The 57,671-nt window shown below is 53.1% G+C and carries 38 protein-coding genes, 1 pseudogene and 1 riboswitch (2 of these 40 only partly in view); of the genes and pseudogenes, 21 read left to right on the top strand and 18 right to left on the bottom strand.

Annotated elements, in window-relative coordinates; genetic code table 11:
• Nucleotides 1-624: the 3' portion of an MFS transporter gene (locus FD744_RS00735; RefSeq protein ID WP_160866910.1), read on the top strand. 582 nt of this gene lie to the left of the window's left edge; only the last 624 of its 1,206 coding nucleotides appear in the window; the start codon falls outside the window, past its left edge; the stop codon is at nt 622-624.
• Nucleotides 542-1,543: an NAD(P)-dependent oxidoreductase gene (locus FD744_RS00730; RefSeq protein WP_369682970.1), complete on the top strand. Its 1,002-nt coding sequence runs from the start codon at nt 542-544 to the stop codon at nt 1,541-1,543. The genes FD744_RS00735 and FD744_RS00730 overlap by 83 nt, the downstream gene beginning before the upstream one ends.
• A 6-nt stretch (nt 1,544-1,549) precedes the next feature.
• On the opposite strand, the gene FD744_RS00725 is transcribed toward FD744_RS00730, so the two are convergent.
• Complete coding sequence (locus FD744_RS00725) at nt 1,550-2,473, bottom strand: LysR family transcriptional regulator (protein ID WP_160866909.1); 924 nt, start codon at nt 2,471-2,473, stop codon at nt 1,550-1,552.
• A 110-nt stretch (nt 2,474-2,583) separates the two neighbouring features.
• Here FD744_RS00725 and FD744_RS00720 point away from each other — a divergent pair, with 110 nt between their 5' ends.
• Nucleotides 2,584-3,723: a M20 family metallopeptidase gene (locus tag FD744_RS00720; RefSeq protein ID WP_160866908.1), complete on the top strand. Its 1,140-nt coding sequence runs from the start codon at nt 2,584-2,586 to the stop codon at nt 3,721-3,723.
• Nucleotides 3,710-5,110: a YfcC family protein gene (locus FD744_RS00715; RefSeq protein WP_160866907.1), complete on the top strand. Its 1,401-nt coding sequence runs from the start codon at nt 3,710-3,712 to the stop codon at nt 5,108-5,110. Before FD744_RS00720 ends, FD744_RS00715 begins: the two co-directional genes overlap by 14 nt.
• A gap of 65 nt (nt 5,111-5,175) precedes the next feature.
• Here FD744_RS00715 and FD744_RS00710 read toward each other — a convergent pair whose 3' ends face one another.
• From FD744_RS00710 to FD744_RS00700, 3 genes are read right to left on the bottom strand one after another with little or no spacing between them, the layout of a single operon-like run.
• On the bottom strand, nt 5,176-7,167 hold the full coding sequence (locus FD744_RS00710; RefSeq protein ID WP_160866906.1) for a hydantoinase B/oxoprolinase family protein: 1,992 nt from the start codon (nt 7,165-7,167) through the stop codon (nt 5,176-5,178).
• Between the two features lie 15 nt (nt 7,168-7,182).
• Entirely contained in the window at nt 7,183-9,234 is a 2,052-nt protein-coding gene (locus tag FD744_RS00705) for a hydantoinase/oxoprolinase family protein (protein ID WP_160866905.1), read from the bottom strand.
• Nucleotides 9,235-9,242: 8 nt separating this feature from the next.
• Nucleotides 9,243-10,586 (bottom strand): FAD-binding oxidoreductase, encoded by a 1,344-nt coding sequence (locus tag FD744_RS00700; protein ID WP_160866904.1) that lies wholly within the window; start codon nt 10,584-10,586, stop codon nt 9,243-9,245.
• Between the two features lie 247 nt (nt 10,587-10,833).
• Between FD744_RS00700 and FD744_RS00695 the strand changes: the two genes are divergently transcribed.
• From FD744_RS00695 to proX, 3 genes are all read left to right on the top strand, one after another.
• Nucleotides 10,834-11,583 (top strand): IclR family transcriptional regulator, encoded by a 750-nt coding sequence (locus FD744_RS00695; RefSeq protein ID WP_034822481.1) that lies wholly within the window; start codon nt 10,834-10,836, stop codon nt 11,581-11,583.
• A gap of 266 nt (nt 11,584-11,849) precedes the next feature.
• On the top strand, nt 11,850-13,217 hold the full coding sequence (locus tag FD744_RS00690) for an MFS transporter (RefSeq protein ID WP_160866903.1): 1,368 nt from the start codon (nt 11,850-11,852) through the stop codon (nt 13,215-13,217).
• Between the two features lie 451 nt (nt 13,218-13,668).
• Nucleotides 13,669-14,667, top strand: coding sequence for a glycine betaine/L-proline ABC transporter substrate-binding protein ProX (proX, locus tag FD744_RS00685; protein WP_160866902.1), 999 nt, complete (start codon nt 13,669-13,671; stop codon nt 14,665-14,667).
• Between the two features lie 132 nt (nt 14,668-14,799).
• Here the strand turns inward: proX and FD744_RS00680 are convergent, their stop codons facing one another.
• Nucleotides 14,800-16,284: an MFS transporter gene (locus FD744_RS00680; protein WP_160866901.1), complete on the bottom strand. Its 1,485-nt coding sequence runs from the start codon at nt 16,282-16,284 to the stop codon at nt 14,800-14,802.
• A gap of 117 nt (nt 16,285-16,401) precedes the next feature.
• Between FD744_RS00680 and FD744_RS00675 the strand changes: the two genes are divergently transcribed.
• The gene (locus FD744_RS00675; RefSeq protein WP_373424343.1) at nt 16,402-17,406 is read left to right on the top strand and encodes a helix-turn-helix domain-containing protein; all 1,005 of its coding nucleotides are present in this window, start codon (nt 16,402-16,404) and stop codon (nt 17,404-17,406) included.
• 7 nt (nt 17,407-17,413) lie between these two features.
• Here the strand turns inward: FD744_RS00675 and fhuB are convergent, their stop codons facing one another.
• From fhuB to FD744_RS00640, 7 genes are all read right to left on the bottom strand, one after another.
• Nucleotides 17,414-19,333: a Fe(3+)-hydroxamate ABC transporter permease FhuB gene (fhuB, locus tag FD744_RS00670; RefSeq protein WP_237449305.1), complete on the bottom strand. Its 1,920-nt coding sequence runs from the start codon at nt 19,331-19,333 to the stop codon at nt 17,414-17,416.
• Nucleotides 19,330-20,214 carry an ABC transporter substrate-binding protein gene (locus tag FD744_RS00665; protein WP_160866899.1) on the bottom strand — a complete coding sequence of 295 codons (885 nt, stop codon included), beginning with the start codon at nt 20,212-20,214 and terminating at the stop codon, nt 19,330-19,332. Before FD744_RS00665 ends, fhuB begins: the two co-directional genes overlap by 4 nt.
• Entirely contained in the window at nt 20,214-22,562 is a 2,349-nt protein-coding gene (locus tag FD744_RS00660; protein ID WP_160866898.1) for a TonB-dependent siderophore receptor, read from the bottom strand. The genes FD744_RS00665 and FD744_RS00660 overlap by 1 nt, the downstream gene beginning before the upstream one ends.
• Nucleotides 22,563-22,641: 79 nt before the next feature.
• A complete protein-coding gene (locus FD744_RS00655; protein ID WP_160866897.1) occupies nt 22,642-23,679 on the bottom strand; it encodes a FecR domain-containing protein in 1,038 nt (345 codons plus the stop codon).
• Complete coding sequence (locus FD744_RS00650; protein ID WP_058960788.1) at nt 23,676-24,179, bottom strand: RNA polymerase sigma factor; 504 nt, start codon at nt 24,177-24,179, stop codon at nt 23,676-23,678. The genes FD744_RS00655 and FD744_RS00650 overlap by 4 nt, the downstream gene beginning before the upstream one ends.
• A gap of 158 nt (nt 24,180-24,337) precedes the next feature.
• Nucleotides 24,338-24,628: a type II toxin-antitoxin system RelE/ParE family toxin gene (locus FD744_RS00645; RefSeq protein ID WP_034822506.1), complete on the bottom strand. Its 291-nt coding sequence runs from the start codon at nt 24,626-24,628 to the stop codon at nt 24,338-24,340.
• Nucleotides 24,621-24,863 (bottom strand): type II toxin-antitoxin system ParD family antitoxin, encoded by a 243-nt coding sequence (locus tag FD744_RS00640; protein ID WP_034822508.1) that lies wholly within the window; start codon nt 24,861-24,863, stop codon nt 24,621-24,623. Before FD744_RS00640 ends, FD744_RS00645 begins: the two co-directional genes overlap by 8 nt.
• A gap of 251 nt (nt 24,864-25,114) precedes the next feature.
• Here FD744_RS00640 and pagP point away from each other — a divergent pair, with 251 nt between their 5' ends.
• On the top strand, nt 25,115-25,660 hold the full coding sequence (gene pagP, locus FD744_RS00635; protein ID WP_373424348.1) for a lipid IV(A) palmitoyltransferase PagP: 546 nt from the start codon (nt 25,115-25,117) through the stop codon (nt 25,658-25,660).
• Nucleotides 25,650-27,155: a carboxylesterase gene (locus tag FD744_RS00630; RefSeq protein WP_160866895.1), complete on the top strand. Its 1,506-nt coding sequence runs from the start codon at nt 25,650-25,652 to the stop codon at nt 27,153-27,155. The genes pagP and FD744_RS00630 overlap by 11 nt, the downstream gene beginning before the upstream one ends.
• Here FD744_RS00630 and FD744_RS00625 read toward each other — a convergent pair.
• The 3 genes from FD744_RS00625 to FD744_RS00615 are packed head-to-tail and all read right to left on the bottom strand — an operon-like array spanning nt 27,145 to nt 32,254.
• Nucleotides 27,145-28,110 carry an acyltransferase gene (locus tag FD744_RS00625; RefSeq protein ID WP_160866894.1) on the bottom strand — a complete coding sequence of 322 codons (966 nt, stop codon included), beginning with the start codon at nt 28,108-28,110 and terminating at the stop codon, nt 27,145-27,147. The genes FD744_RS00630 and FD744_RS00625 overlap by 11 nt on opposite strands.
• Nucleotides 28,107-31,169, bottom strand: a complete 3,063-nt coding sequence (locus FD744_RS00620; RefSeq protein WP_160866893.1) for an efflux RND transporter permease subunit — start codon at nt 31,167-31,169, stop codon at nt 28,107-28,109. The genes FD744_RS00625 and FD744_RS00620 overlap by 4 nt, the downstream gene beginning before the upstream one ends.
• Nucleotides 31,169-32,254, bottom strand: a complete 1,086-nt coding sequence (locus FD744_RS00615) for an efflux RND transporter periplasmic adaptor subunit (RefSeq protein ID WP_160866892.1) — start codon at nt 32,252-32,254, stop codon at nt 31,169-31,171. The genes FD744_RS00620 and FD744_RS00615 overlap by 1 nt, the downstream gene beginning before the upstream one ends.
• 758 nt (nt 32,255-33,012) lie before the next feature.
• Between FD744_RS00615 and FD744_RS00610 the strand changes: the two genes are divergently transcribed.
• On the top strand, nt 33,013-35,700 hold the full coding sequence (locus tag FD744_RS00610; RefSeq protein ID WP_160866891.1) for a cation-transporting P-type ATPase: 2,688 nt from the start codon (nt 33,013-33,015) through the stop codon (nt 35,698-35,700).
• Between the two features lie 117 nt (nt 35,701-35,817).
• On the opposite strand, the gene FD744_RS00605 is transcribed toward FD744_RS00610, so the two are convergent.
• Entirely contained in the window at nt 35,818-36,132 is a 315-nt protein-coding gene (locus FD744_RS00605) for a hypothetical protein (RefSeq protein WP_160866890.1), read from the bottom strand.
• 38 nt (nt 36,133-36,170) lie between these two features.
• A complete protein-coding gene (locus FD744_RS00600) occupies nt 36,171-36,530 on the bottom strand; it encodes a hypothetical protein (protein WP_160866889.1) in 360 nt (119 codons plus the stop codon).
• A 548-nt stretch (nt 36,531-37,078) separates the two neighbouring features.
• Nucleotides 37,079-37,207, top strand: a riboswitch (TPP riboswitch).
• Nucleotides 37,208-37,305: 98 nt separating this feature from the next.
• Here FD744_RS00600 and FD744_RS00595 point away from each other — a divergent pair.
• The 5 genes from FD744_RS00595 (at nt 37,306) to FD744_RS00575 (ending at nt 42,790) form a co-directional block, all read left to right on the top strand.
• Nucleotides 37,306-38,388 (top strand): long-chain fatty acid--CoA ligase, encoded by a 1,083-nt coding sequence (locus tag FD744_RS00595; protein ID WP_160866888.1) that lies wholly within the window; start codon nt 37,306-37,308, stop codon nt 38,386-38,388.
• On the top strand, nt 38,385-39,836 hold the full coding sequence (locus FD744_RS00590; protein WP_160866887.1) for an acyl-CoA reductase: 1,452 nt from the start codon (nt 38,385-38,387) through the stop codon (nt 39,834-39,836). The genes FD744_RS00595 and FD744_RS00590 overlap by 4 nt, the downstream gene beginning before the upstream one ends.
• 26 nt (nt 39,837-39,862) lie before the next feature.
• Nucleotides 39,863-40,630: a 3-oxoacyl-ACP reductase gene (locus FD744_RS00585; RefSeq protein ID WP_160866886.1), complete on the top strand. Its 768-nt coding sequence runs from the start codon at nt 39,863-39,865 to the stop codon at nt 40,628-40,630.
• A gap of 104 nt (nt 40,631-40,734) precedes the next feature.
• A complete protein-coding gene (locus FD744_RS00580; RefSeq protein ID WP_160866885.1) occupies nt 40,735-41,670 on the top strand; it encodes an alpha/beta fold hydrolase in 936 nt (311 codons plus the stop codon).
• A gap of 283 nt (nt 41,671-41,953) precedes the next feature.
• The gene (locus tag FD744_RS00575) at nt 41,954-42,790 is read left to right on the top strand and encodes a DMT family transporter (protein WP_160866884.1); all 837 of its coding nucleotides are present in this window, start codon (nt 41,954-41,956) and stop codon (nt 42,788-42,790) included.
• 255 nt (nt 42,791-43,045) lie between these two features.
• Here the strand turns inward: FD744_RS00575 and FD744_RS00570 are convergent, their stop codons facing one another.
• A complete protein-coding gene (locus FD744_RS00570; RefSeq protein ID WP_160866883.1) occupies nt 43,046-47,620 on the bottom strand; it encodes an ATP-binding protein in 4,575 nt (1,524 codons plus the stop codon).
• A 961-nt stretch (nt 47,621-48,581) separates the two neighbouring features.
• Between FD744_RS00570 and FD744_RS00560 the strand changes: the two are divergent.
• From FD744_RS00560 to FD744_RS25480, 5 genes and pseudogenes are all read left to right on the top strand, one after another.
• Nucleotides 48,582-49,041: pseudogene (locus tag FD744_RS00560) on the top strand (Lrp/AsnC family transcriptional regulator).
• 29 nt (nt 49,042-49,070) lie between these two features.
• Complete coding sequence (locus tag FD744_RS00555) at nt 49,071-50,717, top strand: AAA family ATPase (RefSeq protein ID WP_160866882.1); 1,647 nt, start codon at nt 49,071-49,073, stop codon at nt 50,715-50,717.
• Nucleotides 50,718-51,596: an HNH endonuclease gene (locus FD744_RS00550; protein ID WP_160866881.1), complete on the top strand. Its 879-nt coding sequence runs from the start codon at nt 50,718-50,720 to the stop codon at nt 51,594-51,596.
• Nucleotides 51,597-51,919: 323 nt separating this feature from the next.
• Nucleotides 51,920-54,367 (top strand): hypothetical protein, encoded by a 2,448-nt coding sequence (locus tag FD744_RS25485; protein WP_237449304.1) that lies wholly within the window; start codon nt 51,920-51,922, stop codon nt 54,365-54,367.
• Nucleotides 54,295-57,671, top strand: partial view of an autotransporter outer membrane beta-barrel domain-containing protein gene (locus FD744_RS25480; protein ID WP_237449303.1) — the 5' portion only. 253 nt of this gene lie beyond the right edge of the window; 3,377 of the gene's 3,630 nt are visible here — the first part of the coding sequence; the start codon lies at nt 54,295-54,297; its stop codon lies beyond the right edge, outside the window. Before FD744_RS25485 ends, FD744_RS25480 begins: the two co-directional genes overlap by 73 nt.

Here is a 57,671-nt window from a genome sequence, read left to right as displayed (position 1 = left end):
GTGCCTGATTATCCGGGGCAATCGCGCCATGAATGCATGCCGCTGTTAAAGGTGCTCACCACGCCAGGTGTGAGACCCGTGCTCAGTGTGGTGATCGCCTGGATGCTGGCTCACAACATTCTCTATACCTATATCGCTCCGTTTCTGCAGTTGGCGGGATTGGGTTCTCAAGTGGATGTTGTGCTGCTGGTGTTCGGGCTTTCCGCGCTGCTGGCGATTGCTGTGATCGGGCGGCTGATCGATCACCACTTACGCAGCAGCGTGCTGGTAAGTCTGGCTGTATTTGCCCTGGTTTCATTGGGATTTATGGGCTTTTCGCACATTCCAGCGGTGCTGTACCTCGGCGTGGCAGTGTGGGGATTGACCTTCGGCGGGGCAGCAACGCTATTGCAAACGGCGCTCGCGGATACCGCTGGAGAGGGCGCAGATATCGCACTTTCCATGAACGTGGTGGCGTGGAACGGCGCGATTGCTGCGGGCGGCATCACGGGCGGTATTTTGTTGAATCACTGGGGCGCCCAGTCGTTCCCACCCGTTTTGCTTGTGCTGCTGGCAATCGCTTTTCTCATCACTTTGCGGGCTCGCAATCACGGCTTCAGTTCCGGCGCGCGCACCGGCCATTAATCACGCCTCCTGCGCTGGCTGCGTTCAGCGCTATCAACAGGGTAACAAGATGAATATTGCAATTATCGGTCTTGGTGCGATGGGCAGTGCTATCGCACAACATTTTATCGCCGCAGGGCATCAGGTTTCAGGATGGAGTCGATCCGCTCGTGAAGTGCCGGGAGTCACAGCACTCACCACCGCCGTTGAAGCTTTTCAGGCTGATATAGTGCTCACGTTGCTCTCTGATGATGGGGCGATTGAGGATGTGATCATCAATGATGATCTGCTCAGCCAGGCCAACCCGCATCTGGTGCACATCGTGATGTCGACGATTTCGGTGGCTTATTCTCATGAGCTGGCGCAGCGCCATCAGGCGGCGAGTATTGCTTATATCGCAGCACCGGTGTTGGGAAGGCCGGACGTTGCCGCGCGCGGCGAGTTAAATGTGCTGGTAGCCGGAGAATCGTCAGCGCTTAGCCGAGTGGAACCGGTATTAGCATTGATTGGTAAACGCATCTGGAATATGGGCGAAACACCGGCCGCGGCTCATGCGGCGAAAATTGCTTGTAACATGATGATCACCATGGCGATTGAAGCAATGGCGGAAGCCGTGGTGCTCACCGAAGCCAACGGGCTGGAACGTGAACGCTTCTTTGATCTGATCCTCAATACCTTATTTGGTAGCCGGAGCTATCAGGTCTATTCCGCCAACATCATGCAGGAGGTGTATGAACCCGGCTTCAAGGCCAGCCTCGGGTTAAAAGATCTTCGTTTGGCGCAGGCCGCTGCCGCCCACGCTAAAGCCGAACTGCCGATGTTGCAGGCGGTGCATCAGCAAATGCATCGGGCGGTAAACGCCGGAGGCGGCGATCGTGACTGGTCGATCATGGCCGACTATACGCTGCGGTCAGCTGCATCTAAGTCGCCGACAACGTGAAATCCGTTATGATGCAGCATGTGAACTGCCCTCAAAAAACTGGCACAGCAGCTGCCAAAGGTGCTGTGCCGCTGGGGTAAAGCGGTGGTCGGCGCTGCGTAACAGATGGCATTGGCTCTCGCGGGCGATGCGATGATTGATCGGCACCGCGATCAGATTACGCGACGTCAACGCGTCTTCAACGACTTTGGTGGTCATAAATGCAATGCCCATTCCCGCCTGGCTCAGCGCAATCGCACTGGAAAACAGGTTGCAGCTGTAGGCGGGCGTGAACACCAATCCCTCCTGATTAAACATGACGTTCATATAGCTCTGAATACCAAAGTCTTTATCCATGCCAATCAGTGGATATTCAGCAAGATCGCTGACATCCACCTGTTGATACAATCCGATGGGGTGGTCACGATGCACAATGGCGCAGATGGGGCCGCGCAGATAACTGTGACACTTCACGCCGGGCGGACCGAGGGGGCCAAAACCCACGGCCATATCCACTTCGCCACGAGTGATCAGGCTCACCGTGGTTTGCATATCGCCCGATAAAATATCGATGAACACTTCAGGATAGCTTTGCGAAAAAGGCCGCAAGACATACTTCACCACCTCATCGACCATCCCCTGGCCGACACGCATACGGATCGAGCCGCCGCGTTTATGGCGCAAATCGCGCAGACGTCTTTCCAGGTGGCTTCTGCGTTGATGCGTTTGCGCGTAATCCTCAGCCAGCAATTTCCCCGCTTCGGTGAGCACCACATTGCGTCCGCGCCGCTCCAGCAGTGGCAGTTGCATATCACGCGCCAGCTGCGAAAGCTGACGACTGATGGCCGCGGGATCGACATCCAGTGCTTCCGCCGCACGACGAATGCCGCCATGGACACCGACTTCATACAAGTATCTTATGGACTTGTCAGGATAGAGCAGCATTGCCATAGGTTTTCATTATCTGTTGTTCTCAGGTCAACAATAATAACGTTTTATACCCATTTTTTAAGCGCAATTTTATCCTCATACTCGGGATTCACTTGGTGAGGACAGAAGTAATGAAAAATATAATAAGTTATTTGCAACAGCATTCAGACGACATTCTCTCAGATATCAAAACCCTGGTGGCAGCAGAGTCACCCTCCATGAACAAGGCAGCGGTGGATCGCTGTGGCAACGTGCTGCAAGCCCTGTTCGCCGAGCGTCTGGGTATTGATGCTGAAATCGATGTACAGGAACACTACGGGAACCACCTCAAGTTCACGCTGGGCTCAGGCGACGATCAAACCGTGGTGCTCGGCCATTTTGACACCGTCTGGGATGAAGGCGAACTGCCGATGGGCGAGGAAGACGGCAAGTTTTATGGCCCCGGCATTCTGGACATGAAAGCCGGCCTGGTGCAGTCGATTTGGGCCGCACGCGCGTTAAAAGAACACGACTTGCTGGCAGGGAAACGCATTGTTTTCCTCTGTGGCAGCGACGAAGAAGTGGGCAGCCCAAGCTCCAGCGAGTGGCTCTCACGCCATGCGCTGGGATCATCGCAAGTGCTGGTGGTGGAACCCGCCGTGGCTGGCACCGGTGCGCTGAAGGTTGCGCGCAAAGGCACGGGCCAATATCAGATCGCGATCACCGGTCAGGCCGCGCATGCAGGTAACAACCCTGAAGAGGGGGTCAGCGCGGTGCAGGAGATGGCGCATCAGGTGTTGTTCCTGCATGGATTGAATGCACCGGAGCGCGGCACTACCGTCAACGTGGGCATTGCGCAGGGCGGTAATCGCATCAACGTAGTGGCGGATAAAGCGGTACTGGGCATCGATACGCGCGTCACCAGCGAAGAGGAAGCCCAGCGCATTCACGCCGAAATCACCCAGATTCAGCCGCACTTACCGGGCATTAAGCTGAAGATTACCGGCGCACAATCACGTCCACCGATGCGCCAGAGCGCAGAGTCCCTGGCAATCATGCAGCGTGCGCAAGCCGTGGCACAACAGATCGGTTTCAGCGTGGAAGGTCAATCGGTGGGCGGCGGCAGCGATGGTAACTTCACTGCAGCGTTGGGTATCCCAACCTTAGATGGATTGGGCGCGACCGGTGCAGGTATTCATGCGCGTCATGAGCACATCATCATTGCCGATATTGCCTCACGCACCGCGCTGGTAGCGGGTCTAATGCTGGGGGAAAACCATGTCGCAGGTTAATGTTGAGAAAAATAGTGCGATGCAGCCCGCAGGCAAGAAGAGTGAGCAGAGCCCTTATCTGCTGCTGTTCATCATCCTGGTGCTGGCAGCGGTCGCTACCTGGATCATCCCGGCGGGTAAGTTTGATCACGAAACCCGCAATGGCGTGACTTTTGCCATTAAAGGCAGTTTGCATGAAGTGGCGCGTACGGGCGTTTATCCCGGCGAGATTTTCATGGCCATCGTACAGGGGGTGATCAAAGCGGCACCGATCATTTTCCTGATTCTGTTCACCGGCGGGCTGCTGGCGGTGATTGAAGCCACCGGCGCGATTGCCACGGCGCTGAATTCGCTGTCACGCAGCACCAAAATCAGCGATACCCGTCTGATCCTGATTTTCGCGGTGATCTTCGCCATCCTCGGCAGTACCGGTGTGGTGCAAAACTCGGTGGTGGCTTTTGTGCCGATTGGCCTGCTGGTGGCGCGTTCGTTAGGTTTACCGCCGGTTATCGGTATGGCGCTGATCTATCTAACCTGCGCGGCAGGTTTCAACGTGGCGTTCCTCGGGCCGGCCACCACCGGTCTGACACAGCATCTGGCGCAGTTGCCGCTGTTCTCGGGCATGTTACTGCGCGGCATCACCAACCTGCTGTTTGTGTTAACGGTGGCGATTTACCTGATCATTACCGTGAAGCGCATGCGCAAAAATGGTCAGGTGCGCGTGGACACTGCGGTGGAAAGCGCTGAACCGCTGGCGATTACCGGCCGTCATAAACTGATTCTGCTGACCTGCGCGGTGACGCTGATTCTGTTTATGGTCGGCACGGTGCAGCTGCATTGGGCCACCAATGAGATGTCGGCGATGTTTATCATCCTGTCGATCATGGTCGGTTTGATTGGTCGCCTTTCCGGGTCTGCTATTGCTAACACCTTCCTGAGCGGCTGCTCTCAGCTGGTCAAAGGCGGATTTATTGTCGGGATGGCAGGTGCGATTTCGGTGGTGCTGCAGCAGGGCAATATCCTCGATCCGATTGTTGGCTTCCTGTCAGACTTGCTGGCACCGGTTCCCCCCGCGATTGCCGCTGTGGGCATGTTTATCAGCGCCGCACTAATGCACTTCGGCATTTCATCCGGTTCGGGCGAGTCAGCGTTGTTGATCCCGATTTTCTCCCCGCTGGGCGATAACCTGGGTCTGACACGTCAGGTCACGGTGCAAACCGTGCTGCTGGGCGAAGGGATAGTGAACTCCATCAGCCCAACCTCGGGCGTGCTGATGGCCGCGCTGGCCACCGCCAATATCTCGTTCGGCAAATGGCTCAAATTCGTGGCACCGGTCGTCGCCATCTGGTTTGCGATTTGCGTGGTGACGCTGCTGATTGGCGTGGCGATAAACTGGGGTCCGTTCTAACCCAGTGAAAATGAGAAGGGATGCTGACGATAGCATCCCTTTTTTATAGCAGCTTCAGGGCAACGTTACGCCTGCAGGAAATCCCGGAACTCCTCACTCAATTCGTCAAAGAGTTGATAGATCACCTGCCCCCCCTGAGCGGTTTGCCCCCGGGCTTCCGCAGCGGCAAGCGCATCAAACAGGCGATGTTTGATATGAAAACGCCATATGACCGGCACGCGAGATAAGATATCAGTCAATGCCCGATAGCGCTCCGGCGTCCAGCTTTGCTCAAAGCGAGTACGCCATGGGCCAAAATCAAAATGTGCCACGCTGGCGGCTGTCGCAGAGCGTTGATTGCGTTTCATCTGCGTGGCTTCCACATCCAGCTCACCCTCGCGGATCACCACACCATAATCCTGCTCGGCACGCGCCGAAGAAACATAGCCGCTTTTCACGTCTGATAACACCTGCTGGGGATCACGCTCCAGCGGTGAACCATATCCGCCGCCACCGGCTCCGGTTAATCGAATCACATCTCCTGCCTGGCAACGGATCACATCGCTATTGCCGAGCATTTCAGGTGCTTCACTCTCCGGGTTTTTCACAAAAATGGCATTGCTGCCCGCTTTCCCGCCAAGGACACCCCAGGAAGCGAAATGGGTGCGATCGCGATTGCGCGCCGTGACGGTGGTATCAGGTGCAAACACCTGAAACTCCATCATTAGCCCGGAACCACCGCGATATTTTCCTGCACCGCCGGAGTCGGGTACCAGACAATAGCGTGTGATACGAATCGGCACTTCCGCTTCGTTAATCTCCACTGGTGTATTGCGCAGAAATGCCACGTTAGCGCCCGATCCTTCTTCTCCGTCACCGAACGGCATGCCGCCCGCCCCGCCGCCCACCGGGCCGATGGAAGCAATCACCGGGCGACCCGAGGTGTTGGTGGTTTTCACGTTAAGAATCGCCAGTCCACAGGCTGCGCAGGCAGGCAAACGATCAGGGATCGCTTGTGAAAATGCGCCAAAGGTCAATACATGCGTTAACTTACAGGTCAGACTGCGCATGCCGACGGCAGCCGGGTAAACGGCATTCATCACGCTGCCTTCGGGCAGCACACATTCGACGACGCGATCCAGCCCCGCGTTGAGCAAAATATCCGGATTCAGGGTATAGAGCACATAGTGATAGCCGACCAGCGCCAGCGCGTGACGCGTCATGCCGCCGGTCGGCATATTCAATGATGAAAGCAATTGCGGATCGCTGCCGGTGTAATCAAGGATGGCGCGGCCGCCGCGAATTTTCAGCGTCATCGCCACGCGCATCGGTTTGCCGTTCACGCTGTCTTCGTCAGCGTATTCCGCGAAGAAATAATCGCCATCCGGCACGCTCTCGAGGATGCGTTGTGCCTGCTGCGCCGCATAATCGAGCAGGGCCACCATCCCTTGCTGAAAATCTTCCACACCAAAATGCGCGATCATCTCCAGCACGCGTTTTTCGCCATTGGCCAGCATCGCCAGTTGGGCATGCAGGTCACCCATATTCTGTTCCGGCGCACGCACATTGGTTTTGATTAACGTGAGCAACGCTTCATCCAGCACGCCTTCACGCACGATCTTAGTCGGCGGGATACGTATTCCTTCCTGATGGATCTCTGTCAGCGTGCGCGACAGCGAGGCGGGCACGGCCCCGCCCACATCGGTGTTATGAATATGCCCGCCAACAAAACACACCAGCTTGCCTTGCCAGAACACCGGTTTCCACATCACCATATCCGGGCTGTGTGTCGCAACGTTACCGCTGTAAGCATCGTTAGTCATCGCCACATCGCCGGGGCGATAGTCCGCGATCATGCCGAGTACCGGCCCGTAATCGAGACCGATATACCAGGTGGCACCTAAGGTTTTCGGCGAAGCAAATGCCAGACCTTCGGGGGTGAGCAGGGCGCATGAGAAGTCTTCCGTCTCTTTGACAAAAGTCGAATGGGCGGTACGCACCAGCGTATGGGCCATGCTTTCTGCTGCCGCCACACAGTAGTTAGCCAGAATCTGCAGACCTGAAGTATCAAAAGCCATATCGCGACTCCTTTATTAAGCCGTGTGGGTGAGGTCAGTGAGGATCAGATTGCCGAGCGCATCCACCCGGGCGCGGAAATCGGGTAATACGGCGACAGTGGTGTCGGACTGGGTAATCACCGCGGGTCCGGTAAATGACTGACCGCCCGCAAGCTGCTCGCGCTGGTAAAGTGGCACGGTGAGATAACGGCCCGACATCCACACATCAATATGTTCGGCGGGGATCGGTGCTGCGTCAGAGTGCGGCAAAGGTTCGAGTTGCGGCTTCGGCGTGGGCATGCTGACCACCAGACGTAGCGACACCACCTGAATCTGTGCATCACGGTCGCTGTAAGCATATAAATGATGGTGTTGCGCGTGGAAGGCTTCACGCAGCGCTGAGAGATCGCCACTCGCCAAATCCTCACGCTGTAACGGTGTGGCGATCTCAAACGACTGCCCCTTGTAACGCATCTCTGCCGAGAGGCTAAACTGGCCCTGGCTGGCATCACTGACTTCGTGGCTCAGCCATTCGCGGGCTTGCTGTTCGAGTTGCTGATATTCAGCTTCGAGGTGTGGCAAGCTATCTGCGCTTAAATCACCATAAATGATGCGAACAAAATCGTTTTTCACATCGGCAACCAGACCGCCTAATGCGCTCAGCACGCCGGGCGTCAGCGGCACCAGCACTTCTCGCATATGCATGGCGCGCGCCAGATAACAGGCCATCATCGGGCCTGCACCGCCAAAAGGCATCAGGGAAAAGGCGCGCGGGTCGATACCGAAACGGGAAACCAGTCGGCTAATCCCTGCGTACATGCCGGACACGGAAACGTTAATGATCGCTTCCGCCGTGGCTTCGATGGATTGGCCCAGTCGATCGGCCAGCGATCCTATGGCGGCTTTCGCGGCGGCGACATCCACATTCACCGCGTTGTAGCCCAACGTTGCCTGGCCAAGAATGCCCAATGACACGAAAGCATCGGTAATCGTGGGCTGCGTGCCGCCACGTCCATAACACACTGGCCCGGGCGTTGAGCCTGCGCTTTCTGGCCCAACTTTGAGCACGCCAAACTCATCAACGCGCGCCACAGAACCGCCGCCATCACCAATCGATGTGACGGACACGGACGGAATATGAATCTGGTAGTCACCGATATACTCACCGGTGTCATATTGCGCTTCTCCGTTGACGATCAGCGCCACATCAGCGGTGGTGCCGCCGATATCCAGACTCATGACGTTCTCACGACCGCACTGGCGTGCCACCCAGGCTGCGCCCATCACACCCGATGCGGTTCCCGACAAGATCATCTGCACGCACTCGGCTTTGCCGCGCTCTGCGCTCATTACGCCGCCATTGGACTTGGTGACTTTCAGCTCGGCCGTTACGCCCGCTTGAGTGAGCGCCTGCTGCAAGGCTCCGAGATAATGCGAAACGCGTGGCTGAACATAGGCGCCAATGACGGCGGTTTGCGTGCGTTCGAATTCGCGGATTGTCGGCCAGACATCACTGGAGCAGCAGACAAAAAAGCCCGGCACTGCCGCTTCGATCAGGGCCTGAACTTGCTTCTCGTGTTCAGGATTGCGATAGGCATGTAATAGGGCGATCACTACACCTTCACACCCTGAATCGCGCAAGCCTGCGACAGCGTCCAGCACCCTCTGTGGTTCAATCGGCGCGAGTTCTTTGCCGGCCGCGTCCAGTCGACCGTCAATGCCAAACACATTTTCGCGTGCCACCAGGGGTTCCGGACGCAGCGAATGCAGGCTGTACATATCCGGCGTCTTCAGCCTGCCAAGTGCCAGGACATCCTCGAAATAGCGATTGGTGATCAGCCCCAGCTTCGCCCCTTTTTTCTGAACCACGGCATTCACGCCAACGGTGGTGCCGTGGGTAAAATATTCAATATCGGCGGGATCGATCCCATAGCGCTTCACTAACTCCTGAACGCCGTGCAGCACTTCCTGGCCCGGATCATCGGGGCGAGAAAACACTTTCAGGCTGTGTAACTGACCTGATGCTTCGTTGAAAACGGCGAAGTCGGTAAACGAGCCGCCGATATCGACACCAATGCGTAATCCCATACTTCCCCCTAATTGGTTTGTGGATGAGCGGATTTATCCAGGCGGTCGCGCATCTGGTAATAGCTGCCAAGCAGCGGCATAAACCAGGTGTTACCGGTGTAGAGCGGGTGGCCGGGCAGCGGCGATACCCCATAAGGGCTTGAGTTCAGCGGTGTGTTTTCAATCAGGTGACGGGCTAACCGATGGCCGAGCCAACTCATCATGGTGACTCCGCTGCCGTTGCAGCCCACGGCATAAAAACAGCCTTGCGGCGTCTGGCCGATATGCGGCAGGTAATCAAGCGTGACGGCGACTTTCCCTCCCCAGCTGTGGCTGATTTTGATGTCGCGTAACTGGGGTAAACGTTGCGTCAGATGTTGATGCAGTACCCGAGCCGACTGCTGGCGATCGAGTGCGTAGAAGCGTGCGCGGCCCCCAAACAGCAGGCGAGTGCCATCGGGCGAATAGCGGAAATAGTGCGTGACACGTTGGGTTTCCGCGATGCCGCGCTGGTGGGGGATCAGCGTGCGTCGCAGATCTGCGGATAAGGGTTCAGTGGCAATCTGATGGCTGGTGACGGGTACCACGCGTGCGCGCAAATGGGCCATTTCTGGCCCGGTATAGCCATTGGTGGCGATAATCACCTGACGCGCATTGAGCCTGCCGCGCAGAGAATCAACCTGGTAATGCGCCGCGTGTTTCTCAATGCGACTCACCGCAGAACCACTGCACACCACCACGCCAGCTTTGCGCACCGCATCCAGCAAACCTGCATAATAAAGCGCGGGATTGAGCAGACCAGCACGCTCAATCAGTACGCCGCCGTGATAAGCCGGGCTATCCAGTTCGGCGCGCAGTTCATCGCGCGTTAGCATGCGCGCCTGCACCTGACTCACGCTATTGAGAAGTGGCAACCGCTTTTTCCAGTTCTCCAGATGTTCCGGGATCCACGCGGCGGCGAGGCGACCGGTTTGTCGATAATCGCAATTAATAGCGTGCTGTGCGATCAGGCTTTCCAGATAGCGATAGCCGTCAGCCGCCTCCAGCAGCAGCTCGCGTTTTCGCTGCTCATCGCTCTGCCGCAGCCCCTTTTTGGCCGACATGGTTTTGCCCACGTTGATGCCGCCAGTGACCTGACCACCGCTCAACGTACTCGCGCCACTGCCCGGTAAGCCGGCTTCCAGAATCACCACCTGATTGCCGTGTTGCGCCAGCGTCAATGCACAGCACAGCCCGGCATAGCCAGCGCCAATAATCACGTATTCCGTTTCGGGCGGAACGTCACTGGGCGACGCATCCTGCGGCTGCCAATGCTCCCACCAATAGGGCGCCGCCTTAAAATCTTCGGTAAATATCGACTGATGACTTCTCATCACTCTGCCTCGCTAAACATCATTCATGAAATCCAGCGGCTGAAATCTAGCCGTTCCACAATAAGGAATGCCATTCCATAATTTTAACGTGACATGAATTTATCTCTCCTGCAAGCACAAAAATTAAGCATTCGGAGGAAATTGTGATCGGCTTACGGGCAAAACGCCGAGCGGCAGAGGGCAGGCTGTGCCATATTACGGCACAGCAAGTGGAGACAATGAAGTCAGAAAGTAGGGAGGGTGGAGTATGCAGAGCCTGATTAAAAGCCTGAAAGTGCTGGAGAGGGTGGCCGAGAAACAGCCGATCAGTGTGGGCGAGTTGGCCAAAATGATGTCGATGCCAAAAACCACCGTACAGCGTATTCTCTGGACCTTTCATGAGGCGGGCTGGTTACGATTGATTGAAGGCGACATGCCGCGCTGGACCGTCAGCCCTCGTGTACTCAGCGTGCGGCCGATCGAGCTGGCGGGCGGCGGACTGTCTGCTGCTGTCCAGGATCCGATGGCAGAGTTGCGCAATAGCACGCAGGAGACGGTGTATGTGTCAGTGTATGACGGCAATGGCGCGGTGGTGGTGATCGACAGGCTGGAAAGTCCGCATCCCGTGCGCGCGGTTAGTCCGATTGGGGATATTGCGCCCATTCACTCCACGGCAAATGGCATGGCGATTTTGGCGTTCTTACCGGAAAGCCAGCTTGAAAATATCCTTACCGGCGAGCTGAGTGCCTTTAACCCGGCCACCATCACCGATGCCGATAAACTTCGCGCCGAACTGAAGCAGGTGCGTGAGCGCGGGTACGCAATCAACCGTGGCTATTATCGCTCCGGTATTTTCGCCATCGGGGCACCCATTTTTGATGCCGCCCACCAGCCGGTCGCCAGTATCTGCATCTCGATGCCGGACTCTCGTTACCATGAAGAAAAAATTGCAGAGTGGGGCGCGTTAACCGTTCAGGCTGCCCAGGCAATTGGCTTCCAGAGAAATGCCAGAGGTTAACGGCATGACGCAATGGCCACACTGCGGTGTGGTCATTTCATCCTAAGATCCTGTTTTTGTATGACATTAATCGACTCATCTCCCTTCGCGCCCTCCAGCTCAATCTCCGTGTGACCTATAGCGAAATCCTCTCACCCGCATATTGACGTCTAATTTTCACTCAACTAACGTAATTAACGGAATGCCATGCCGTAATGTGGAATGATTAATTCATTCTGAGTCACGTTCACTGACCGTGCTGTTATGCGGTGAAGATGGGGTTAACCATGACAACTTCTGCCACGCTTCCTCAGGTGACACCTGAAATGCAGCGCAAAACGCTGATCGGTGCTGTTGCCGGCAACCTGGTCGAGTTTCTCGACTTTGCCCTATACGGCCTACTGGCCAGTGTGATTTCACGGATCTTTTTCCCGCAGGATGCGCCATTGACGGCACTGCTCTCGGTATTACTGCTGTATGCATCGAGTTTTCTGGTGCGCCCGATTGGTGGCATCGTGTTGGGATTGGCGGGCGATCGCTGGGGCAGGCGCTCGGTGTTGATGATCACCATCACCGGCATGAGTGTGGTGACCGGTTTGACCGCTCTTCTCCCCACTTACGCGCAGGCAGGCACCAGCGCCACCGTATTGCTGGTGATTTGCCGACTGATTCAGGGCTTTTTTGCTGGCGGCGAATACGCGACAGCCACGGATTACATTGTCGAAAACAGCGATCAAAAACGACGCGCCTTTCGTGCGTCTTTCTCACCCATAGGTGCCTATATCGGCACGGTGATCGCTATTGGTCTCTACACCTTGTTGTCTTCGTTGATAACGGCGGCACAAATGGAGGAGTGGGGCTGGCGTGTACTGTTTGCCATCGGCCTTCCGTTGGGGCTGGTTGGGTTGCTGATTCGCCGCAAGCTTGATGAGAGCCCGGAATTCCGCGCGGTTGAACGGGCGCGGGTGGAGCAGCGTTTGAATCCACCAACGGTGACTCAGGTTATTCGCTCTCAGTGGAAAAATATCCTGGTGTTCATGTCGATACTGATGAGTCATACGCTGCCCAACTATCTGATTCTGGGCTTCTTCGCCACGTATCTCACCACGTTTGTCGGGTTAGCCAAAACCGATGCGGCAATGGCGGTGTTAGTTTCTCAGTTTGTACTGATTTTTAGCACGCTATTGCATGGCTATCTCAGTGATGTGGTAGGCAGAAAACGCTGGTTACTGTTGGGGTGTGTGCTGGTGATCCCGGCGATGTTTTTTGCTTTCACCTATGCTGAGCATGGCACGTTAGGCAGTGCCATTATCGCAGCGGTTGTGCCAGTGATGGTTTTCCCGATGGTCACCAGTGGAATGACCATCAGTCTGGTCGATATGTTCCCGGCCGAGATGCGTGCCTCTGCGGGTGCAATGGCGTACAACACCGGTACCGCGTTGTTCGGTGGCACAGCACCGCTGATTGGCGCGGCGTTGATTGGCTGGTCGGGCAGTGCGTTTACGCTGGTGTACTATGTTGCCGCCGTGGCTATCGTCTCATTCATTTCGATTGCGCTGTTTTTCCGCTATCCGCAGCGCGCCTCGCATAACGCTTATCAGCTTGCGAGCAGCGCCGCGCAGGGCAATCCGGTAGCGGCGCGCCTGCGCCGATAAACGCTTTACATCACGGAGCATCGGTAACCTTTTCCAGTGGTTACCGATGTCTATTTGATGAGAGGTGAGTGGAGATAAATTTCATGGCTTTAGCGTAGTTAAAAAACGCTATATTTTTCAGCCCTAATTTCTTTGCTGGTAATGGGGAAATGATTAGCGGTTGCAGTGAGAAAATAATGTGTTATGGTAACTGCACGATTAATTTACCGGAGTGAATGTCGCGGACCTGATAACAGGAAGCAGGGTCTGTCACCAGATATCATAATGATGAATTCTGACTTATCTTTTTTCTCCACCTACAACACCCGCCTTCGTTACGCACGTCACTATCTGCAACAGTAATATTCTGCTTTTAAACTTTTACTGACAGCTGCATTTCATCTCTCTTCACTGCAGAGGGATATTCTCACGCCATTAGCTGGCATCGACCAAAATAATAAGGTTTTAAATTATGACCAGGAATAATCTACTCGCGATTTCCCTCACTGCGTTAATCAGTTCACCGACACTGTTTGCTGCCGACTTGCCGGGCAAAGGTGTGACGGTCTCCCCGGTGCAAAGTACTTTGCCGGAAGAGTCATTCCAGACGGAGCTGATTAACAGAGCGCTGGAAAAACTGGGCTACGAGGTCAAACCCACTGAAGAAGTGGACTACAACGTGGCTTACACGGCGATTGCTGCGGGCGATGCGACTTACATGGCGGTTAACTGGGAACCGCTGCAAAAGGATATGTACAACGCCGCAGGCGGGGATACAAAATTCTATCGCAAAGGCACCTATATCAGTGGTGCCGCGCAGGGTTATCTTATCGATAAAAAGACCGCCGACAAATATCACATTACCGATCTCTCTCAGCTGAAAGATCCGAAACTGGCTAAACTCTTTGATGCTAATGGAGATGGCAAAGCCGATCTGGCGGGATGTAATCCGGGCTGGGTCTGTGGTCAGGTGATTAATGCACAAATTGATGCTTATGGTCTGAGGAATACGGTGCAGCAGAATCAGGGTAATTATTCTGCGATTATTGCCGATACGTTGACCCGCTATAAAGCGGGTAATCCGGTGCTCTATTTTACCTGGACACCTTATTGGGTGAGCGATGAATTAAAACCGGGCAAAGATGTGGTCTGGTTGACGGTGCCGCATTCTGTCACGCCGGGCTCGCAGAAGAATGAAGATACCGCGCTGCCAAATGGCAAGAATTATGGCTTCAAACCGAACAATGAACATGTGGTGGCAAATAAAGCCTGGGCAGAAAAGAATCCTGCCGCGGCGAAACTGTTCGAGATCGTCAAACTGCCGCTTAATGATGTTAATGCGCAGAACCAGCGTATGCATCAGGGAGAATCGTCCAGCGAAGATATTCAGCGCCACGTGAATGGCTGGATTCATGCGCACCAGGCCACGTTTGATGGCTGGGTGAAAGAGGCCGCAGCGGCAGCGAAATAACGCTGGTGATATGCTCCGCACGGTAGTTCTGCGACACGCCCCGTAATATTACAGGGCGTTTTTTCTCGTTCTTAGTGTGCTTTGAACGAATGAGAAGTTATCGATCGCTTCGACTATGTCTTGCGATAACCATTAATCTCGCCCGCAGGAATTCGCTGTCCGCTCAGCCAGGTTGCGCTTTTCAGGCCTGAACAGCAGATAACTCGCCAGTGCCAGACCGCTTACACCCAGCGCGCCATAGGTCAGCACGGCGGAAAAACCGTCAGCCAGCACTTGCGAGGCGATAGCGCGGCTAAGCGAAACTTCAGCGCCAGCCGCTATGCGTTCTGCGAGCGCAACCACATCGCTGGAGGCAGGAAGCCGTTGCCGCAGACTGGCGGCGATCACTGCCACCAGCAGGCTGCCCATCAAGGCGATGTTGATCGCCAGCGTGATTAAACGTGCACTGATATCAATCCCGGAAGCCATGCCTACCCGATTAGCGGCAACGGAACCGGTCGTGGTATTGGTCACCGGCGTATTGGTAAGTCCGAGCGCGGTTCCCGCCAGCAGGGCACCCGGCAGCAAACTCAGTTGGTACGTGATGGCCAGTTTCATCAGCACGAACCCAGCACCGATCGAAAATAATCCGAGGGGAATGACACGGGCAGCGCCAAATCGCAGCACCAGTTTTTCCCCTATCGGCGGCATCAGTAAGGTGGGCAAGGTATAGGCAAGCAGGGCAAAACCGGTATCCATACTGCTGAACCCAAGCCCGCTCTGGTAATAAACCGGCAGGTAGATCATCAGCGGCCAGAAACTGAAGTTCATGCCAATCGAACCCATCAAAGCCCCCGAGAAGGAGCGAATGCGAAACACCGAGAAATCAAACATCGGGTGAGGATGGCGCTTCTCCGTGCGAATAAACACCACCGCGCTGATCAGGATCACCAGCATAATTAGCCGGGCTTCAAGACTTCGCCAACCGATGCTGGCACCCTGGGTAATGAGATAGGTCACGCCAACCACGCATAGGGTGAGGGTGATCAACCCAACCCGATCGAGTTTGTTGCCCTGTCCAGGGTGGGATTCATCCACATTTTTCAGTGCGAGCACGAATGTCAGCAGCGCGATAAAGCCGTGCACCAGAAACACCCATTGCCAGCTTAAAACCGCCACCAGCATCCCGCCGATGATAGGACCGAAACCCAGACCAAAGCCAAAGGTTATCCCCCATGCGGCAAAGGCCTGGCTGCGGGGTTTTCCCTGCGGGAACTGGTGCGAGAGTATGGCGATCAGGCAGGTTAACATCGCACCGCCGCTCAGCCCTTGCAGGAAGCGTCCGATGATGAGCCAGAATGCACTCCCGACCAGCCCGCACATCACCGAGGTCAAACCAAAACCGACAATGGTGATGAGAAAGATGCGCTTGCGGCCATAGTTATCCGCCAGCGTGCCGGTCGCCATTAAAACGGCGGTGCAGGCCAGCGTATAGGCATTCATGATCCACTGCAGATCGCGAAAATTCGCCTGCATCTCCTGTTCCAGTACCGGCAAAATCACCGGCACGCTGGAGATTTCCAGCCCCGACATCAACGCGGCTAAGCACACCGCCATCAGCGCCAACATGTTCTTCATCCTGAATTCCTGCGTAACGTTAAGAGCGTGTCAGCATGGAAGATTGACACAACGGTGGAAATCCATGCCGATGCCAGATATCGTCAAGATCGTGCCAACATCATGGATAAGGCTGACATGCAAATCACTTCTTCTCTGCGTTCCCCTCCTGCAGCGCCGAAAAATCGGCGGCTGGTGCTTTTGGCGTATGAATGCCTCTGTACCTTTGAATTTGGTACTGCCGTTGAAGCGTTTGGCCGAGCAGATGACGTCTTCGGCCATCCGCTGTATGACCTGAGCGTGGCGTCGGTGGAAGAGGGTGTGTTTGGTGCGCAGGGCGGTGTGCGCCTGGTGGTGGATGGCGGGCTTGAGTTACTGGAAGACGCCGGAACCATCGTCATCCCCGGCTGGCGCAGCGTGACCGCACCGGCCTCTGAGGCGTTAATCACCGCGTTACAAAAAGCCCATCAAAATGGCGCACGGATTGTCTCTATTTGTGCCGGAAGCTTTGTACTGGGTGAAGCGGGGCTGTTAAACGGAAAACGTGCCACCGCCCACTGGAACAGCACCGAGATCCTTGCCGAAAGATTTCCACAGGTGCAGGTGGAACACGGCATGATTTACGTGGATGAAGGCAGCATCATCACCTCGGCGGGCGGTGCAGCAGGTGTCGATTTATGTTTGCATCTGATTCGACGCGATTACGGCATTGATGTCGCCAATCGCACCGCACGCAGAATGGTGACGCCGCCGCTACGAGAAGGCAGCCAGGCGCAGTTGATCCAACAACCTGTTCCACAACGCCGCAGCAATAGCCTCGCGCCCCTGCTGGACGATTTGCGCAATAATCTGAACGCGCCGTTGGTGATCGAGCAGTTGGCGCGGCAAGCAGGCATGAGCCGTCGGACCTTTATTCGTCGCTTTCATGATGCCACTGGTACCTCGCCGGGTGAATGGTTGCTCGGTATTCGGCTGGAAAAGGCCTGCGCGATGCTGGAAAACAACGCGCTCAGTATTGATCAGGTTGCCGAGCAGGCGGGGTTTGGGTCTCCCGAAGCATTGCGCCATCACTTCAGGCAACGGTTCAACACCACGCCGACCAAATGGCGCAAGGCGTTCAATGAGCGTGTAGTCATGGGCTGAGTGTTCTTCAGCCTGACGTTCTGCGCAGCTGCCATAAAAACCAGGGGGCACCGATAAATGCGGTCAACAGCCCGGCGGAGATCGGCCATGGCCAGGCGATGTTGCGCCCCAACCAGTCGGCAAGCACCATCAATAATCCCCCCATCAACGCGGCGGCGCACAGCTGATGACGCAGTAGATTGGCGCCCATTGCTTTGGCGCATTGCGGTGCCAGCAATCCGATAAAACTCAGCGGGCCGACCAGCAGTGTGCCCGCAGCAGTGAGTAATGCCGTGAGCAGCAGAATCAACAAATTCGTGCGGCGCAAGGCGATGCCCAATGACTGAGCGGTCGGCTGCCCTAATCCTAAAAGCGTTAACCAGCGTTGCATCATCAACGCCAGCGGACACAACACCATCGCGGCAACCATCGCACCGATGGCCATGCTTGCATCAATGTTGGCGGTCGAACCGGTACTCCAGTTCAATAGCATCAGGGCACGCGGGTCGCCACTCAGCATCAATATCATATTCAGCGCGCTGGCAAGGCTGGTAAGGCTCAAACCGATCAGCACCATCTTCTGCGGGTTGAACCCACCGCGCGCGCCAAACAAAAACAGCAACAGCATGGCGACCAGGCTGCCGACCACCGCAGCGGGTAACATAAACGTCAGGGGCCAGGAGGTGAATAACACGGTCAATAACACCGCGAGGGCCGCGCCGCTGCTGATGCCGGTCAGCTCCGGGCTCGCCATCGCATTACCGGTTAAGCGTTGAATTAGCACCCCCGCACACGCCAGCATCATCCCTGCGCAGAGCGCACCGCTGATTCTCGGCCAGCGCCAGACCAGCAATTGCGAAGTAATTGCGCCTGGCGGTGTACGGTTGAACCAGAGAGACGCAGGCAGAATCAGCAGCAAAAGCAGTAACAGGATCCCCAGTTGAGGCGTGTTGAAACGCGGGGTAGCGCTGAGCCGCGTTTGCCCGGTCGGCAGATGTGTGGCGCGTTGCCGCATCAGCAGTATCAATAATAACGGTGCGCTTAACAGTGCCGTCACGGCGCCTGATGGAATGTCGCCCGCCGCAGGGGAACAGCGTAATGCGAGCTGATCGACCAACAGCAGTAAGGTTGCACCAGTAAGCATGCTGGCGATCAGCTGCGGTGGGAAGCGGCGCAGGCCGCAGGCTTTAACCATCGCCGGGGCCGCCAGCCCGATAAAACTGATAATTCCCACCTGGCTGGTGATCATCGCACTCAGAAAGACCGCCACGCCCAGCGCCAAAAAGCGCACCTGCACCGTGGCCAGGCCCAACGCACGGGCATTTTGCTCGGATAATCCCAGCACCGTCAGCGGTCTGACCAGCAGCAGGCTGGCGATCAGTGCACAAGCCAGCGTTACCGCCAATACCAGGCTGCTGCTCCAGCCGCTCTGCGTCAGTGTCCCGGCTTGCCAGCTAAACAGGTCGCTCAGGTAATCGTGGTTGAATAGCACCAAGAGCGTGTTCAGCGCGTTGCCGTACAGGCTGAGAACCATGCCCACCAGAATCACGCTCAGCGGCGCGAATCGGCGACCTGCGGTGAGCGCCATCAGGATCAAAATGGCCACCATCGATCCGATCAGCGCCAGCAGCGGCAAGCCAATGACCAACAGGCCCGGCGCGAACACCAGCGCGGCGGACATCGCCAGATTGGCACCGGCAGCCACGCCGAGCGTTCCCGGTTCGGCCAGCGGATTTTGCAGCACCTGCTGAAACAGCAAACCGGCCAACGCCAGGCCTGCGCCGCACAGCAGGCTGACAGCGATGCGCGGCAGAAAGCTTTGCTCAACCAGCAGTGATGCCAGTGAGACGGGGTAGCGTGCCAGTAGCGCAGTGTAATTGACCGTGACCAGCGTGAGTGCCGCAATGAAAGCGGTGCACAGCAGCACCATGGCGCTCATCGGTTTCATGATGCGGTTTCCAGTACGCGAGTGATATCGTCCGCCAGCCCAAGCGCCGTCGCGAGGCTGCCAAACGGAAAGAAATGATCCAAACGGGTCACGCGCCCTTGCGCCACCATCGGCAAGTGGTGCCATAAACCGTTCGGCTGCCGGGCGCGCATTAAACGTGTCATCGCCGTGGGTAATTCAGTGTAGAAAAGCCAGTCGCAGGGGAGATCGGCCAGTTCCTCTATGCGCACCCGCGCGACGTGCGCAGCGTTAACTGATTTCTGCCAGGCGTTGATCAAACCGATCTGGCGTAACACCGCATCGGCCAGACTGCCGTTGCCGTAAAGCGTTGCGTACTTACCATCCTGATCCAACACCATAACCAGTACGCGCTTGTGTTGAGGGTTAATCAGGCGCTGGCGATAAGTATCCATTGCCGTATCGACCTGTTGCAGCCACTGTGTCGCGTGGGGGGTAACCTCCAGACGTGCGCCCAGTTGCCCGGTCCAGTCATGCAGGACTTGCCATAAATCACCAGACGTCGTAAACGCGGTGACGGTTTCTACCGGGGCGATGGCCGCCATTTTGGTCATAACGGCGGCGGGGAGTGCATCGCTGATGATCAGTGCGGGGCGCAGGGCCGCGAGCATTTCCAGATTGGGCTCCCAGAAAGGCCCGATATCCTGCACGCTGTCAGGTAACAGCGGGCGCGGAATGCGTTGGCGAAAATAGTGGCTATCGGATATTGCCAGCGGCGTGACGCCCAGGCTTAGCAGCGTTTCCGCTGCCGCCCAGTTGATCGCCACAATACGCTGGCGATCGCGAATGACCTGGCTCGCACGTGCCGCGATGGGCAGCACGACGAGCATTTTCAGGCAGGTACGACGACTGATGTTGAACATCAGAAGTTCAGCTTCAGCGAGCCTATAAAGGTGCGTTCCTGGCCCGGATAGCAGCTGGTATCGCCATCACAGGTGCCGACGTAGTGATGATCAAACAGGTTTTGTACGTTGAATCCGACCTGAATATTTCTGTTCACCTGATATTTCACGCCCGCATCGACCAGGGTGAAGTTCTTTACCGGAATGGTGTTGGCGTTGTCGCCGTACATGCTGCCGATATAGCGCACGCCGGTGCTGAGCAACAGCCCGTCGAACATGCCCTGATGGAAGCCATAGTTCAGCCATGCCGATGCCATGTTTTTCGGCACGTTAGCCTGCTGCTTGCCCTGATCGCCATTGTTGCTTTTGCTGATCTCGGCATCGGTGTAGGTATAAGAAGCCAGCACGTCGAGGTTAGAGGTCAGCTGTGCCTGTGTTTGCCACTCGATGCCGCGTGAGCGCACTTCACCTGATGCCACCTGATAACCGGTGGCGAGGCCATCGACGATTTCATTGGTGAGCACGTTGGATTTGGTGATATCAAACGCGGCCAGTGTCATCAGCAGATTGCTGTCCGGCTGATATTTCACCCCAATCTCATACTGATGCGCCTTACTCGGATCGAAGGTGCGGTTCTGGCTGTCGGTGCCGCTGTTGGGCACGAATGACTCGGCGTAGCTGATGTACGGCGCCAATCCGTTGCCGACCAGATAAGTTAATCCTGCGCGTCCGGTCCAGGCATCTTTGTCCACCCATGAGTTGCTGCCATTGAGGTTGTTCTGCGTGCGCATGCTGATATCGTCATGACGACCGCCGAGCGTCACCAGCCATTGATCGGTGAGGTGAATTTGATCCTGCATGTACACACCCAATTGGGCGGTGGTTTGATCGTTGTTATTCACGGCGTTGGTCGGGTCGGCAATATCCAGACCGTAAACCGGATTGGTGATGCTGAGCGCGGGCGCAACAGCGCTGAAGCGCTTGGCGTTGGCATCCAGCCAGCTGTAATCCACCCCGGCCAGCAGCGTATGAGCAACTGACGCCGTGTTGAAATCCATCTGCAACTGGTTATCGATGTTGAAGGCTTTCATATGCTCATCAAAACGAATGGCGTTGCGTGACACGGTGTTGGTGGTGAAGTCTGGATCGCCTGCAAGCAGGTTGTTCAGAATGGTATCGGTCTGACCGTAACGCAGGTTCTGGCGGAACTTAATGCCCTCAGAAAGCTGCTGGCTGAACTCATAGCCCACGCTGTACTGCTCCTGGCGGAAGCGGTTGTAGTTGTAATCGCCTAAGAGCGTGTCGGTGGTTTTATTGCCCGGATTGGTCAATACCGCCACGGTGCCGCCGGAGGTATCGCGCAGGTAATCCGCACGCAGCGTCAGACTGGTATCGGCGGAGGGCAGCCAGGTTAAGGTCGGCGCGAGGTACAGGCGGTTATCTTCGACATGCGGGCCATCGCGATACTGGAATTGGGTATCGCTGTCACGTGCCAGACCGACCACGCGATACAGCCACTGACCTTCATCATCCAGTTTATCGCTCATATCAAACTGCGCCTGACGGCGATTGAAATTCCCCAACTGGACTTCAACTTCATGCACGCCGCGCGCGTCAGGCATTTTGCTGACGCGGTTCACGATCCCGCCAGCATCGCCGAGACCAAACAGGGTTGAAGAGGGGCCGCGTACAATATCAATACGCTCCAGCGCGTAAGGCTCGGTGCGGAAGTAGCTGTAACTGTTGTTGAGTTGGCGTAGACCATCACGGTAATCGTTGGTGGTCAGGGCGTTAAAGCCACGGATGTAAATCCAGTCATAACCTTTGGGATCAACACCGTAGGTTTCGGTTTTCACTCCCGGCACGTAACGCAACGCTTCGGTGACGCTTTGGACATTCTGGCGGTCCAATTGCTGACGCGTGATCACCGAGACTGACTGAGGCACTTCAAGCAGAGGTGTATCTGTTTTAGTGGCGCTGGTGGTTTGATCCGGTACGGCGGAAGAGTTGCTCGGGGTTTTGGTTACCGTCAGCGTATCTTCGCCTACTGCCGAAGGCGTGACGGAGACGGTGTCACCATTCTGCGTCCACTCCAGTCCACTTCCAGCCAACAGTTGACCCAGCGCACTGTTCAGCGTCATCGAGCCTTTCACCGCAGGAGCAGTTTTATTAGCAAGGGATGTCGGTGCAGCAATCAGCTGCACGTTAGCCTGTCTGGCTAATTGGTTGAGTGAGGTCGCCAGTGGTTGCGAGGGCAGTGACAGTGACAGCGTTGCCGCGGCGAAAACGGCGGAAGCAGGCAAGGCCGCCGCCAGCGCGACGGCAACATGCGAAGGTCGAAATGCACGTAAAACAGAAAAACCAGCCATTCAGGATCCCCAGATATAAGATGAATAATAATCATTCTCTTCTGAAGACGGCGCGCAGGGTCAAACCCTGACGTCGATTTTAATTATTTTTTAACGTCATGCCAGTTGCGACCACAGTGGATTGATTTTTAATGCTTTTTATTTTCACCGGCAGGACGCGAGGCAATGCGTTAGCAAAGCTATCCACCCGATCGGTATCAAAACTGCCACTGATGCGCAGGGCAGCAACAGCAGGCGAATTCAGTTTGAGCGAAACGTCGCCGTAGCGGGCGAACTCTGCCAGTGCCATATCCAGTCGCGTGTCATCCAGTACGATACGATCGTCGCGCCAGGCGGCGATGCTCTCGGCGGGCAGCGTGGAACGAGAAATCAATCGTCCCTCGGCATCGGTGAGCGATCGTTCCGAGGCGTGCAGCACACTGATATGCCGCTGAGCTTGAGTAATGTGCAGATGCTGCATCGCCCGCCACCACCGGTTCTCCCAGTTGCCGCGTGGACCGACGCGCACCGCGCCAGAACGCACGGCGACATCGCTGCCTTCACCACTCATGGTATGCGGCAGGTAACGGACCCGGAATTCGGTGCCCACTACGGTTACGCGGGTTGGGCCGCTAAGCACCTCAAACGGTTGGCTCGGGTTGTGTGTGACCTGGAAGAAGACTTGCCCTTGCGGCATCTCCACTTCCCGGCGATTGGCAAAGTAGCGCACGTTGAGCTGGGTACCGGCATCCAGTGACAACGTGGTGCCGTCGGGAAGCTGCACGGTGCGCATCTCGCCACGTCCGGTGTGCCAGCTTGCGCTGTAAATCGGCGGGGCGAAGGTGTTACGCAGCGGGAAGAACAGCACGGCTGCCAGTAATAGCAGCGCACAGGTCGCGACCATCGGACGCCAGCCAATACGGCGTCTTGGCGCGGGACGCAGATGCGCAACGGCAGCGGCAGGAATAGCCGCCGTCTGTTGCCACAGCCCGCCCAAATCCTCGTATTCCGCCTGATGGGAGGGCGTTTGCAGCCAGCGTTCGAAAGCCTGCTGCTCCTCTCGCGTCATGCCTTCTTGCTGACGGAGTAACCAATGAATCGCCTGTTCAGCAATCGTCTGCTCATCATGTCGCGTCATCGTGCCTTCCCTGTCGACTGTTCATCACGCCAGCTGTCGCGGCTGGCACGACAGGCCAGCATGGCGCGAATGATGTGTTTTTCCACCATGTTGGTTGAAATTCCCATGCTCGCAGCCACTTCACTTTGCGACTGCCCCTCAATACGATGACGGATAAAAGCCTCCCGGCAGCGCGGCGGCAGGGTCTCAATGGCAGCCACAATATGGTCGATATATTGTTGGTTCTCAAGGCGATTGTCCGGTTGCTCGTAGCCGGGTGCCAGTAACTCATCGGTGTCAGTATCTTGCGAGGGATCATACTGTTTCTGCAGGCGATAGCGGTCGACCAAAAGATTTCTGGCGATATGGTAGAGCAATCCGCGGTGCGAGGAAATCTGTTCCGGGGCAGCCAGCGCGCGGCTGAATGTCTCCTGGGTCAGTTCTTCCGCGAGGTGTTTATCCCGCAGTTTACCGCTCAAAAAGCGGAACAGTTCCGTGTAGTAACGCTCAAACGCTGACAAGATGGATTCCCAACAACCGCACAGTGCTGCATGCATGAAAGAGTGGCAGGCTGTATTTGAATGAAAATCGTTATCGTTATCAAGATGGGATGATTGGAAAAGGTAAAAAAAGCGTTGTTGAGGAAGATTTTGGGCGCGATAGGGTGCTGAGTGTGGAATTAAAAGTCGGGTAGGTGACGAGCCGTATCCATCTGTTGATGTAAAATTCGGGCAATAAATATTCCGGAAGGATTGGCAGTATAAAAAATGGTATGTGACTGGAAAACAATACGTTTCACATCCTGCACGCGCGGGTAATCCTGTCCCATCTCAGGCATCTTTGACAATGTTTCAAGGAACTCATCCAATGCATCGGTGTAGCGATCGGCTTGGGCTTCACCAAATTTGAGCAAGGTATAATCATAGATATTGGCAAAGTCACTGTCGGCAAGTTTGGACAGTTTATACACGATGAAGCTTCTTCCTTTCCGCAGCGATCTCACGCAGTGAACGCGGGCTTTCGCCACTTTCTAACCCTTCAACAACGGCATTTCGGACAACTTGATCATGTGATTCCTGTTGTTCCAGCAGCCGTAAAGCCGAACGCATCACTTCACTGGCTGATCCATAGCGCCCTGAATCAACCATGCGCGAGATGAAGTTATCGAGTTGTTCACCGACGCTAACCGAGGTTATTTTTCTCATTGAACTCACCGTGTATTAACTGTTAATACAAAAGAACATAGTTTGCTCAAGTCTTCATCGCCAGTCAAATCGACCTCGTTCTTATGGAATGTGCCACGCAATAGTATGCTTTGCGCAGACCCTTAACCTTCACTCAACAACTATAATATTCCCAGAAGGTCTGCCCGGTATGGGCACACAGATCATGCTGGCTGTTCCCCTTGCTCACTATCATTGGTGCTTTTGCAGAAGGATAACTCATGCGTACTTTTATGGTGGCGTTGTGCGTCTCGTTGAGTGTTTTGACCTTCCCAACCCTGGCGGCTGGCACATTGAGTGATGGCTGGGAATGGCTGAAACAGGATGTCTCGCAAACGTGGGAGCAGCCACAATATTACGACCTCTATTTGCCGTTCATCAGCTGGCATGCGCGTTTTGCTTACGACAAAGAGAAAACTGACAACTACAACGAATCGCCGTGGGGCGGGGGTTTTGGTGTGTCGCGTTACAACGAAAACGGTGACTGGAGCGCGCTGTATGCGATGGCGTTTAAGGATTCGCACAACATGTGGCAGCCGATTATCGGTTACGGCTGGGAGAAGGGCTGGTATCTGGATGAGGCACGCGATGTACGTTTAGGGCTGGGGTTAACCGCTGGTATCACGGCGCGTGATGATTTCGCCAACTATGTGCCGCTGCCGATTGTTTTGCCGCTGTTCTCCGCAGGCTATAAACGCCTCAACGTGCAGTTCACCTATATTCCGGGCACTTATAACAACGGTAATGTGCTGTTTGCCTGGTTCCGCTATGGCTTCTGAAATGCTGCAACGTTCTTCTGTGCTTAAGTGGCTAAAGAGAATTGCCCTGAGCTTGATGGCATTGCTCATCATGTTTCTGCTGATCCGTGGATATCAATCTGAGCAGGGGCCGCCGCTGCATCGCTGGCACACCTGGGCGGCTGATGAAATGACGGTGGAGCAATTAGATCACGCCACCTTCGACGATTATCTGGCGCAGGAAAATGTGATCTTCCAGCAGATGAAACACAACGTCACGGATCAACTCAGTGACGAAGAGAAAACCTCGCTCAACCGCTATAACGCGCAAAGCCCGGTCTATCCGGCAGGCTTTACTACCGACTGGAATCGTTCGTTTGTGCTGAAACCTGCGGGTGAAATCAAAGGCGCGGTGGTGCTGTTGCACGGTTTAACGGATTCACCTTACAGCATGCGTTATCTGGCACAGGCCTATCAGCAACAAGGCTATGTTGCGGTAGTACCCAGGCTGCCCGGCCATGGTACCGCGCCGGGATCGTTAACCAAAGTGGACTGGAAAATGTGGCTGGCCGCGACGCGTCTGGCCGTGCGTGAAGCCACGCGCTTAGCGGGAACCCAGGTCCCGTTGCATCTGGTGGGCTACTCAAACGGCGGCGCGCTGGCGATGAAATATGTGCTCGATGCTCAGCAGAATCAAAATCTGCGCCAACCGCAGCAGGTGCTGCTGCTGTCGCCGATGATTGGCGTGACGGCATACGCCCGTTTTGCGGGGTTAGCGGGATGGCCAGCGGTGTTCCCGGTGTTTGCTAAAGCGGCGTGGCTGAATATCGTGCCGGAATACAACCCGTTTAAATACAATTCATTCCCGGTGCGGGCGGCGCGTCAGTCCTGGCTGTTAACCCAGGCGTTGCAGGAACAGATTGTGCAACTCGCCCGCGATGGCGAAATACGTGGCTTACCCCCGCTGATGACGTTCCAGTCGATCCTCGATTCCACTGTCAGTAGCCGCGCGGTGGTGAATGCGCTGTACCGTTACCTGCCGGACAACGGCAGTCAGTTAGTGATTTTCGATATCAACCAGGCGGCCAACTTACGCGCGCTGTTCCGGCCTGCACTGTATTCAGCGGTCAACGACTTACTGCCTGCCGCGCCGCGTCATTACGCCACAACGGTGATCACTAACGCGTCGCCCACCACTTATGACGTGGTCGCCCGTATCACGCCTGCCGATCAAACCAACGAAGTGACGCGTCCGCTGCATCTGGCGTGGCCGCAGGATATGTATTCCTTGTCGCATATCGCTGTCCCATTCCCTCTCACCGATTCGCTGTATGGCCGCGAACCCACCGAGAAAAATCGTTATGGCATCAGCCTCGGCACCATCTCACTGCGCGGAGAAACTTCCAGTCTTACCGTTGGGCTCGACACGCTGATGCGTAATACCTCGAATCCGTTTTTCACTTATATGATGGCGCAAATAAATGGACGAACTGCCTGCGGTCAGCAGCCGGATCTGCAACAGTGCCTTAAAGAGTAATGACTTTTTTCAGCAGCTCGTTGGCGAGAATCAGTCGGGCCAGCAACACCGAGAGCACAAAGGTCAGCACAATCAGCGTGAGTTTAGTGGCCAGCGAGTTAATCGGGATCAACGCGGTGACGATATGAAATACCGAGTAGTGCATGATGTACACCCCGGTCATGGTTTTACTTACGGTGGCCAGCAGCGTCTCTTTGAGGGCGATATGGCGACGAAAGCGCACGCCGCTGGCGGCTAACACCAGTGCGACCACCAGCAGGTAGATTTGTGAGCCGGTGAGTAGGAAGGCATTGCGGTCGGCTTTAAATAGCGCGAAGAAGAAGTGTTGCTCGTACAACCAGGTGAACAGATAAATAAAGGGCAGGGCACAGGTAGCGACGAGGGCAACTCTTCTCCGACTCAGCCAGTCGGCAATCACCGGTTCACACAATAGCTGGCCGGTGAGGTAAAACAGCAGCCAGGTCCAGATACGGTATTGCGGCGCGAGGCTGAGCACCCGCACCTCGGGATAGAGCACCGACAGCAAATCGTAGCCATAGGAAAACAGCAACAGGGCGCCGACCAGCGCGCAAAACGTCAGGCGATGCAGGCTAAGCCAGCTGAGCAGCGGATTGAAGCTGTAGATCACGATAAACGAGAACACAAACCACGGCTGAATCAGGTAACCGCGCTGGTAAGGTTCCCAGAGATAGTAAATCGTCATCCAGAACAGAAACACGATCACCACATTGCGGATCTTGTTGAGCTGCCAGCGTAAATCCTGCTCAGCGTGGCTATCCATAATGCCCGCCACCACAAAAAACAGTGGGGTAGCGATGGTGGTGATAAACGTCAGGAACGCCAGAATCCAGTGGTAATCATAATCGTAGCGATCCCAGGTGTTATACAGCGTAAAAAAGGTCACTGCCGCCATGCAGCCGAGTGTCTTAATGACATTCAGCCCGGTGGCGTTCATGTTGACGTCGCTTTCTCAGCGCGGTGGAAGCAGGCATAAATCACTGGCAGAACCAGCAGCGTCAGTATCGTTGCGAAGCCCAGTCCAAACATAATCACCACCGCCATGCTCTGGAAAAACACATCGCGCAGCAGCGGTGCCAGGCCTAACACCGTGGTGAACGCGGTCAGCAGGATGGGGCGCAAGCGCGACGTGGCGGCATACAGAATCGCGTCGTGCTGCGTTTTGTCCTGTTTTTGCTGTTCAATCTCTTCCACCAGCACAATGCCATTGCGGATCAGCATGCCGCTCAGGCTCAGTAAGCCGATCAGTGCCATAAAGCCAAACGGAATACCGGTGAGCAAAAAGCCCGGCGTCACGCCGATTAGCGCCAATGGCACCGTTAGCCAGATCGCCACGGCATTTTTTACGGAGCTAAACATCAGCACGGTAATGACAAACATCACCAGATAGCCCAACGGTAGCGTGGTGAACACGCCCTGCTGCGCTTCGCTGGAGTTTTCGGCATCGCCGCCCCATTCAATGCTGTAACCGTGCGGCAGTGGGAGCTGATCAATTTGCGGTCGCACGCGTGACAGAATATCGCCGGAAGTGTCGCTGGTGAGCGGACTGGGATCGGTCATCACCGTCAGCACGCGGCTGCGATCGCGCCGCAGAATTAATGGATCTTCCCATTCAAGATTAAAGCCACTCACTACATTACTCAGCGGAATGTAATGCTGCTGGCTTTGGCTCCACACCAGCACATTGTTCAGATGATTGGCATCCTGGCGTTCGCTGGCGGGCGGACGCACCACCACTGGCAGTAAATCTGCGCCTTCACGGTATAAACCCACGCGGCTGCCGGTGAAATTCATTTGCAACGCGTTATCGATCTCCTGTTTATCCACCCCCAGCTCGCGGCCCAGCGCCGGATTAAACTGTGGACGGATTACCTTGCTGCGGTTTTGCCAGTCATTGCGTACGCTGTCGGTGGCGGGATCCTGCGCGAGGATATCACCCACTTCGCTGGCAATCAGGCGCATACGGTCAGGATCGGGACCTTTGATGCGTACCTCAATGGCGCTGCCGCCGGAAGGACCAAACATCACCCGTTTGGTACTGGCATTCACCTGCGGATACTGGCGGGCAATATAGTCATCCACACGGCGTGACAGCGCGGCGATATGGCGCTGATCGTCCATGCGCACCATGATTTGCGCATAGTTGCTGTACTGGCGCTGTCCATTGTAAGTAAGGATAAAACGCATGCTGCCCTGGCCGACGGTGGTGACCGTAGACACCACGACTTGCTGCCCGGTGATCGACTTTTCAATATCGCTGGCCATTTGCTCGGTTGCCTTGATGTCTGTGCCGTAAGGCAGCCACAAATCGACAAAAAAGATCGGCGTATTGGACGAGGGAAAGAAGTTTTGCCTTACGCCACCAAAGCCCCAAATCGCCAGTGCCAGCAGGACGGCCATCACTGAAAGCGTGAGGGTTTTCTGCTGTAGCAGCGCGTTGAGCGTGCGTTGGTAGAGTCGATAAAAACCGCCATCGTAGGGCGAGGCTTCAGCGGCGGGCGTTGCCGCGCTGTTCTTTTTAAACAGCCACCATTTGATTAACACCGGCGTGATGGTGAGCGCCGAGAACCAACTCAACATCAGCGAAATCAGCAACACCTGGAACAGTGATTTGCAGTACTCACCGGTGGAATCCTGCGACAACCCAATCGGCGCAAACGCCAGTATTGCGATAACCGTGGCTCCCAGAAGCGGGAAGGCCGAGCGCCGGATAACAAAGTTGATCGCCGAGGTACGCGATGAGCCTTGCTGACGTGCAATCAATACCCCTTCGACGATCACAATCGCGTTATCCACCAGCATGCTGAGGGCAATAATCAGCGCTCCCAGTGAAATACGCTGTAGCTCAATACCCCACAGATACATGATTAGCAGGGTGCCCAGCACGTTCAGCGCCAGCGAGAGCGCAATAATGATGCCGCTGCGTACGCCCATAAAGATCAGCAGCACGCCCACCACAATCGCCAGCGCCATCAGGAAGTTGGTGATAAAGCCGTTGACGGAGTGCGCCACTTCCGCAGCCTGATCGTAAAACGTATTGATTTGGATACCGGCTGGTTTTTCTGCCGACATCTGCTGCAGTTTGGCTTCCAGTGCACGACCTACGTCAATCACGTTGACGCCAGGGATAAAGGAGACGCCCATGGTGACCGCCGGGCGGCCGTTGGCGTGATAGATGCTGGAAGGGGATTCGCTCAACCCGCGAGACAGCGTGGCGATGTCGCGCAAGCGGGTGGTGGCAGTGTCGCCAACGGGGCTGATAAGCAGATCGCTCAGCTCATCGATATTTTCAAATTCCCCGGTAGGATGCAGACGAATCGATTCGGAGCCGGATTTGATCTCTCCTGCGCTGGAAACCACGTTCAGGCGGCTGAGTGCTGCGGAGAGTTGCGCAGGGGTAATGCCGCGCGCCGCCATTTTCGTCAGCGAAACATCGACATCAATTTGCTGCGGGATGGCGCCGCCAATCGCCACCTTGCCCACGCCGGGTACCAACACCAGTTCTCGCCGCAGCTGTTCGGCATATTGCACTAATTCAGGATTGCTGAAGTTGTCACCGGAAATGGCGAAGAAAAAGCCGAACACGTCGCCAAAATCATCGTTAACGAAAGGCGCCGCCACGCCGGGCGGGAAGAAGCGTGACGCATCACCGACGCGCCGCCGCAGCTCATCCCAGATTTGTGGCAGTTCGTTAGAGTGATAGCGCGACGCAATATTCACCGTAATTTGTGACAGGCCGTTGGAAGAGATGGAACTGACGCTGTCCAGATAGGGCAACTGCTGCAGGGCATTTTCCAGCGGCAGCGTCACCTCTTCTTCCACCTGCTGTGCGGACGCGCCAGGGTATTGTGTGACCACCACGGCGGTTTTAATGGTAAAAGCGGGGTCTTCCAGGCGACCAATATTCAGCAGGGCAAAAATACCCCCCAGCCCTAATAGCAAAATCGCCAGCCAGACGCGAATCGGGTTATCAATAAACTGTTTGGAGATGTCCATTACAGCCCTCGCTCACGCGTCCAGATGCGTACCGGCTGTTGCGCATGTAACTCATTGACGCCTGCTGCGACCACGCGTTCACCGGCTTTCAGTCCATCGGTGATCACCACTCCCTGGTTTGTGACTTCGCCGACGGCGACCCTACGATCTTCCAGCTTCAGCTGATCGCCGCTGCCTTGCACCACCCAGACATGAGGTTCATTGCGCTGGTGGCTGTCGGGGTTAAACACCGCCTCGACCGGAACGACCAGCGCAGCGTGATTCACATTGGCGGGAAGATTGGCCAGATTGATGGTGACAGTACCACTGACACCGCCCACGGCCGGAAAATCGGCAGGGCGCGGCATGGTTAAGATCACCTGCCAGGTCAGTGTGTTGCTGCTACTGCTACCGGTGTGCTCTTTGTATTCAGCCTGAAATTCGCGATCCGGCAGCGTGTTAATCCTCACTACCGGGCGATACGTCATGTTGCGGATATCCAGCGCGGTGAACAGGTTTTCCGGCACGTTAAACACCACATCAAGCAGGTCGGTGCGCGTTAACGTGGCGATGGTCTGGCCCGCCGCAATCACCTGATGATTACGCACATTGACCGTCGCCGCGGTGCCGCTAAAAGGCGCGGTTAAGGTCATCTGGCTTAACTCTTCACGGGCAATTTGCAAGGCCGCGTTGGCGGCATCGCGGTTCGCGCGCTGCACGTCCATTTCGGCCTGCGAGATCGCCTGGCGGCCAGATAGCGTCTGGAATCGTGCAAACTGTCGCTGAGCGAGGGTGGCGGCGGTCTGACGTTCATTAACGCGCTGCTGCGCCTCACGTGCCACCAGTCTGGCGATCACTTGTCCCTGTGTCACATTGTTGCCCTGGCGAATCTCCAGGGCGTCGATCTGTCCACCCCGTTTAAAGGAGAGGTCTGTGGAATCACCCGATTCAATGCGTGCGGGAAAGATGCGTTGCTGAGCCTCTCCGGAAGCCACCACCTCAACCACTTTCACCATGCGCGGCAAAGGGGCAACTTCCGTTTTTTTTTGATCGCAACCTGTTGTTATCAATATAACAATGGCGATCAGCGGAAAATAACGCGTCACGAGTTTGTCCTCAATCAGCAATATTGAATTAATTATTGGCGTTATTATTAGCGAGGTTCTCATTCGCCGAGCATTGAAACAACGGCGTAGGTAAATAACCCCACGGCAGAACAGGTTACAATAGCGATAACCACATAAAGACTCAGGCGCAGCAGACTATAGTCCGGCATCGTTACCTCCATTAACAGTGGGCGAATTAGAGTCATCTCACTGCGGTCGGATAGGAGTGACGGTTAAGGTTTATTTGTTAAGCATGAGCATAGCTGTGGATATCCAAAAATGTAAAGTTTGATAAACGCAATAACTTTATCGCAACTCATGGAATTTAAGTCTGATTTATTTGATTTAAATAGAGCTTTAAACCACGTTAACAACATAAACACAAAGCGTGGCTTTTCCCGCCATTTCATTAACATAGGGATAGGTTAATTTATTTTCGTTAAAAACGGCTTATTTATCTTTGGTTTAAAATTACGCTAAAAATTGTTTTTTGATTACGGATGACTTTCCTCATAAAAGCAGAGTGAGTTGAATTGCCTGTGCTACGTTTATAACGTTCATTTCTCTTGTCAAAAGTTTGGCGTATAGATTATTTCCCTGCTCAATTTCGTTGAGCAGCCATTAATGACATGTCTTTCAGTTATAAACGGGACTCACCTCAGGCAGTACGTGGATGTTTGTCTTTGTATTTGAAGTGGATCTGTTAATAACGCGATGTCACCGCCTTGATTTCCGAAACAGGATTTGAGGAGAAAGCGATGAATACTGCTAAATCGGAAAGGTCGTACTATCAGCTTTCTGTCGATGAAACCTTGAGCCAGACAGAGAGTTCACTCGAAGGTATCTCGGGTAGTGAAGCAACAGCACGCTTACAACAGTACGGTGAAAATGCCCTGCCACAAAAACCGGGCAAGCCAGCATGGCTGCGCTTCCTCGCCCATTTTAACGATGTGCTGATTTACGTGTTACTCGCTGCCGCGCTGCTGACGGCAGTGATGGGCCATTGGGTCGATACACTGGTCATTCTCGGTGTGGCAGTGGTCAACGCGTTGATTGGTCACATCCAGGAGAGTAATGCGGAAAAATCCCTGCAAAGCATACGCAATATGCTCTCCAGTGAAACGGTGGTGATCCGCGCGGGTAACCATGAAACCCTGCCGACCACCGCGCTGGTGCCAGGTGATGTGGTGGTGATCCGCGCCGGGGATCGTATTCCCGCTGACCTCAGGGTGATCGAAGCCCACAATCTTCGCGTCGAAGAGGCGATACTCACCGGGGAATCTACGGTGGTAGAGAAAACCACCGATGCGCTTGCGGGCGAACTTCCGTTAGGCGACCGCACCAATTTACTGTTTTCGGGAACAACGGTTAGTTCTGGGGGCGGTAAAGGGCTGGTCGTCGCCACGGGCGGAGAGACCGAGCTGGGGCACATCAATCAGATGATGTCCGATATCGAAAAACACCGCACGCCGTTGCTGGTGCAAATGGACAAGTTAGGGAAAGCCATCTTCCTGATTATCCTCGCGATGATGGCGGCACTGTTTGTCTTCAGTCTGCTGTTCCGCGATATGCCGGTCTCTGAACTGATGCTGTCATTGATCAGTCTGGCGGTGGCATCCGTTCCTGAAGGTTTACCCGCCATTATCTCCATCATCCTCTCACTTGGCGTACAGACCATGGCGAAGCAGCAGGCGATCATTCGCAAGCTGCCGACGGTGGAAACGCTGGGTGCGATGACGGTGATCTGCTCGGATAAAACCGGCACGCTGACCATGAATGAGATGACGGTCAAAGCGGTGATCACCGCCGACCATATCTATCGGGTAGACGGTGACAGCTATGAACCGGTTGGTGCCATTCATAAAGCGGATGACGCCGTACCGATTACCGTCACGGGTGGGTCCTTGCTTGAGCAGTATTTACGTACCATCGATCTGTGTAATGACAGCCAGCTGATTAAGGATGAGAGCGGTTTCTGGAAAATCACCGGGGGCCCGACAGAAGGTGCGCTCAAGGTTTTGGCCGCCAAAGGGCAGTTGCCTGTGGTCACCACCGAGTTACGCAGTAAAATTCCGTTTGATTCGCAATACAAATATATGTCGACGTTGTACCGCATTGGTGACGAAGAGCGCGTGCTGATCACCGGCGCGCCGGATGTGCTGTTCCGGCTTTGTCAGCAGCAGCAAACCGAGCACGGCCTGCAACCGCTCGATATCAGCTGGTGGGAAGGCAAGATTGAAGAGTATGCGCGCGAAGGGCTGCGCATGGTGGCGGCAGCCTGGAAACCGGCGTTACCGGGACAAACTGAGCTCACTCATCAGGATCTGCAACAGGGCGTGATACTGCTCGGCATTGCCGGAATGATGGACCCGCCGCGCCCTGAAGCCATCACCGCGATTCGTGACTGCCTGCAAGCCGGCATACGCGTCAAAATGATTACCGGAGACCACCCGCAAACCGCGATGAGCATTGGGCAGATGCTGGGGATTGGCAATGCAGGCTCAGCCATCACCGGGCGTGAACTGGAAATGATGGACGATCACCAGTTGAGTGATGCCGCGCAGGCCTACGACATCTTTGCCCGCACCAGTCCGGAGGATAAATTCCGTTTGGTTCAGGCGTTGCAGAGTAAGCAAGAGGTGGTCGGCATGACCGGGGACGGCGTAAACGATGCGCCCGCCCTGAAGCGCGCCGATGTCGGTATCGCGATGGGTATTAAAGGCACCGAAGTGACCAAGGAAGCCGCCGATATGGTGCTCACGGATGATAACTTCGCCACCATAGCCAGCGCGGTAAGGGAAGGGCGCCGGGTTTATGACAATCTGAAAAAAACCATCCTGTTTATTATGCCCACCAACCTCGCGCAAGGGTTGTTGATCATCATCGCGCTGCTGGCGGGGAATCTCATTCCGCTGACGCCGGTACTGATTCTGTGGATGAACATGGCGACGTCGGCCACGCTGTCGTTTGGTCTGGCATTTGAAGAGGGTGAAAAAAACATCATGCGCCGACCGCCGCGCGATCCCAAACTGCATGTGATGGATGGGTTCGCTATCTGGCGCGTGGTGTTTGTTGGCTCAATGATTGCGATAAGTGCGTTTGTGCTGGAAGCCTGGCTGCAGCCGCGTGGCTATTCCCCTGAGTTTATCCGCACCGTGCTGTTACAGACGCTGGTTACCGCGCAGTGGTTCTATATGCTCAACTGCCGTGTGTCGGACGGCTTCTCACTGAGCAAAGGGCTGCTGATGAACAAAGGGATCTGGATCGTCAGCGCGGTGCTGCTGGTGCTGCAACTGCTGATCATCTACGCGCCATTTATGCAGCTGCTATTCGGTACCACTGGACTGCCATTCCGTTATTGGGTCATTACCTTCATCATCGGTTTCGTGATGTTCCTGATTGTTGAAGTCGAGAAACCACTTACCCGGCGATTCAGAACGGCTTGAGTCTGCTGCCGCCCGTCACGCTGGTGTCAGCGAGGCGGGCGGTGTTTAATACGATACATGTTGATTTCGGGCCAAAAGATGGGATTTAAACGTTGCAGGACATTTGCTGTCATCAAGTCAGAGAGGGAAATGTCGCACGGGTTCGACAATCTTCACCGGTTTCTTTCTCTTTGGTTTGGTCGCCCTGCACAGTGCTGGCATAGCTGCCTTAGATTTTTCTGGCTCGATAGTCTTATTCACCGTGATACAGCACGGGCAGTAATGAACATTCGCATATTGCGCTGCGGCGACGGTTAATGCCTGGCTGTGGTTATACATACTGCCAATAAACGCCCGTGAATCGATACCGGGTAACTGTTCACATCCTGCGGTATGCAACAGCAAGCCCCTGCGGGCGTGATCGCAGACGTAATACTTCGTTGCCTTATACATGGTTTTTTATCCGTTTGCTGTGTGAGTCAATGGACTCATTAAAGTTTATCGTATTCAATATCTTGTAAATTTGAACATCTCACTACGGCCTGAAACTCAGATTGCCCACGATGGCTCGCAAAAGTAAACGGAACGATAATACGTGTACCATTTTTTGCTACGCTTTCGTTGTGGAACAGAAGAGAGCCCAGGGTGATTCTATTTTTCCCAAACATCTCGGTATGGGATTTATTGAGGAGATCTTTCTCTACGGCAATAACCGCATCACGACTGTGAACGGTCACACAGGCTATTTCATCTTTTTGATTTTCTACGTTCCGCGAATATACCTCATAACCCGACGCAGACAAAATAATCCCCAGGGCACTGAGTGCTCCAACCTTAGCGGAAGTCTTCATTTTAAATTCCCTTAAGTGCTTCACAAACAGTCTCTGGTCTAACTAACGGAAAATCAAGACTATTTCTGTTTTATTTGATGAAATGAATTGATGTGTATTGCAGATGCCGCCTGGTCATTATCTGATAATGGTTGGGATAAAATCTGAATATTACGTACCACAAAAAAATCCTGTGAGATTTATTGAAGAGGGACTCGAACAAATAAAACGGGCATTAAAGCCAAAGTACATCAAATATCCTGGTTAATAACTTGTTAATGGTAGAGTTATGGCATTCTCATGACATTTTTTCCTACATTAATGCTGAGGTCAGAAGTATCTGATGATAAAAACTCACAGCCCGCTCATTCAGCAGGGCTATTCACATTAATCAATGAATCACCGCGAAGCTGAAACGCTCGTCGTGCATCTGGTCAGATAAAAAGATCAGTGTGTTAAAACAGCAAATGGTTTAACCTTTAACGACCGTCTGCAGTGGATTTAAAGTAAGCCCAATAAAATCAGTGAGTTGATTGACGTTTTATTGAGCGGCCTTTTGATTGACTGCGACCTGTTCCAGGGGGGGCCCGGTTAGCGGGCTGAGATTCTACCCGCCAGCGTTTTCGCGTTGGCAACGTAGTGACCCTACGAACCTGATCCGGCTAATACCGGCGTAGGGAGCGGAACACAGGGCGACACTGCGTCCTGATCCCATCTTTGTGCTTGTAGCGGACAGACTCTACTCATCAGGCCCTGCCTGAGAAATTTCGCGCAATCGCAACTGGTGGACTCGCCCATGACTGAAGCTGCTTTGATCGACGCTTTGCTCACCTTTCTTCAGCGTCAGGATACAACCGACGACGACTTTAACCGCATGGCGCTTGCCGTCTTCGCGTACCAATTTGAACACAACCTCCCTTATCGCCGCTTCGCCATGCAGCGCGGTCGCACACCGTTTACGGTGAAAAACTGGCGTGCCATCCCGGCAATTCCCATTACCGCGTTTAAGGATCTGACGCTGAGCTGCCATGCCACAGATGACGTCGAAGCGGTGTTTATGACCAGCGGAACCACCGGCACGGTGAAAGGTCGCAGCTATCATCCGACGCTTGATGTCTGGAAATGCTCGATGATGCAGAATTTCAGCCAGCGCTTTATGGCGGGCGAAGAGCGTATTCGCATGGGCATTTTGTTCCCTGATAATCGGGCGCTGCCCAACTCTTCGCTGGCCCATTACCTGACATTAGCGGTGGAAAAATTTGGCACCGCCGAGAGCGAAGTGCTGCTGGATGATAGCGGTATCTCGATGGATCGCCTGTTTGCTGCGTTGGAGCAGGCTGAAGCGCAGGGCGAACCTTATGCGCTTCTGGGCGCGAGCTACAGCTTTGTCCATCTGCTCGACGAACTGCAGCGCCAGGGGCGACATTTTGCATTACCCGCTGGCAGCCGAATTTTGGATACCGGTGGATTTAAGGGGCAATCCCGTGAGATTGAGGCCGAGCAGTTTTACGCCGAGCTGAGTGCGGCGTTGGGCGTACCGCGCACGCACTGCATCAACATGTACGGCATGACCGAACTGAGCAGCCAGTTTTATGACGATGGCAACGTTGCCTGTCCCTCGGTGAAATCCGGCCCGCACTGGATCCGCACCCGCGTGGTCAATCCGCTGACGGGCGAAGAGGTGCCGGAAGGTGAGATGGGCGTGCTGGTGCACCATGATCTTGCCCACTTCAATTCAGTGTCTGCCTTACTGACCGAGGATGCTGGCCGCGCGGTCACTGGCGGCTTCCATCTGCTGGGCCGGGTCACCGGAGCGGATGCGAAGGGCTGTTCGCTGGCGATGGAAGAGTTCCTGGCTGCTGCGCAGGGTGCAGTGTGAAAGAGGTCGCGGGTTATCTACCGGGATGTTTATCACCTGAAGAGGTGCAGTGGCGCACGCTGAGTTTTAGCCATCACGGCCAGCACCTGGATGTCGACGTGCCCGATCTGAATCCGGCACAAATTACTCTTCTCAGCGCACATCTGCGCGATCACGCTCGCGCTTATCTCAAAACGCTGAGCGTGGCGAAGATCGTAGCAATTATTGATGAGGCCATTGCGCGTTTGCTGGATCGAAACCATCCACTGCGCCGCAAGGCCGAAATGCTGCTGCCGATTGTCACCGGTTATGACGCTGAGATGATTCGCCTTGGGCTTACCGGATACCTCAAAACTTTTCGACAGCCGCAGCTCAAGCGCTTTTTAGCCGAGGACTTTAACGATCCGCAGCTGCTGGATGATTTTCAGCCGCGACCTAATGGCGGCTTCGCGCGGGCATTTGGCCCGGATCTGCTCATGCATATCTGGGCAGGAAATGTGCCAGGTCTACCGATGTGGAGCATGATTTGCGGATTGCTGGTGAAAGCAGGCAGCGTGGGCAAACTGCCCGGGGCCGAACCGCTGATAGCGGGCTGGTTTGCGCAACTGCTGGCCGAGATCGATCCCCAACTTGGCGAGTGCCTGGCGGTGGTGTGGTGGAAAGGTGGCGAAGCCGATGCAGAAAAATACTGGTTAACACAGCCTGACGTAGTGATGGCTTACGGTGGCAACGCCGCGCTGGACGCTATCAAACAACAACTGCCGGTCACCACGCGTTTTCTGCCGCACGGCCACAAAATCAGTGTGGGGCTGGTGGCGCGTTCGGCGCTGGACGCAAGGCAGGGCGTCGATCTGGCACAGCGCGCGGCCTATGACGTCATGCGTTATGACCAGGCGGGATGCTACTCTCCGCAAATGCTGTTTGTCGAACGCGGCGGACGCATCTCGCCGCAGGAATTCGCGGAGTATATCGCCCATGAACTGCGTGCGCTGGCGCGCAAATATCCACGTCGCGCGCTCTCTTCAGCAGAAGTCAACAGCGTGGCGGCCTGGCGCAGCCGTGAAGAGATTCGCGCTTTGCAGGACGATCGCACCCTTTTCGGCGAGCCAACGGACAGCTGGTCGGTGGTGGTAGTTGATGGCCCCGAAGCTCTGATGCCGTCGGCACTCGGGCGCACGCTTAAAGTGGTGGCCGTTGATGAGATTGATGATGCGATTGCATTGATTTCGCAGCAGAAAATTTATCTGCAAACGGCGGCGGTGGCGGCCACTCCGCGAGAGCTGTTTGGTCTCGCTGCGCGGCTAGGGCAAGCCGGTATCACTCGTATTACTGCCTTTGGCAGCATGACATCGCCTGCCGCCGGATGGCATCACGATGGCCGCTTCAGCCTGCTGGATCTGGTCACTTTTACGGAAATAGAGGCATCTGCTGAAACTGCCGCTGAGCGCTTCGCGCCCTATGCGGATTGAATCCACGTTTTTACAGGAGGTAAGAGATGAAATTTGCTGATCAAACGATTCTGGTGACGGGGGCGAGCCGGGGTATTGGTGCAGCTATCGCGCAGGCTTTCGCCGCTGAGGGCGCGCTGGTGGTGGTGAACTACCTGCGCAGTGAAGCCGCCGCAATGGAAGTGGTAAAAAGCTGTGAAGCACTGGGCGGTTCGGCCATCGCCATTCGCGCTGACGTCACCTCAGCAGAGCAGGTGGCGGCGATGATGGAGCAGATCGCTAACACCACGGGTCGTCTGGATGCGGTGGTGAACAATGCTTTCGCACCCTATGTTTTCGATACCGATAATCGACAGCGCTTTTGGGAAACGTCGTGGCAGGGCTACAAAAGCCAGTTTGACGGTGCCGTCGGCGCGGCCTATAACGTCTGCCAGGCTGCGTTGCCGCTGATGCGCTCACGCACACGCGGTAGCATTATCAATCTTTCCAGCGATCTGGTGGCGCGTCCGTCTGTTCCTTACCACGATTACGTCACGGCGAAATCCGCATTAATAGGCTTTAGCCGTTCACTCGCCGCTGAACTGGGGCCGCTAGGGATTCGAGTGAACTGCGTTGCGCCGGGTCTGGTCTATCCCACGGATGCCAGCAGTGCGACGCGAGAAGACGTGCGCGATTTTATCACCGCACAAACGCCGCTGCGCCGAATTGCCGAGCCAGTGGATGTCGCCGGTCCGGTGATGTTTTTAGCCTCAGAATGGAGCGAGTTTGTCACCGGGCAAACGCTGTATGTGGATGGGGGGTTGGTGATGGGGTGACGGGGGCCAAACGTTGATATTGTTGGAAGCACGTTGGGTTAGCGTTAGTCTGGTGACTGATTTATCAATTTGCTAACGCCGTTTAACGTAAACAGGGAGGTTTAATGAATACCGCAACTATCCGCGCCGTCATCGGTGGAACGCTATTAATGGCGTCGAGCTTAGTATCGGCGTCTGCCGCACAGCCTTTGCCTCCAGAACATCCGAACTCACAGCGAATCTCTGTGGAGACGCAAGGAACGGGAACGGATGTCATATTGATTCCAGGGCTGGCGTCTTCACGCGACGTTTGGGCCGATTTATCTGCAAAATTACGCAAGAACCATCGCATTCATCTTATCGAGCTTGCAGGCTTCGCGAATACGGCTGCCATTGCCAACCCGGACGGGAAAATCATGGCTCCGGCAGTTGATGCCATCGCAGCATACATTCACGTTCAGCACATCAAATCCCCAGTGATCATTGGCCATTCCCTTGGGGGAGAAATGGCATTGATGCTGGCTGCTCGTCATCCTGACCTGGTGGGGCGCGTGATGGTCGTTGATGCGTTGCCGTTCTATTCATTAATGTTCAATCCAGCGGCGACCAGCGAAACGGTCGCCCCGCAGGCCACTGCGACGCGAAATTTAATTTTGGGGCAGTCGCCGGAGCAATTCACGGAGTTTCAGAAAGCATCCATCGCCCGTTTAGCGAAGACCGAGGCGGTGAGGCCAGCACTGGTGGCGGCAGGAATCCATTCCGACCGTAAAACCATTGCCGATGCCGTGTATGAAGTGATGATCACCGATTTACGTCCCGAACTTGGCCGCATCAGAGCGCCGATAGAGGTCGTATACGCGTATGACACGCTATTCGGCGTACCAGCAGCCAGCGTGGATGCGATGTACCGTCGAGCCTATGCTTCTTCACCCGATATCCACTTCACACGGATCGATGACAGTTTTCACTTTGTCATGCTTGATCAGCCTGAGCGGTTTTCCGACGCGGTTGAGTCGTTTTTGAATGGCGATGAAAGCCAGATGAAGTCGCAAACTGAATGAGATTTGGGGTGGGACGGCTGGAATAGGCCGTTGCTTCGGTTCAACAGAGTGTATGGCGCAGATATTGCGCGGGATGCATGTCTGATGTGAAAGAGATGTGGGGATGAGATGGCAAGGGCTGCTTTGAGCGAAAAGCGGAACTGTGCAAGGTATCAGTGACAAGGCAGCATCTTGTTCAAACATGACCAGCTCTGTGAATCAGTTAAGTGCTAAACTATAAAAGATCACTTCATTCATTCTTTTACGTGTAATTAATTTGAAATGGAATTAATTAGGGCTGTTAATGATGCAAGTTAAGGCTATTAGTAACATTACTATATCTGCATTTATGTTTGCGTTGGCGGGGATGCTTGTCAAATATATTTCTTACAAAATGGATGTTTTATCATTGGTCTTTTGGCGCAATGTTTTCAGTTTTATTATTGTGTCTTTTATAGGTCTGGTGTCAGGGAAGCTAAGCTTTAAATCGGAAAGGAAAGGTCTCCATGCACTTCGTTCATTTTTTACCTTTTGCGCACTCATTACCTACTTCTATGCTGTTAAAAATACTGAGTTGAGCACTGCAGTATTGCTTCAGCAAACATCACCAATATTTGTTCCGGTTATTGCATTGCTGGTGCTGAGGAGATTGTCAGACCGCTATGTTTGGATAGGAACTATCATCGGATTTATTGGTGTGGCGATGACCAGTGGCGTCGCCACTCATAGCATCAATGGTGGCGACTTATCAGGCATACTTTCGGGTGTAATGGGCGCCGCCGCAACGATTACCATATGGATGATGTCAGATACAGAAACCCCTTATAGTCAAATGTTCTTCTTTTCTCTCTATACCTTAATATATTCGCTCGTATTTGTACCATGGGTATGGGAATCATTTAGTCTTTCACTACTCCCATTGCTAATTATGCTTGGGATAGTTACCACTCTCGCACAATATTTTCTTTCTGCTGCATGTTCGTATGCGTCAACTGATAAAATTGTGTCCTGGACCTACCTATCAGTAATATTTTCTGCTTTATTTGGGTACGTTGGATGGGGCGAGAAATTATCTTTCAGCATGTTGTCTGGGATGGCATTGATCATCATTGGAGCGAAAATAACCTTAAGAAGAAACTAGTGAAAACATCTTTATGAATGTAAAAACACGCGTTTTTTGGGCCTATCTAGCTTTTTTGACGTCTGGTTTTGGCACACAGCGGACATTAATTGCATCCCTCAGAAACCGCCTTGTGCTCCCCCGGCACACCAGGTTGTCAGCCCGACTGCGCTAACCGGCAGGCCGGTTAGCTCCACCAAGCCAGAAACGGAGTTTCGGGCTTGGTGGTATAGGAATGAAAGTCCTGCGGAAATTTCATGATCAATACCTAATTCTTTAAGGGCGCTCCGCCGCTTTTAACCAGTCACTGACTCCTTCGACACCCATGGAAAGTAGCACGTCTTGCAATGTGACAACTCGTTGCAGCATTGAGCCACAATCAGACTCCTCACGCTCTTCTGCTTCTGCGAATAAACGCGTCATCAATTGAGTGAGATTGCCGTTATGATCAAACATGTATTGCCTCTTGCTGGAGGAGTAGGTTAAATAAATCTCCGCAACAGACAGGGCATACACCGCATCATGTTGTGAAATCGCATTTAACCACTCATTAAAACTAAAGAGGTGATGGCGGTTTCTATCATCAGGGGTTTCGTTCTCAAAAACTGCAAAGCAGCGAACAACTAATTCAATCGGTATGAAAACTAAACCTTTCTTACTATTGAATAGTGTTCCCAACTGGCGTGCAACTTCTATGGCATGAATCCCGACCTGATTCAAACCCGCGTCAAGTCCTCTCAGGCATTTTTGCCGATGCTGATGAAAATTATCCATATTCGCCCAGACGTTAGCTGCACCTTGCCAGGCCTCTCTGGAATTCAGTTCATTCAGATCGGTAATGAATACATCGAAGCTGATATATCCAGTCATTACACACAGTGCCGAAATGCGTCCCCAGGTTACATGATCTTCATCATTTCCCTCTCGATAAAGCCGCAGGAGTAAAGGTTTGACAACGTCAAAATGGCTATGGTAGGCATAATAAAGGCATCTTTCGGCAATATTCCACAGTCTGTGGCTGTCTTTCATGGCGTTATGGAATAAATCCCACCCTAAATGAAAGGATTTGCTTTGAACATAGGGCAAACGTCGTAACATCAACGCACGAATAGCGGGATGCTCCGTGAGAGCAAAACGGTGCAGTGCAGGAACCAGTAAATCGGGAAGCTTTTGGTCTTCCTCAAGAAAATTATCAGTCAGGATCATTAGCGCTTCAGCCACATTCCCCTTAACCATATTAATACCTGAATTGATCAAATCCCGGAGATCATTTTCGAAGGGATCATACCGGTCAAACCCAGTGAAACTCACAGCCAGAAAAATCAGCCGTTCTGCTGTGTTTAAGTCCTTTATTACATGGGCACAGGCTTCAAGAGCTTTAGCTGAGGTACGAGTGTTGCGCCACTGCGCGGGGTGTCTCTCCAGTTCTTCTATGACCTGAGTTGCAAGAACAGTTGCATCAGGTTCTTCCAGTGGCGTCCATGTCTCGTTAGTTCTCAAATTGCCATAGCGTTGGGCCAGGTACGTTGTGACACCGTTCATGATGTTTTCACGAAATGTCGGCGGTATGACTTGCCAGAAATCAGACAGAAGGTTTACAAATCGTGAAGGCTGCCGGGAGGACGCTGATTGCAATTGGTTGCCGACTGCGCCCTCTCCTCCAATAAGAAAATCATCCCAATCCCGTTGCGTATGGCCATCATAATGATGCAGGACGTGCAGTACTCCTTTGTTACTAAGACTCAGGAAAACCTCATACGAAAATGGTGGTGCAATCCAGCCACCTCTTGAATAAATATAAGGCTGGCGGATCAATGTTCCATGGGTTCTTTCATAGTTATCGAGTACCGTCTGCAACTCGTCGTTACGAAGATGACAGGGTACAGGCACGATAAATTCTGCGAGTCCCTTTAATTCCCAGGGATCAGACTCATCTAAAGCACCTCTGCTCCGGAGGGTCATAATGCTCGTCATCACGGCATCCTGCACTTCTACAGCGAGCAGATGGAACGCAGAACGTATTAATTCCCCCAACTCATAAGGGATTTCAAACTTCAGCATGTCACGGTCACATAGAATGCGGCCTATCAAATCAATATTGGTTTTAGAAGATGCCGTGCAGGCAAGTATGCCGAAATAGAGCAATGAACCCTCAGAGTTAAAACACAGCCGCTCACGGTTTTTCTGCCACCAATCAGAATGGACAGTAGCATGATGGGATATAGCCGCTTCGAGAGCATCAAAGAGAACGAATGACGCGTCAACATGGCCTACATCCCGTTTGCTATGCGTAGCGTCATAGGACGTTTCGCCCAGAAACCCGTGCCGATAACCTGAGCGGAGATTATCACGGTTTGTTGCCCTAATCCTGCTCCAGTCCTCAACTGACCCGATGGCTAAATCAAGCAGCTCGCAGGAATGTACCATGCGTTGACGAAAAAAATTGTCGTTTCGATGTCCAAACTCGTGAGACTGACAACGCAACTTACTATTGAACCGATAACCCTGTACATCTTCATCGCTGACGTCATCTGTTATATAATGCCAGAGCAAAGCGTCTTCTGCGACACCTGCCTCCACACACCCTGCAATCACTCTGCCCAGTGCAAAGTGCTCAGACCGCGGTAATGTGAGCAACCTTTTGAGTAATGGGGTGACGATGCCCATATTTTCTGACTTAATGCGGGACAGATGCAGAGATAAGTGATCCGCAATTTTATTGCCATCAAACCAATCCAGCGCAAGCATATCCAGCCAGAACGACACCACACCGGGAGTGTCTTCATTGCACCAATGAGCGATCCGATGAACATGGATCTCTAACCCGTCTGTGTCATGGTTAATTTTAATGAAGGGCACCAGGAATTTTATCCAAAACCGATGCCATTCGATCGAACCACCTCTGGCATATATTGCCTGAAATACATCGCGGTAGTTTTCGCGTAAATCGCGTATAAATGACCAGTCTTCATCCTGTGGGTCATACTCAGCAAATGATTCTGCCACCAGACGTCTGATATGAAATGCTGCCTTTCCCTCCAATACTGTTCTAAGTTGCTTTCTGAATTCACGTCGATCTCCCTGAGCCAACTGAGAAATAAAACTTCGAATGCTCGGGCGTACAAATGGAACGGGCGGTAAATCGGTGATAAATGCATTCAATGTGACGCCATTACGTATCGCATGGCTGATAACAAGCACATCCAGCAGGGTCTGGTGACCAAACATCAGCTTGCCATCCTGAGTTTCCTGCAACACGTTGAGGCTACAGAGTTTCCGCCGAATATTATGAGCAGCATTAAAACGCTGATGAGGTATTACAAGGCTTCTGCTTTGCAGCATTTCCGAAGCAATGGCCTCAACCGCGCGGACAGCACCGTCTCCTAACTCACCATCGGCAAGCACAACTGCATCAAGATAACGTTGCGCCAGTGCCTGACTGGTCACAGCATTGAAACTGCCTCCCCGCATGGCTAACTCGACAAATAAGGCTAACTCCCGGGGATTACTTATCAGTTCGCGGGTGACACCATCTATATCTGTCGATGTTATAGAAAGCTTAGCGAGCAAGGGAGCGACCTCCGTGTCCCATTCCATTCGCGGACATTGAAATTCACAATCCCAATGCCGCTCAGCAATGCGCCTGTCGTAATGTCTGTCAAAGTCGCGACATGCAGTAACAACAGTGAGATTAGGAATTAAAAGCAGCCGGTCAATCTGCGCAAGAAAATACTGCAGTACACGATGTTCCCGGGCGATAGACAACACATCTAAAGAATCAATAATAATTACGACGTGAGTGCTTTCTGCGAGTCTCGCCGCTTCCTCAACCCATTGCAGCGATAATCCCTGAGCCTGGCGCTCTTCCGGGGTGGTCACATCGGCGAATTCGCGTGACTGAATAAAAAGAGGTTGAATGCCAGAATCCGTTGTTGCTCTCTCTTCTAAGATCTCTTGCAACTCAAGCATCACACAGGTTTTACCTGAGCCAGGAAGACCTGTCAGCAGAATGGCCCTTTTTCTCGCATCTACAGCGATAAGCAGTTTATCAATGACTGGGTTAACAATTCGCTGTCCGGCAATATGTCTGCGCCATGCCCGGCCAATCGAAGACGTACCTGAAAACGAGCGACGTATTGCTGCGAGTTCCATTGGCGGAACCAGGAATGAACCGGCCTGTTGGACAATCGTCCGCAGGTCATTTTTGGTTAAGCGGTGTTGCGCAGAGGTAGACGGGCCGAAATCCTCCATGCGCGCTCCAAGTTTATCCAGGCTCACCCAGAGTGCATTAAACGCAGCATCCGGATTGCTCACGATGAACTGTAAACGCTCCCGCAACTGGTGCTCCATTTGGTCAAGATCGCTGGTGGTAATGAAATTGGTTCTGGACAGAAATTCAAATGTTGAAAGTTCAGGCGCAATTTTTACCAACTGGTTTGATAAGGTTTCATTAACGCGGTGCTGTGCAATGCCCAAACTCTGTTCATAACGTTTAGCATCTGACTGAGAGGAGCGGTGTTCTTTGAGTTTGGCGAGATCACCAAAATTGCTGCGCGAATAAAAACGGACATTCGCTCGTGGATTGCTGGACAGCAGCAGGAAGGCTTTATCCAGTTCGGCACCAAGATCAGTTAGCGTCCAAGCTTTGAAATCGGGGTGATTTTTTTTGCACTGACAGGCGATGAGGTGGCCATCCGTTTTGCCAATGACGACATCATCAACCGAGTAGTTTATCGAGTCGACCTCAATCCATAGGAAATCTGGATTGGATAACACCATTAATGCCCACTCAAAGGCCACTAATGTCTGGTATCCATCACCACGATTTGAACGTATCCCAGCAACACTCATAAATTAGTCCCTGTCAGAGGGCATGGTTAACTTTTATCAATATGCCACATCGACCTGCATTTTGAATGGGTCAGGGCCCTGATGTAACCATGCCTGAACGCGAAATACGCTTACTTTAACAACCATTAATGGTTTGTCATATTTTTGGCGATTTTCAAACAAAGCATTTATGTTCTGCTCACTCCAAATCATATGGGTTAAAACCCATTTAAATACATACCTGACCTGCTCCTCATTGTTCAACACAGGCTGATGTTAGCGGCTTCCGCTTTTGGCACACAGCTGCCATTAGTATCCCTCCCTCCGAAGCCACTTTAAGCTCCACGATAGACAGGTTCGTCAGTCCGATTACATTAACCGCAAAGTGGCTGGCTTCGCCGAACCGTCATGCGCTTCGATTTAGGCCTGACTGCTTGAGCCTTATGGCAAACCAGAGACATGCTCAGGCAGTTAAAACTGCATTATTCAATTTTTCTTGAAGTCGGATTCAAGGAATCAGAGCCTAATATCACCGCACCGCACCGCACCGCACCGCACCGCACCGCACCGCACCGCAATGAGGGTTGCTACATTGTGTATGGCAATTTCCGACTATTTGCTCTAAAGATCTTCAGAGGGGGCTGCCGTCTCTCATTGCGAAATAGAGCAAGCGAAGCGGAAACACGTGGGTAGCGCGATTGCCTGATACCAGTTCCGACTAAATTACCCATCAACTTTCCAAAACTGATGCCGATAACAGTTTCAGCATTTAATGCCAACCCGGCGGGCAGCTGCTGATCGGTCACGATAGTGCAGTGATGCGTGTTTGTGCCGAATTACATAGGCTTCTCACTTAAGCGGTTAATGTGCAAACAGTATGCGGCAGGGCGCGAGAAAGGTACTCGCGTAATGCATTGCAAAACGCGTGATTTAGGGATAAACCATTTGATAACTACAAATGAGCGGAAAGGATCTTCCTTTAATGAGCTCATGCACGACAGATATTAAAATCCTCCAGCAGTTGCAGCAGGATGCGCGCATCACTAATCAACACTTTGCCGATGAAATTGGCCTCTCCTCATCGCCGACCTTGCGCAAAGTCCGCAAGCTAAAAGAGGACGATGTGTTCCAAGGTTATCGCGCTGTGATTAATCGAAAAAAGATTGGCCTTAATGTAATGGTATTTGTGCGTGTCATCATTGATAGCCACAGTGAAGCCGAAGCCCCCAAATTCGATCCAGAAGTGATGGCGCTAGATAATGTGGTTTCCTGCTACAGCATCGGCGGCGATGCGGATTTCAACAGATATTGATGTGTATGCGGATTTCACGATGTCGGTAATGCGTCGATTGCCGGGGGTTAAAGAGATGCAGGGTATGTTTGTGTTGAAGGAGATAAAGGGATTGGTAGCTTGGCCTCTGTTAGAAAAGCAGAGCATGTGAACTTTATTTAAATTTTAGAGGACTGAATAATGGACTACTTCTTTTCTGAAACATTAGTTATCGAAAAATATAAAGGTATACACTTGTTGCAAGATCATATAGGAACAAATTATAAAGTTCCTTGGGATGATTTTGGTTTCATAATAAAATTTCAAGTTTATTTTGTTGGCGAGAACGGGAAGAAGAAGATCGGAGACGCAAAGTTTTTATCAAAGGAAGAACCCGATGCATCAAAATTTTTTAAAAGTAAAGGAATAGCAATTTCAAATAAGATTTATGATATAAAAGAATCATTAGATGCTAAGAAAATAGTATCTTTAGGGCTAAGTATAAATTATTACAAGGTTCTGGGGAGTTTATTTGATGATTTTAAGAAATACTCAGTGTTAAGGAAATTGTGTGACATTGGATGTTATTCAGATGACCAAAAAGAATTTTCGAACTGGGAAGGATATTCCGAGGGGTTGATGCGTGGAAGTTCGGCAGAAGCTCTGATGCGCAAAGGATATCAAGTAGCACTTGGGAGATATGAAGCAGAGAAAAAATTTAGCTTAAAAATTAATAGTCTTGAGAGTAGTTTTGAACCAATTGACTTTAATTTTGATGTAAACAGAAAAGTAGGCAAGTCTAACATATCTCTCTTGATCGGAAAGAATGGTGTAGGTAAATCACATATATTAAAAAAACTCAGCGAGATAGTTACTGGCATTGATAATAATAAGGTTGAAATGCCATATTTTCACAAGCTGATTGTTATGTCTTACTCACCGTTTGAAACTTTCTACACTAAAGATGAGATACTTGACGAGCTCTCAATTAAATATGGGAGTGATGATGATGATATAAATAAAAAAAGTGCAGGTCGTAGAAGGCTTCATGTTAATGAATACTCATATATTGGTTTTAGGAACAATGAGGGCGATTTTGACCCAAAGCACCCTAAATTTTTCAGTGCAGAATCGATTGTTAAAATTGCCAAATATGATATGGATAACAGTTGGTGGATTGATAAAAAAAGGTTAAACATTCTCATTGATACTTTATCTCTAGGGATCAAATTTGACAAAATTTGCATTTATGATGAGTTTGGAGACGAGATAGAAATTAATGAACAGATAACTGCTAAAATAATTAAGTCAAAGTTTGATTTTAAGAAGGGTGTTGTTTTTAAGAAAAATGGAAAGGAAGTATCACTAAGTTCGGGGCAGAGAATATACGCTTATATGCTTCCTGCAATTGTTGCTGAAATTGAAGAGGAAAGCCTGTTAGTTTTGGATGAACCAGAACTTTATCTCCACCCCGAGCTAGAGGTGGGACTGATAGAAATGTTGCAAAATTTACTCAATAATACAAAGTCCTTTGCAATTATTGCAACACATTCCTCAATAATAACTAGAGAAGTTGAAAAAAACTCAGTCGTTATTTTGCGAAAAGATGATGGTCACACAAGAGCGTATAAGCCAACAATTGAAACTTATGGTGAGTCAATCGACCTAATAATTTCTGAGGTTTTCGATGATGAAATGATAAAAAAACCATATCAAATAGAAATAGATAACATCTTGAAGAATGGTGATGTGACTGCATCTTCTATAGCATCGTTTGTTGGTGACGATGCTCTTACATTTGCCATAAAGGGGTTAGAAAATGATTTTTTTGAAGTAGAGGATGAATAGATGAGCAATTTAAATGAGTTTATTACAGATTTGCCTTGCTCATGGTTAGAAGATGCAGTTTCGTGTCGAAAAGAAAATGTAGGGGATTTGATTTTAATTAAGGAGGATATTTCAAGGGAATATGATGAATATGAGGAAATTATATTATCATTGCGGAATCCAGTTCTACCAAGCGGATTGGTAGACAGCAAGGATTTATTAATTTCATATTATGAGTCGCCACCTGCTGAACTTAATCGATCGTTTTTAAAAAGAAGAAATGATCATGGTCTGCTTAAATGTCCATTCTGCGGGAACCCGAAATCACCGGATACGTTGGACCATTTTATTCCTAAAGATAGTTGGCCTGAATACTCTATATTTCCTAATAACTTAGTGCCGCAATGTCGTTCCTGCGCCCCGATTAAAGGAGATAAATATTATTGCCTAGATAATGGGAAACCGTTATTTATGCATCCATTTTACTTTGAATTGATCGGTAGAACTAAGTTTAAAATCCATGTTACGTTTAATCAAGGCGATCGGTTCCCCAGTTTTGCAGTGAAACTTCTTAAACCTCGTGATGTAACTGACGATGAAATGTCTAGACTAAACCTTCACTTATTTAATTTAAATGTAAAGAATAGAATAGGGAAGTTCTGCCTTGACGAATATAAAAGATGGAAGAATAAGTTGAAGCTTAGAAATTTTGACTTAATCACGGCACTCAATATCCGGCTTTCTGAAATTCCACCTGAAAATCATGCTAAAGAATGGAAGAGCGCTTTTATTTTGGGTTTATTAGCTTGCAACGATGCTATAGAAAACTTGAATTCATTCAAACTTCAAGCTAATCCAGAATATGCTCCCGAGGACGAAGAGGAAACCGACCTTCTTTGATTTACTCTAAATAAGACAATTGGCAACTTAATTATTTTATGCAAAACATTAAATAGTTGTATTAAGTTGCCAGTTGGTTTTAGGCTCAATTAAATTCAAATTAGGTCCAATTTTTGATTGTCCAGTCCTAGCCAAATTCCTAAATCCCATCTCCCGCCTCACAATTCTTTAACTCAAACTAGACGTTTCCCGCGCAATACGTAGATACTCATTACACCAGATGCCAAACATTAAATTTCTGAAACAAATTATATCAGCAACTTAACTTCCGGCGCAGCGGCTCGCCGTTGCGCGCGTTGTCTTTCTCTGTTGAGGAATACGTTGTGTTCAAATTAAATCCGGTGTTACTGAGCCTTGTGGCGGCGCAAGGTTTGATGTTCCCTATCTCACTGTCGTGGGCGGCGGAGTTAAAGACTTATACGCCTGAAATGAATGACAATAAAGTTGGGGCTTATTGCTTATGCAATGGCTCGACGCAAACGCTCAGCGGTTTACCGCAATTCGCGCCGGGAGAAAACGGGGCGACCACGGTGACGTTTGGCGAATTGCAAAGTATTGGTCGAATAATCAATGACAACCTGATTGGCGAACAGCGATTACAAATTGGCCAGCAGAATCTCACTATTCAAATACCGAATTTCGAAGACTGGACATATACAACGTACGACGTATATAACACCGCCGATTTAGTGGATTTACCGAGTGTCGGCCTCGATGCCGTAGTGCCAGATTATTATGATGTAAACGACAAACAATATATTAATGCGCGCATCGGTTCCGTCAGCAACGGCACGTTAAATATCGATATTGGTGAACATGGTGCGGCGGCTAATTCCTCTACTAATAGCTGGTCGATGGCGGCGAAACAAAGCCAACTATTTACCGCTACCAATAAAGGACATATCAACTGGAACGCGAATAATCGCATCACTTTTACCGCGGCTAGGCCCCCTGGCGATGATCAGTTGGTGTACACTGCCGAAAGCGTGGTGGATTATGCCGGAGCCATCAGCGTTTCAACCCTGGATGGTGGTACTACCCGTTTCAACATCAAAAATATCAACGATCTGCGCAACTACAATAACTGGCTGATCGAGCAGGTCAGCGTGTCCAACCTCAGTACCGACCGCTATAACGCCGAATTCCACAATGCCTTCAGCCTGCGTGAAGGACAGTTGGTGTATCGCATGGGCGTTAACAACGTTGACGATGAAGTGACGCAACAGATTTATGATCAGGTGGTGTTGAGCGCCGATGGCCCGGATGCCAGCGTCAAAATCAATCGTGGCAAAACTCTGGAAGTGTTGGACAGCCACAGCGCAGTGATGCGTGCCAGCAATGGCGCGAAAGCGTTGATTAATGGCAAGCTCGCCAGTACTGGCACAGGTTTAGAGTTAATAAATAACGCGCGTGGCCGTAACAACGGTGTGATCAATGCCGGGTTCCTCAACAACGCCAACGGCAAAGGCGTGGATATCAGCACTATCGGCAGTGGGGAAAGCGGCGTGCTCGTCAGCGACGGCAGCCGCTTTAGCAATTATGGTGTAATCAACTTCCAACCCGGCGATGACCCCGGCCAGGCGATTTCGATTTACGATGCGCGCGCGACTAATCACGGCAACATTAATATCGGTGTCACTGAAACTGTAGGCAGTTGGGGGTCCGATGGCGTGAGTGTCACCGGCGATTTTACGAATGCCAAAAACGGCACGATTTACATCGGGCGCACGCCGCAAAATCGCAAAACAGATATATCCAGCGATGTGGCGGTAAATCTCAGTGGCGGCGTCACTGGCATCAGTGCGTTTTTCGGTTCCAGCGTGGTTAACAATGGCCGTATCGTGATCGGCTCGCTGGTGCAAAATGCCGTTGGCATGTTGGCTCAATACGGTTCAAGTGCCATCGCGCGCAATAACGGTGTCATCGATGTGAACGGCACGGTTGAAGGGCAACCGCGCGAGAACGTCGGCATGCTGGTGGTGGATGCCGGCAGCGGTGGCGACGTCGGCAATGGCAAAGCGGGCACCATCAATCTCAACGGTTACAACAGCACCGGCCTCAAAGTCATCGCCCACGAGGGCGAAAGCGCAAAAGCGTATTCTCACGGTGCCATCAATATCCTTAGCGATGCTGGCAAATATGGCACAACCGATCACAACACTGCCGTTTGGGTCATCGGCGAAGAGGGTGGCAATGCCGTCGCCAACGTTAGCGGACCGATTCAGCTTGGCGGCAACGATGCGATTGGTATTCGCGCCGAAGGCAACGCCACGGTGAACGTCAGTGCCAACGCGATTCCGGTTGCCGGGCCGCGCGTTATCTTTGGCCTGGAGCGGCAAATCAGTTTTTACACCAAAGGCGAAAACGCAAAAATTAACCTGCCGAAAAATGGCAGCTTCTCGACATCGGTGGTCGACGGCACGATTTTCCGCGTCGAGGATGGCGCGGATTTTGACGGCCGCGGTTTAACGCTTTCCACGAACGAAAGGGGTACTACGGGCGTATATGGCGGCGGCGTAGGAACCCAGGTAAATACTAACGGCGCAACGCTAAATATTGGCAACGGGGGCAATGGGGGCCTCGGTGGCACCGGGATAAAAATTGCGCATGGTGCGCAAGGGACGATTGATGCTGCGACACGCTTTAACCTTGATGGTTCTAGCGTGTTGGCGGCGGAAGTCGATGGTTTACCTACACATTGCAAGGCGCGGCCATTGATTTCGAGCATGGATTCAATACCGACACGCTTCTCACCAACCATGCTGAGATAAACGGCAGCGGCAGATTCCAAACCGGCTTAATCGCCAGCAATCTCGCTCAGCTTACCAATACCGGCGACATCACTTTTACCGGCGAGGACAGCACCGGCATTTACGCGCAAGACGGTGGGAAGGTGACCAACAGCGGCACCATCAACATGACGCTGCGCGGGCAAGCATTGTATGCCTATGGTTTGCAGCGTCGCTTAGATAGCGCCCCGCTGACCGAAATTTCCAACAGCGGCACCATCAACATCTTCAACCGTGACAGTTTTGAGTTGAACACCACCATCAGCCTGGTCGCCAGCAACTATCTGGCGCGCATCTACCAAAACGGCACCATCAATTTGTATGGCGAAGAAGCGATGGGCGCCAGCGCATTTTTAGGCGGTCGTATCACATTTGGCCCGGACAGCCGCATCACCTTCAACGACCCGAATCAAACTGGCTATCGCGCCGCTGATGAGGGCACACAATTCATCAGCAACGGCAACAATGTGGATGTCAGCAGCGCCAATTCGACGCTGTATGACATCAGCAATGGCGCGCGGCTTTATACACAGAATCCCGGCAACGTGACGCTCAGCGGTGAAAATAGCCGAGGCATTGTGCTGAGTGGTGAAGGCACGCAAGTGTCCAGCACCGACAATTATGTCGCGAGCGGCAAGAGTGCCAGTGTTATGAATGCCAGTAACCGCGCCGAGGGCGTGATCAGCAGCGGCATTACGCTGAGCGGCGAAAATACCACTGCCGCGATTGCCAGCGGCGATGAAACGGAAATCTACGCGGCCTCAACCATCAGCGGCAACGGCGCGAATGCGACGGCGTTTGACGTCAGCGGCGGCGCACGCTTGTTTAACCAGTATCAGGGCGTAGTGGATCTCAGCGGATCGAACAGCACCGGCGCGCGCGTGCATGACGGCGGCAACTTCATTAATCGCGGCAGCATGCACATTGCGTCAGGCATCGGCATCGATGTCAGCAGCGGTTACGGCCAATACGTGCCGGTCGATAGCGCATTACGCGTCGATAATGGCATTGCGGCGGTGCGCGTCGGCAGGGGCGCATGGATGAAAATCTACGGCGATGGCCAGGGCTACAGCGTGATGCAGGCCAACGGCAGCGCCGACGGCTTGTTGCTGGATGTCGGCGCGGAGGGGTTCGAAGCCGATAACATCACTATCGGCGCGTACGGCAGCGGCAGCGCCATCAACAACCGCGCCGAAACAGCGAATATCAATTTGGATAACGTGCGTTTAGAGGTAGCAAACGGTAACGGTATTCGCTCGGCGACCTCATTCAATTCAGCTGGCAGTGTGCAAATTAATGTTAGCGGTTCGGGCACCGGTTATCGCTTTGAAAACGCCAATGGCTCAACCACCAGCAACGATCTGGTGATCGGGCCGGATTATTCGATTGTGGTGACAGGAACCGGCAATGGCGTGATCGCCAACACCCGCGGCAACGTGATTTCTCAGGGCTTGATTGATATTCAGGCGGCGAACGGCGGTTCGGCGATTGTCACCCAAACCGCCAGCCAGGTAATTAACCAGGGCACCATCAGTTCGCAAAGTCGCGTTGCGCCGCTGATCGACCTGCGCGGCGGGCAAACGGTGTTTATCAATGAAGGCACCATCAACGCGCCGTTCCCTGATCAGGTTGTCGTGGCGGGCGGCGCGACCGATGACGTCATTGCACTGTTGGATGGTGTGGTGGTCGGCGATGTCAACACCGGCAACGGACGCGATGAACTGATTGTCACCGGCGGCTCCATCAAAGGCAGTTTGACGATGGGCAGCGGTGCGGGTAATCAGGCCACGGTGCAGAAGGTGAGTCTGGCTGATACGCGCCACATCACCACGGGAAATGGCGCGGGCAACACGCTTAATCTCAGCCAACTCACGGCGCGCGGCGGTTCGTTCGTCAGCGATGATGCGGCAAAAGGCACCAATCTGGGTTCAGGCTGGAGCACGCTGAACTTCCACAACACCCAATGGACGTTAACCGATAACATCAAACTGGCGCACAGCACGATTAACGTCGATAGCGGGTCAACGCTGTTCGCGGGTGACAACGTCAATCCGCTGTTGCAGGGCAGAACCCGCGATTCACTGGTGGTAAATAACGCGGGCACCCTGGATCTCACCAACGGCGGCAACACGGCGGCGAATACGCTGACGATTGACGGCGAACTGGCGTCGGCGGGCGGCAGCGTCAGTCTGAACGCCACAGCAGCCAGCAGCGATGTGGTGCTGGTGAATGGCGCGGCATCGGGCGTGACGCAGGTTGACGTAAAACTCGCGGGCGAGCCGCTGTTTGACAGCAACGGCGATGGCGTGATCGCTGCGAACGAAGGTGTGTCACTGGCGCAGGTTTCCGGCAGCGCGAATGCCAACAGCTTTGTGCTAAAAAGCGGCTATGTCGCATCCGGGCCGTGGCAATACAGTTTGTACAGCTTCGCACCGGGCAGCAATGACGCAGCCCTCAGCGCGGTAGGCGGCAGCGCGTGGGATTATCGACTGGCGAACACCTTCGTGTGCGAAGACGGCATTCTGTGCCAGCCGTCAGCAGGCAGCGCACCAAGCGGCGCACGTCTGGCGGTCACGCCGCAGGTGCCGTCCTACCTCTCTGCGCCGCTTGGCCTCGCTTATTATTCGCTGGCAATCACCGACGATCTGCATAAACGCCTCGGTGAACTGCGCCAGCAGCAGGCAAACCCGGATGCGGTTGGCGGCGAGATGTTCATCCGCTATATCGGCTCCAACCTGAAATACCAGACCAGTCAAAGCGTCAGTCATTACGGCTACGACTTCGATCTCGACTACAGCGCGGTGCAACTCGGCGGCAATGTGATTCGCGTGGACGGCGAGGACAGCAGCCTGCGCGGCGGCGTGGCCTATACGCGCGGCAACACGCGTATTCGCCCGCACGCAGCAGATGGCTACAGCTCGACCAGCTTCGACAGCGACACGCTTTCTCTGTACGGCACATGGCTGCGTGACAGCGGTTTTTACGTGGACGGCTCACTGAGCTGGGGCTGGCATCGCGGCGCGACTGACATTGCACGGCAGAAAGATGTCGCCAAACCAAAAGGCAACGGCTGGACGGCTTCGATTGAAACCGGTTATCCGCTGGAACTGGGCGGCGGCGTGCGCATCGAACCGCAGGCGCAGGTCACCTGGCTGCAAATGAAGATGGACAGCTTCACCGACCGCGATAACACCCGTGTTTCCTACGACGATTACAGCCAGACGATTGGCCGCGTCGGCGCGCGCGTGGATAAAACCTGGCAGGACGGCAGCGCGAATCAGTACAC

Source organism: Pantoea sp. Taur (genome assembly GCF_009830025.1).
GTDB lineage: Bacteria > Pseudomonadota > Gammaproteobacteria > Enterobacterales > Enterobacteriaceae > Pantoea > Pantoea communis.
This window is presented reverse-complemented; position numbering and strand designations above follow the sequence as displayed.

What these genes read in the sequence shown, in the direction of transcription:
- FD744_RS00725 (WP_160866909.1), bottom strand. Translation starts at nt 2,473, where the DNA reads ATGGCAATGCTGCTCTATCCTGACAAGTCCATAAGATACTTGTATGAA.
- FD744_RS00720 (WP_160866908.1), top strand. Translation starts at nt 2,584, where the DNA reads ATGAAAAATATAATAAGTTATTTGCAACAGCATTCAGACGACATTCTC.
- FD744_RS00715 (WP_160866907.1), top strand. Translation starts at nt 3,710, where the DNA reads ATGTCGCAGGTTAATGTTGAGAAAAATAGTGCGATGCAGCCCGCAGGC.
- FD744_RS00710 (WP_160866906.1), bottom strand. Translation starts at nt 7,167, where the DNA reads ATGGCTTTTGATACTTCAGGTCTGCAGATTCTGGCTAACTACTGTGTG.
- FD744_RS00705 (WP_160866905.1), bottom strand. Translation starts at nt 9,234, where the DNA reads ATGGGATTACGCATTGGTGTCGATATCGGCGGCTCGTTTACCGACTTC.
- FD744_RS00700 (WP_160866904.1), bottom strand. Translation starts at nt 10,586, where the DNA reads ATGAGAAGTCATCAGTCGATATTTACCGAAGATTTTAAGGCGGCGCCC.
- FD744_RS00695 (WP_034822481.1), top strand. Translation starts at nt 10,834, where the DNA reads ATGCAGAGCCTGATTAAAAGCCTGAAAGTGCTGGAGAGGGTGGCCGAG.
- FD744_RS00690 (WP_160866903.1), top strand. Translation starts at nt 11,850, where the DNA reads ATGACAACTTCTGCCACGCTTCCTCAGGTGACACCTGAAATGCAGCGC.
- proX (WP_160866902.1), top strand. Translation starts at nt 13,669, where the DNA reads ATGACCAGGAATAATCTACTCGCGATTTCCCTCACTGCGTTAATCAGT.
- FD744_RS00680 (WP_160866901.1), bottom strand. Translation starts at nt 16,284, where the DNA reads ATGAAGAACATGTTGGCGCTGATGGCGGTGTGCTTAGCCGCGTTGATG.
- FD744_RS00675 (WP_373424343.1), top strand. Translation starts at nt 16,402, where the DNA reads ATGCAAATCACTTCTTCTCTGCGTTCCCCTCCTGCAGCGCCGAAAAAT.
- fhuB (WP_237449305.1), bottom strand. Translation starts at nt 19,333, where the DNA reads ATGAAACCGATGAGCGCCATGGTGCTGCTGTGCACCGCTTTCATTGCG.
- FD744_RS00665 (WP_160866899.1), bottom strand. Translation starts at nt 20,214, where the DNA reads ATGTTCAACATCAGTCGTCGTACCTGCCTGAAAATGCTCGTCGTGCTG.
- FD744_RS00660 (WP_160866898.1), bottom strand. Translation starts at nt 22,562, where the DNA reads ATGGCTGGTTTTTCTGTTTTACGTGCATTTCGACCTTCGCATGTTGCC.
- FD744_RS00655 (WP_160866897.1), bottom strand. Translation starts at nt 23,679, where the DNA reads ATGACGCGACATGATGAGCAGACGATTGCTGAACAGGCGATTCATTGG.
- FD744_RS00640 (WP_034822508.1), bottom strand. Translation starts at nt 24,863, where the DNA reads ATGAGAAAAATAACCTCGGTTAGCGTCGGTGAACAACTCGATAACTTC.
- pagP (WP_373424348.1), top strand. Translation starts at nt 25,115, where the DNA reads ATGGTGGCGTTGTGCGTCTCGTTGAGTGTTTTGACCTTCCCAACCCTG.
- FD744_RS00630 (WP_160866895.1), top strand. Translation starts at nt 25,650, where the DNA reads ATGGCTTCTGAAATGCTGCAACGTTCTTCTGTGCTTAAGTGGCTAAAG.
- FD744_RS00625 (WP_160866894.1), bottom strand. Translation starts at nt 28,110, where the DNA reads ATGAACGCCACCGGGCTGAATGTCATTAAGACACTCGGCTGCATGGCG.
- FD744_RS00620 (WP_160866893.1), bottom strand. Translation starts at nt 31,169, where the DNA reads ATGGACATCTCCAAACAGTTTATTGATAACCCGATTCGCGTCTGGCTG.
- FD744_RS00610 (WP_160866891.1), top strand. Translation starts at nt 33,013, where the DNA reads ATGAATACTGCTAAATCGGAAAGGTCGTACTATCAGCTTTCTGTCGAT.
- FD744_RS00605 (WP_160866890.1), bottom strand. Translation starts at nt 36,132, where the DNA reads ATGTATAAGGCAACGAAGTATTACGTCTGCGATCACGCCCGCAGGGGC.
- FD744_RS00600 (WP_160866889.1), bottom strand. Translation starts at nt 36,530, where the DNA reads ATGAAGACTTCCGCTAAGGTTGGAGCACTCAGTGCCCTGGGGATTATT.
- FD744_RS00595 (WP_160866888.1), top strand. Translation starts at nt 37,306, where the DNA reads ATGACTGAAGCTGCTTTGATCGACGCTTTGCTCACCTTTCTTCAGCGT.
- FD744_RS00585 (WP_160866886.1), top strand. Translation starts at nt 39,863, where the DNA reads ATGAAATTTGCTGATCAAACGATTCTGGTGACGGGGGCGAGCCGGGGT.
- FD744_RS00580 (WP_160866885.1), top strand. Translation starts at nt 40,735, where the DNA reads ATGAATACCGCAACTATCCGCGCCGTCATCGGTGGAACGCTATTAATG.
- FD744_RS00575 (WP_160866884.1), top strand. Translation starts at nt 41,954, where the DNA reads ATGATGCAAGTTAAGGCTATTAGTAACATTACTATATCTGCATTTATG.
- FD744_RS00570 (WP_160866883.1), bottom strand. Translation starts at nt 47,620, where the DNA reads ATGAGTGTTGCTGGGATACGTTCAAATCGTGGTGATGGATACCAGACA.
- FD744_RS00555 (WP_160866882.1), top strand. Translation starts at nt 49,071, where the DNA reads ATGGACTACTTCTTTTCTGAAACATTAGTTATCGAAAAATATAAAGGT.
- FD744_RS00550 (WP_160866881.1), top strand. Translation starts at nt 50,718, where the DNA reads ATGAGCAATTTAAATGAGTTTATTACAGATTTGCCTTGCTCATGGTTA.